Genomic DNA, 55585 nt, shown 5'->3' on the forward strand with positions numbered 1-55585 from the left:
GGATGCGCAGCGCTACCTGCGCCGGATCCTGCCCGGCCTGGCCTCGGTGGTCGGCCCCGTGGCTGCGGCACGCTTCATCCCGCAGACCATGGCCTCGCGCTATCACATCGCCGAGCTGACCCTCTATGGTGAAACGCCGGCGATGCTGGCGGTTCCACGCGTCCCGGGCGAATCCAGCAGCCGCGTCATCCAGGATGTGAAAGTGCTGCGCTCAGCGGCAAAGGCCATGGTGCTGTATGTCTCGCCGTACCTCACCCCCACCCAGCGCAGGTTCCTGGTCGAGAACCATATCGACTTCGTGGTACCGCACAACCAGCTGTACGCCCCCAGCCTGGCGATCGAGTTCCGCGATGCACCCGACCACGAGAAGAAGGCGATTTCGCTGCTGCCTTCGGCGCAGGCCGTGCTCATCCACGTACTCCTGTCCGGCCAGGCACGCTGGTGGTCACCGCGTGAGGTCAGCCGTGCTGCCGGATACACCTCGATGACCGCGTCGAGGCTCTCCGCTGAACTGGTCGGTCGCGGACTGGCCGAACGCTCCACCGGCGGACGCGAACGCTTCCTGAGACTCGCCGGCAGCCGCGGCGAGGTCTGGGCGAGAGCGCAGCCGTTCCTGCGCTCCCCCGTGCTGAAGGAAGTGGAGGTCTGCTGGGAACAGGTCGCCGACATTCTGGCCCGACATGCTCAATCCGCCCCCCAGGCAGGGACGGAAGCAATGCTCGCGGTGCCGTCGAAAGACCACGGCATCACGCGCGCCCTGTACATCGATGCCTGGCGGAAGCTGGGGGCACTGCCTGCAGCCGGCCGCGACTGCACGCGCAGCGGAACGTTGCAGATATGGTCGTATCCGCCTGCCTTCACCGGTAGCGGTGACCGCGTGGACCCGCTGTCGCTGTACCTGGGCCTGCAGGGCAAGCGCGGCTACGACGCCGACGCGCTGGAGCAGGAGGTGGAGCAGGCGCTGTGCGGGACGACACGCCACGGCTGAGGTCCGCGCGGGTCCGGCCCGACCGCGTCAGGACGCTTCGCCCCCACTCGCCATCGTCGCGCGCTTCGCTGTGTACTCGGCGAAGACCACACCGGATACCGCCAGCACGCCCCCTGCCAGTACCCAGCCACTGAGCGATTCACCCAGCAGCAGCACGGCCAGTGCGGCGGTCACGATCGGCACCAGGTTGAAGAAGCCGGAGACACGCGCTGCGCCCAACCGTGACAATCCGGTCATCCAGGTCAGTGGGGCCAGGATCGACGCGCATACTGCCGCAAACCCGATGCAGCCGACCGCGGTGAGATTGTTCACCCCGGTACCGACCAGCAGCTGCGCCGGCAACAGGATCAGCGACGCGGCGGTGGCCTGCAGGAACAACGATTCCAGCACCGTCAGCGGGATCTTCAAGCGCTGCATCAGCACGTTGTAGGCGGCAAAGGCCAACGCACCGATCAGCATGATCGCATCACCGCGGTTCACGCCCTGAGCGGCCAATCGTGCCAGGTCGCCCTGCGAGACCACCGCCGCCACCCCGACAGTGGAAATCACCGCACCGGCAATGGAGGTACCGCGCACCGGATGGCCCATGAACACGCGTGACAACGCCAATGCGAGCAGTGGAATCAATGCCTGGATCACGCCCATGTTGGTGGCCGAGGTGAAGTGCGCCGCATAGTACGCAAGGCACTGGTACATCACCCCGCCCAGGCACCCCAGCACCAGGAAGCGGCCAAGGTTGGCACGCACGGTCGGCAGGTTGTTGCGCAGCCGCGGCAGCGCGAAGGGCAACAGGACAATGGCCGCCACCAGCCAGCGGAAGAAACCAATATCGATGGGACCGACCGCGCCCGAGGCCAGCTTGGTCACGATGGTATTCGCGCCCCACAGCAGGCAGGCAAGGATTGGGAAGAGGTAGTTCAAGAGCGTGGGTGTACGTGGGGGAATGGCCAGCGTACGCTTGGCGCATATCGAGGACATCCTGAAAATGCGTCACTCCGACCCCGGGTTGCGGCAACCGATGGAACCCATCCCCACCTTCCGCCAGCTGCCCGGTCCGGTCTACTTCCGGCAGGGTGCGATGGAGCCCACCGACTGGGGCACGCACAGCCATCCTTGGGGCCAGTTCAACTTCGTCGCACAAGGGGTGATGGAGATGAAGATCGACGGCGAGTGGATGGTGTCCCCGCCCCATTACGCGATCTGGATCCCACCGGGAATGCCCCACTATTCGCGCAACCGGTCGCGGTTGGCCTATCGCTCGGCCTACCTGTCGCCGGCGTTGTCACGCCGCCTGCCCGAGCGTTGCAGTGCGCTGGAAGTCAGCCCATTGCTGCGCGAGCTGCTGCACGAGCTGGCGCGACAGGGCGTGACCGATCCGCGGACGCCGGCCCAGCGGCGCATGGCCGCCGTGGTGATCGACCAGATCCTCAATGCCGCAGTGCTGCCCAGCTTCCTGCCGATCGCCAGCAGCGATGCCCTGAAACAGGTGATGGCGTACATCGAGAAGCACCTGTCCGCAGCCGAGTCGGTCGCCGATATCGCGCAGCGGCATCATATGAGCGTACGCAAGCTGGAGCGCATGGCACGCAGCGAGCTGGGCATGTCACTCGGTGACTGGCGCGGTCGGGTGAAGTTCGTGCGTGCCACCGAAGCGCTGTGCACACGCCGGCCGATCAGCCGGATTGCCGAGGAGCTGGGCTACTCCGGCGTCAGCGCCTTCGCAGAGATGTTCAAGCGGCACGCACAGTGCACGCCGGACCAGTACCGGAAACTGCATCGGGCGGGGTGAAGAGCGCATCGAGGGGTGTCGATTTCCGCCCTCGTCGTTCGTCGGAACAGAAGAGACAGGCCTTCCCGCCTGCAGGAGCGCCGCGATGTCCCCCATCCTCACCGCCTTTGCCACCTCCCCCGACCGCGGCCAGGGCCTGGCCCGTGACATGCGCGTGCGCTGGGCGCTGGAGGAACTGGGCGTGCCCTATGACGTGCAGCTGCTGACCTTCGCCGAAATGAAGCAACCTGCCCACCTGGCGCGGAATCCCTTCGGACAGATTCCCACCTGGCAGGAGGGCGACCAGGTCCTGTTCGAATCCGGCGCGATCGTCCTGCACCTGGCCGAACAGCATGCCGGCCTGCTGCCCGTCGGTCCGGATGCACGCATGCGCGCAGTCATGTGGGTGTTCGCCGCGTTGAATACGGTGGAGCCACCCATCGTCGAGCGCTCGATGGCCTGGGTGCTGGAGCGCGAACAGCCCTGGTATGCACAGCGATTGGTGATGCTGGACGAGCGCGTGCGGATGCGTCTCTCGCAACTGTCCGCGTGGTTGGGCGCGGCAGCGTGGCTGGACGGCGGGTTCAGCGTGGGCGACCTGATGATGGTCTCGGTACTGCTGCGCCTGAAGAGCAGTGGCCTGCTCGACGAGTACCCGCTGCTGGTGGCCTATGTGGCACGGGCGACGCAGCGTCCCGCCTATCAGCGCGCGTTTGCTGCGCAGTTGGCGGTATTCCAGAACGGGTAGTTCCACGCCATGGGGGGAAACACTCAGCGCAAGCTGCGCCGGCAGGCGGCCTGCACCAGCATCAGCTGCGCTACCAGGATCAGCATCGCGCAGCCTGACAGCAGCCACGGGTCGATGTACCACTGCGCGTTGAAACTGAAATCGCCGGCGGAAATGCGCTTCCAGCCATTGAAGTGCTGCATCGCTGCAACCACGAACGCGAAGCCGCCCGCTGTGTACGACAACCAGGGCACGATGAGGCTCCCCGGCCGCGCGAACAATGTCAGCACGCCCAGCACACCGATGACAGTGCGTTGTACGCGGCAGTATGGGCAGACATAGGCCGTCCCGCTCCACTCCACCGCCCAGGCCAACAGGCTGACCAGCACGGCCACGCCTGCGGCTGTGTACAGGACTTTCGGCGTGATCGTCATGCCACCCTCGTGTGCCATCCGGTGCTCCTTGGTTGAAAGACCCGGGCAGGGTAGCAGTGCTGCAGCCTCATCCCTTCTTGATGACAGTCCGCTTGCCGATGGTGCTGGTCTTGCCAGCGGTCGGCCTGGCCAAACCAGGAATCAGGAAATCGGTGGCCTTGTGGCCCATCGACACCTTGGACGCCAGCCAGCGCGGCATGCGCCCGCGACCGGTCCAGGTCAGGCGCTTGTATTCCGGGTCGCGATACTTGGGCGCGACTTTGCCGGATTTACGGCGGGTGGGTTTGCGGGCGGGCGCAGGTGTTTCCGAAGCTTCGCCACCGAAGAGTTCTTCGAGGGTGTAGCCGGCTTCGGCCGCGGCAGCCTTCAACATCCGCCGCACCGCGCTGGCCGGACGGCGGCTGGAAATGAGCTGTTTCCGCTGTTCAGCGGCAACCACCAAGGCGCCCAGCTCCCGAAGGCTGAGCGATTCAATATCGATCGTCATGGTGGAAAGGTGTCCTGCGGCCGGCCAGCTGTCAAGCCGCCTTGCCCGGTACGTAGACACGGGCTTCACTGCCGGTGGGCTCCGATCGCCTTCGGCAGCCATCTCCGAGGACTTCGACGTGAGCAACTCATCGCATTCGCTCGCCTACCTGCTTGCGCGCATCCTGCTGATGGCACTGTTCCTGGTGTCCGGCATCGGCAAGCTCGGCGACCTCAACGGTACCCAGGGCTACATGGAAGCGATGGGGGTACCCGGCATCCTGCTGTGGCCTACCATTGCTTTCGAGATCGGCAGCGGCCTGTGCATCCTGCTGGGCTTCCAGACCCGGCTGGTATCGATCGTGCTGGCAGGCTTCAGCCTGGTCACCGCCTTCATCTTCCACCACAACGTTGGCGACCCCACCCAGCAGATCATGTTCCTGAAGAACCTGGGGCTGGCCGGTGGCTTCCTGCTGCTGGCCTGCACCGGGGCGGGGCGCTACAGCATCGATGGGCGTGGGCGGCGCGGATGAGCACGCGGCATGCCGCCATCATCCCCGGCCCACGGGCTGGACGCGCTGCAGACGCAGGTTGCGCCATGTCGGCTGGGAGCTGCGGAAATCCACCGCTTCGCCATCGCTGGTGAACAGCAGGCCTGGCTCCACTTCAGTGACCAGGCGGATGCCATCGATGTACAGCCAGCCCTGTCGCTGCTCCAGCACAACGGACATCGACGGTTTTCCCCATTGGTCGATGCGATAGCGCCCCAGCCAGGGTTGCCAATGGGGCGCGTGCGGCCCGGTGGACCCATCGATGGGATCGTTCTGGTCCAGGCTATCCTCGCCGTTCGTACATTCCAGGTGCGCCGGCAGCATCTCCGTCGCCGCATGGTAACGGTACGTCGCTACCTCTCCATCGGTGTCCGCGGTGAACAGCTGGTCGCTGTCGATGGCCGCAAACCGTCTGCCCACAGCTTGCGCCCCACGATGCAGTTGCAGTTCACCGCTTCCGGCAACCACGATCTTCGCCTTGCCGCTGCGCCCTATCCAGTCTCCCGCCATCCGCTGCATCTGGTCCTGGTTCAACCTGATCGGCGCCAGGGACGATAGCGGCACACGCGGCTGACGGGGCCCGAAACGCGCCGACAGCAGCTGATCGATCAGACGCTCGCCGATGCCGTACCCCGCGGACGTCGCGCGGTTGAACATCGCGGCGAATCCAGCGTTGGCCTGCCTGCAGTAGGTGAACACGCACCCGAATCCGAAGCCTCCGCCGCGATGGTGCAGCAGCCGCACCGGCGTACTGCCGTAGAGCCGTTCGCTGCGCATTACGCCGAGCCCGTAGTCACCGCCCAGGCCGAAGCCATGCATCTCGTCCCAGAGATGGGGCTCGAGCAGCTGCTGCGCGCCGGCTTGGCCGCCACCGAGCAGGAAGCCAAGATACTTCGCCATGTCGGCGGCACTGGTCCAGACGCCTCCCGACACCACCAGCGGTGTCACCGGCGGCACCTGCGCATGGCCGTCCTGGGTTCCCAGTGCCCGCCACTTGCTTGCCAGGTAGACCGACGCATCGGCCGTACTCTCGTGCATTCCCAGTGGCTCGAAGATCCGGCGCTGCAGCCAGGCCGGATAGCCGATGCCCGCAACCTGCTCGAGGACATGACCGGCAAGGTCGAAGCCCAGGTTGGAATAGCGATAGCGCGTACCCACCGGAAAGCGCAGCCATGTCTGCGAGATGCTGCGGACGTGCGCATCAAAGCCCGGTGACGCCGGTTCGTAATTGTTGCCCAGCGGCGCCTCGTGCGTGAATCCCGCGCGATTGGCAAGCAGCAGGCGCAGGGTGATGCGCTCCTGCGGGGAATGCTCGAAGCGACTGCGCACCGTGAACGACGGCAGATAGCGGGTAATGGGCGCATCCAGATCAAGGATGCCGTCCTGCACGGCCAACAGCACCGCCACCGCCGCGAAATTCTTCGAGGTGGACTGGATGCTGAACATCGTACTGGCGTCTACTGCTGCACTACCGTGACCCGACGCGTACCCGAAGCCCTCGAGCCAGCGCACCTGCCCGCCTTCGACCAGGCAGACGGCAGCGGCACCGATGCCGCTGCCTTGCATGGCGGAGCGGATCACGCTGCGCTCCGCTTCGATCAGGTTCCCGGTGGTGACGGTGGGCTGCGCCGCCGTGGCAACACCGGTGGGCATGAGCGTGGCCGCCGGAACAGCCGCGACATTGGCCAGGAAGGCGCGACGACTGAGCGTACCAGGCATCAGATCACTCCACTTCGGGATGCCGCCATCTTCCCGCCAGCAGAAATGGCGGGGCATGTGTCATTCGGCACAGAGTGCGGTGATCGACGGTGCTGCGCCTTCGCCGGCCGAGCAGGCCTCAGCCCGGAGGGTCCGGCAAGCGGATTCCCTGCGCCGAAACAAAGGCGCGGGACTCGCTCCAATAGGCCTGTGGCGGTTCCCGCAACTCTGGTCGCGCCCAGTAATCGTCGCCATGCAATACGCTCATCACATGACGCCAGCCATCACGCGGATCATGAACCTGAAATCGACCACGATGATGGCGGGGACGATACGCGTAGTGGCCGAGCGCCTCCTGGCGCGCTTCATCCGGCGAACGACCCGCCTGATGGACCAGCGTCCATGCACGCATGTGGCGCGCATGCGCGAGCGCGCCAAGGTACTCGTCCTCATCCAGCAGTGGCACCTGCTCACCGCGGGCCAGGTGCAGTGCGTCCGATTCGGCTTCGTAGTCCAGCGACGGCTGCGCCAGTTCCGGGTGCCGGTGCCAATACCCCTCGCCCTTTACGTGCAGCATCGCCCAATGCCACGGCTCATCGTGGAAGATCAACGCGTGCTCGTACTCGCGGCCGGGGCTCTGGTCGGGATAGCGTTGGCGTGCCTGTTCAAGTGCCAGCGCCTCGGGCACCTGTCCATAGTGGACCAGGCACCAGGCAAACAGGTGCCGGCTGTCTTCGATTTCGTTGGTGAAGTCTTCCACCGGCGTATCGGTGCTGGCCATGGTCGATCCCTGTGTGCGGATCAGATGGTACCGACGCTGCAGGTCGCGCTGGGGAGCGATGAGACCTGCGACCGGTCAGGCGAGGTCGGTTGGTGGCCCACCAGCAACCGCAGAAACAAAGTAAACAATTGATTTGATTGATATTCAATCCACTTCAATCCACTTTTGGCTCACTAATCGACTCACTTCCCGAGCCTCTAGGCCGAGGGATCCAGTTCTGGCATCTAGTCGGTTCGACTATCGTAATCCGCTCTCCGAGACACTTCGCTTGCAATCAATCCGCGGACACGGCTCATCCCCAAGCCCTGGCCACTAAGAAGTCACCGCCAAACTGTCAAACTCACAGGCGGTCGCATCCCGCGGCTCTACATCAGGGAATTGGCAATGTTAAGGAAGCTTGTACTCGCCGCATCGGTTGCGACTTCAGTCGTGTCAGCTGCACAAGCGCAGAATACAGAGAATGAGTGGATCACCGTCATGGAAGAGCATTTCGATGACCCTAGTCTCAGCTACTGGATCCCGTGGGCAGGGGATGTGACCGACAAGTCCGGGAAAGTGTCGTACACCTACAAGCCTGGAAATGCGTTCGTGGCCCAAGGAGATGCTGTCTTCCGCGGTGATGTCCAAGACACCTTCCCGTTCTATCAGACAGGTGGCATCTACTACCCTAGGTACTTCACCTATGGTCGCTACTCTGCCCGTGTGAAAATGACTAACACGCCAGGCGTCATTCCCGCATTCTGGCTGGTGTCATATGGGCCTGCATGCGGTGAGATAGATATCTTTGAGGCCACTGGGCTGCAGAAGTCCGACCCGCGCACGATCAATGTGCAACATTACTGGTTTACGAACCCTGCCGATTGCTCCACCGCAGTGGCGGATGCAACGCTTTCAGCCTACACCAAGCTTGGATCTGTCGACTATTCCAGCAACTATCATGTGTTCTCCGCAGAGTGGAGCCCCATCCACATCGCATACTCTGTGGATGGAGTGGAGTTCTATCGAACAACACTGAATATTCCGAGCGTTCCAATGCTCGTGAATCTGAATACTAATCTTGCACCTCCGACTACAACACCTGGAGGCATCAACAATCGGATGACATCCAACACCGTTCTGCCTGCAGATTTTCATGTCGATTGGGTCAAGGTGGAGCAGTTGGCACCACGAACATGTCCTGCGCGAGGCGATCATGCCGGAAGTCTCCGCCGCGCCAATGGCAGTTGCGCTGCAGTGCGCTCTGTGGACTACAACGGCGATGGTGGCGGCGACGTCATCCTGTACAACCCACCCTCTGGCAGCGCGTCGGTGGCGACCGGACAGCTGGCCCCCCATGCGGGCCTGGTGACCCATTCGCTGACGGATGCCCCCTCGGCGCCATGGGCAACCTCGGCCAAACTGGTCAGTGGCGACTTCGACGCCGATGGGTTCTCCGATCTGCTGGTGCACGGCGGCGACGGTAGCGTACGGCTCCACTATGGACGTCCTGACGCTCGATTCACCGAACATCTTCCATCACGCACTGCATGGAATGTGGGCAGTCAATTGATGGCAGGAGATTTCAACGGTGATGGACGGAGCGACGTACTCATCCTGCAGGACAGCGGCGCTCTCGAGATCCGCTACGGAGGCAGTGATCGCGGATTGCGCTTCGCCCCACAATCGCAACGGCAGGTCGCCCTGGGCAGCCGCCCACATGTTGGCGACTTCAATGGCGACGGCCTTGATGACCTGTTGCTGTATGGACCCAACGGTGAGGTCGACCTCTTCTACGGACAGGCCACCGACGGACTGCGCGCAGAACCCGGTCAGCATGATCAATGGCGGGCTGGCCATACATTGAAGATTGCGGATTTCAACGGCGATGGATACAGCGATGTGCTGATTTATGCCGCCGACGGCGCCACTGAGATCCGCTATGGGCAGATGAACGGCGGTTTGCGCTTTGCACCGAGCACGGCCGACCTATGGTCCACCGGGCACACGCTGTTGACGGGTGATTTCAATGGCGACGGCAGAGACGACGTTGTGATCTATGCAGCGAACGGACACTCCGAAATCCGCTACGGCCAAGCCAGTGATGGTCTTCGGTTCTCCGCGCAGAGCGTCTCCAGCTGGAGCCCTGGGCATCACTTGCTGACCAACGACTTCGATGGCGACGGGCGCACCGACATACTCATCCAGTCGGCGAATGATGATGTGGAAATCCGGTACGGGCAGGCAACGGATGGCCTGCTGTTCTCACCAGCTTCCGCAACCCGCTATAACCCTGGCTGGCGCTTGCATACAGGGACCCGCTGAACAATGTGCCCCCGATTGCGATGAGTCGCGATCGGGGGCTTTACCCATGGATATAGTAGCCAGAACTGAAGCGACACAAGGATGGCCGCCGCCTCGGCAATTGCGCAGTTCTTCGCGCGTTGCCCACTGAAGAGAACATAGAAGGCAACTCATTGAATTAGTCCAGAACACGCCGGCGCCGCTGGCGGCGACAGCGACCCAGCGGCTGACGGCCCAGATCGGCTTCGCCTCCTCGATGACCCGGCCATGGACCTGACAGAGATCGCAAACCTTGTGACCACGGCACGGTCGGATGCGCACACTGCGCTGTTTCCGGCGCCCGCCACTGAAGTAACGGAGACCCGAGATGGGCGCAGCGGAGAGCATCCCCGAAGTCCTGCTGAAGCTTGAGCAGGTCGAAGACCAGACCAGGATGAAGAAGAGCTACATCTACCGCGAGATGGAGAAGGGCACTTTCCCGCCCAGGCACAAGGTCGGCGGCGGCACTCGCTGGTACCAGAGCGACATTCAGCGTTGGATCCGCGCACGCAGGAGCGTCTCGCAGTGGACGCCCGAGGATGTGGGGCAGCCGGCGGCCAACTGCGACAACAGTGGAGCGTAAACGGTCACCGAGCGGTCACCGGGCGGCACTGGCTTGACGAAGAAGGCACTGCGGATGACCCTAAGTGCCTGATTCGTTGGTGGGCCCATCAGGATTCGAACCTGAAACCAAGGGATTATGAGTCCCCTGCTCTAACCGTTGAGCTATAGGCCCTGCGCAGCCTCACAGTGTAGTGGAGGCTGCGCTTGATCGGCTACCCGGCAGCAGCAAGAGCCTCAGCAACCCGCCCCAACCGCTTCTCCGCCACGTCCGTAAACCACAGCTGCCGCCGCAGGTGTGCCTGGAACAGCGCCACCGTCCTCCTGGCCTCTTCCAGCCCCTTCTGCTTGTCGCCGCCGAAGCCCGCAAGCAACCCAGCACCCGAAGCAACGCCAGCGTCGCTCTTCGGGCGAATCCCGGTGAATCCTCGCGCTCGTCGCGCATCACATCTTCCCAATCCAGTAGCGGCGCAAACGCGCAGCCGTTGAGAAGACCTGCTGGATACGTCATCGCAAACAGCAGCTGGCTCGACTCTACAGAAAGCACACACCCCCCAAAAAGAAAAACCCCGCACCAGGCGGGGTTCCTCTCAACGCTTCAACAGCCGCTGGAAATCAATCGATATCCAGGAAGCTGCGCAGCTGCTCCGAGCGGCTCGGGTGACGCAGCTTGCGCAGGGCCTTCGCTTCGATCTGGCGGATGCGCTCGCGGGTCACGTCGAACTGCTTGCCGACCTCTTCCAGCGTGTGGTCGGTGTTCATGTCGATGCCGAAGCGCATGCGCAGCACCTTGGCTTCCCTCGGGGTGAGGCCGGCCAGCACGTCGCGCACGGTTTCAGACAGATTGATGTTGGTGGTGTTCTCGATCGGGGACTCCACGTTGGTGTCCTCGATGAAGTCGCCCAGATGGGAATCCTCGTCGTCGCCGATCGGGGTTTCCATCGAGATCGGCTCCTTGGCGATCTTCATCACCTTGCGGATCTTGTCTTCCGGCATGTCCATTTCCTTGGCCAGCTCCTCCGGCGTAGCCTCGCGGCCGTACTGCTGGAGCATCTGGCGGGAAATGCGGTTCAACTTGTTGATCGTCTCGATCATGTGCACCGGAATACGGATGGTGCGTGCCTGGTCGGCGATCGAGCGGGTGATCGCCTGGCGGATCCACCAGGTGGCGTAGGTCGAGAACTTGTAACCGCGGCGGTATTCGAACTTGTCCACGGCCTTCATCAGGCCGATGTTGCCTTCCTGGATCAGGTCGAGGAACTGCAGGCCACGGTTGGTGTACTTCTTGGCGATGGAGATGACCAGGCGCAGGTTGGCCTCGACCATTTCCTTCTTGGCCTTGCGCGCCTTGGCTTCACCGTAGGCCATGGCACGGCTGATTTCCTTCAGCTCTTCCAGGTCCAGCTGGGTCAGCGTCTCGATGTCGATCGTCGCCTGCTGTTCGGCAATGATCTGGTCCTTCACTTCGCGCAGCGCCGAGGACCACTTCTGCTTGCGCTTCAGTGCGTCTTCCACCCACTCGAGGTTGGTCTGGTTGCCTTCCCAGGAACGGATGAAGTCCTTGCGCGGCATGCGGGCGGTAACGGTCGCCAGGTTCAGCACGCGGCGCTCATGGGCCTTGATCGATGCCATGGTGTCGCGCAGCTGCTTGGTCAGCACGTCGGTCAGCGGCAGCGGCAGCTTCAGGGTGACGAACACCGCCGACATTTCTTCGCGCAGGCGCGGCAGGTTCTTCTTGTCGCCCTTGGTCGCGGCCTTCTTGAAGGCGTTGAAGGCATCGCTCAGCGCCTGCATACGCGCGGCGACTTCCTCCGGATCCGGACCGGTCGGTGCGGCTTCTTCATCGCCACCGTCGACATCGTCGTCCTCGTCCTCGTCGCCTTCGGCGTCCGCATCGGCGCTGTCATCGGCAGCGACCGCCGGCGGCGCCGGCTCTTCGTCGACCAGGTCGTTGAAGCCGACGATCACTTCGGCCAGGCGCTTCTTGCCTTCCTTGTGGGCTTCGTAGTCGTTCAGCAGCGACTCGACCGAAACCGGGAACTGGCCCAGGGCCGCCTGGACCTGCGAAAGGCCTTCCTCGATGCGCTTGGCGATGGCAATTTCGCCTTCGCGGGTCAGCAGCTCGACGGTGCCCATTTCGCGCATGTACATGCGCACCGGGTCGGTGGTACGGCCACCTTCGGTGTCGAGCGCGCTCAGCGCAGCGGCAGCTTCTTCAGCCGCGGTGTCATCGACTTCGCGGTTGCCGGTGTTGCCATCGTTGAGAAGCAGGGTTTCCACATCCGGCGCAACTTCATGGACATCGATGCCCATGCCGTTGATCATGCCGATGATGTCTTCGATCTGTTCCGGGTCGACCATGTCGTCCGGCAGATGGTCATTGACTTCGGCGTAGGTCAGGTAGCCCTGTTCCAGGCCCTTGCTGATCAGTTGCTTGATTTCGGATTGGGCAGGACGTTCGTTGGCCATGTAGTGCTCGCGCCACCGGCAGGGAGAAATAGGGAACGTAGCATTATACCAGCCCGGGGCCCTGCCTGCCGGGCGGTGGTCCCGCAGGCTCAGGGCCGGAGAAGGAAGGTCACGGGACCGTCATTGACCAGGCTGACGACCATATGGGCACCAAATCGGCCCGTTTCCACCCCTGGCGCGTGATTTTCACGACAGATCTCAACAAAACGGTTGAACCCGCGTTCAGCCTCTTCCGGCGGCGCGGCCGTGGTGAAGCTCGGCCGCATGCCCGAACGGGTGTCGGCGGCCAGGGTGAACTGGCTGACCAGCAGCAGGCCGCCGCCCGTATCGCGCAGCGAGCGGTTCATCTTCCCGGCCTCGTCGGCGAATACCCGGTAGCCCAGCAGGCGCTCGGCCATCCGCCGCAACTGGGCCTCGGTATCGCCCGGCTCCATGCCGACCAGGGCCAACAGGCCAGGGCCGATCTGCCCCACGGCCTCATCGTCGACATGGACGGCAGCCTGGCTGACACGCTGGATCAGGACGAGCATCGTGGGCTTCCAATGAACAGGGCCGGCCACGATAGCAGCGCCCTTGGCTAAACTGGCGCCGATGAATCCGCAACGCAAAGCCCGGCTGGTCTACCGCGCCACCACCCTGTTCGCCCGCCTGCCCTGGCCGCTGCTGCGGGCGTTCGCGCGCGCCCTGGCGTGGGCGTGGATCGCCCTCGATGCCCGTGAGAGCCGCGTCACCCGGCGCAACCTGGAACTGGCCTACCCGGAGCTGGATGGCGCCGCGCGCGACCGCCTGCACCGTGATCTGCTGCGCTCCACCGCGCTGCAGGCCATCGAAACCCTGCGGCTGTGGAGCCAGGCGCCGGCCGACAACCTGCGCCTGCACCTGAAGCAGCGCCATGGCGAGGCCCTGTACGACGCCGCCCTGGCCAGCGGCAAGGGCGTGATCGTGGCCGCGCCGCACTTCGGCAACTGGGAGCTGCTGAACCAGTGGCTGGCCTCGCGCGGGCAGATCGCCATCGTCTACAAGCCGCCGGAGGACGAGGCCAGCGATGCCTTCCTGCAGCTGGTGCGCGGCGGCCAGAACGTACAGCAGGTGCGCGCCGAAGGGCCGGCCGTGCGCCAGCTGTTCAAGGTGCTCAAGGACGGCGGCGCCACCGGCATCCTGCCCGACCAGCAGCCCAAGGCCGGCGACGGCGTGTTCGTGCCGTTCTTCGGCGTGCAGGCGCTGACCATGACCCTGGTCAACCGGCTGGCCGAACGCACGGGTGCCACCGTGCTCTATGGCTGGTGCGAACGCATCGGGCCGGACATGGAGTTCGCCCTGCACATCGAGCCGACCGACCCGGCGGTGGCCGATCCGGACCCGCTGGTGGCGGCCACTGCCCTCAACGCCGGCATCGAACGCATCGCCCGCCGCGACCCGGCGCAGTACCAGTGGACCTATAAGCGCTATACGCTGCGGCCACCGGGCAGTAGCGAGGAAGACCCGTACGCAACTGAGGAACACCCCCACTGACGGCCGCCTGCGACCACTGGCCGCACCACGTTGAATACGACGCCGGCGCCCCCATAGAGACTGCGATGTCCGCCTCCCCCGGTCCTGCCATGCCTGCTGCTTCTTCCCTGTTCGGCGATCCGGCCGCGATCCGCTGCGAACGCGCGGTGGCCGAACTGCGCGCCGGTCGTCCGGTGCTGCTCCACGATGGCCAGGGCCAGCGCCTGGCGGTGATCGCGCTGGACAGCGCCACGACCAGCAGCTTCGCCGCCTTCGCCGCTGCCGCCCGCGAGCGCCATTACCTGTTCCTGACCGCCACCCGCGCCCGCGTGCTCGGCGTGGAGGCACCACAGGGCGCGCGCCTGCCGCTGAGCGGCGTGGCCTTCGAGGCCCTGCCCTCGCTGGGCTACCTGCGCGAACCCGGGCCGATGCCCGAAAGCTGGAGCGCCGGCGACGCCTTCGATGCCGGCGCGGTGGAGCTTGCCCGCCTGGGTCTGCTGCTGCCAGCGATGGTCGCGGTGCGCCTGGACGTCGATGACCACACTTTCGACGGTGCGGCCGAGGTGGCCCTGTGCGACCTGGCCGAAGGCGCAGCACATGCGGCCCACGACTACGAACTGGTGGCGCGTTCGCCGGTTCCGCTGCGCGACGTCGGCATGACCACCTTTGCAGTCTTCCGCGGCGGCGTGGCGCAGCGCGACCAGGTCGCGATCATCGTCGGCGAGCCGGACCTGTCGGCAGTGGTGCCGGTACGCGTGCATTCTTCGTGCCTGACCGGCGATCTGTTCGGTTCACTCAAGTGCGACTGCGGCGACCAGCTGCGGCGTGGCCTGCGCAAGCTGAAGGACCTGGGCGGTGGCGTGCTGCTGTACCTGGACCAGGAAGGCCGCGGCACCGGCATCGCCGCCAAGATGCGCGCCTATGGCTATCAGCACGACGGCCTGGATACCATCGACGCCGATGCGCAGCTGGGCTTCGGTGCCGACGAGCGGCGCTACGGCAGCGCGGTGGCGATGCTGCGTGGCCTGGGCATTTCGCGCGTGGCGCTGCTCAGCAACAACCCGACCAAGGCACAGCGCCTGCGCAATGCCGGCATCGAAGTGCTGGACTGCATTCCGGTCACCGGCGAGATCACTGCCGAGAACGAGAACTACCTGCGCACCAAGGCCGACCGTGCCGGCCACCTGCTGGATGTCGATGCGCTGATCCAGGCTGCCCAGTAACGCAGCCGACCTGCTACCGTCTGCGCGGTGCGGCCACGGCCGCTACCGCCCGCCCTGCTGCCTGACGGAGCCCGCGTGACCGACGCCACGATTCCCGCACCACCCGCCACCGACTGGCAGTCACTGCCGCAACGTGCAGCCCGCCTGGCCGCACTGGAAGGTGCCTTTGGCGGCCTGTTCGTCCCGGGCCTGCCACTGGCGGCAGCGGCGTGGTTCTTCGATCTGCCCGGTGGCCTGTGGACCGCTGCAGCCGGGCTGCTGATGGGTGTGGCTTTTGGTGGGTGGCTGGGCCGTCGACGCCTGGTCCGCACCCGTTGGCGGCTGGACGCACAGGGCCTGGGCCTGCGCCGCGACCTCATGTGGCAGCTGGAGACGCGCATCCCGCTCTCGCGGGTGCAGCATCTCGATCTGCGCCGGGGCCCGCTGGAGCGCCGTGCCGGCCTGGCCACGCTGATCGTGCACACCGCCGGCACCCGCATGAGCGCGGTGACCGTGAGCGGTCTGGACCAGGCCGACGCCGAGCGCCTGCGCGACACCCTGTCCCACCAGCTCGACCAGGACGCCGACGCCCTGTGAGCCTGCCGCCGCCCCTGCCTGCACCGCTGCCCGCCGGTACCGAGGACCACCGCCTGCACTCGTGGTCGTGGCTGTTCGTGCTGCTGATGCAGCTGCGCCACTACTTCCTGCCACTGGTCGCGCTGCTGGTGTTCGGCCAGCGCGGCGACCGCGATCCGATGTGGGCGCAGCTGATTCCGCTGACGGCAATTGCCGCCCTGGTCCTGGTGTCGGTGATGCAGTACCTCAGCTACCGCTACCGCATCGGCAGCGATGCGATCACCGTGCGCAGTGGCCTGTTGGCGCGCAACCGCCGCGAGATCCCGTTCGCCCGCATCCACAACGTGGAAGTGCGGCAGAACCCGCTGCACCGCCTGTTCGGCGTGGCCGAGCTGCGCCTGGAATCGGCCGGCGGTGTGCGCCCTGAAGCGGAGATGCGGGTACTGAAGCTGGACCAGGCACTGGCGCTGGAACGGCTGGTCCGCCAACGCGGACAGACGCCGCAGGCCAACGACGCCGTCGATGCACCGCCCATTGCCGACGTCGACAGCGAACGCGTACTGCTGCGACTGTCCAGCTGGGACGTGGTGCGCATGGGCCTGCTCTCCAACCGCGGTTGGGCGCTGGCGGTGGCCGCGTTCGGCGTCCTGTTCCAGACCGTGCCACGGCCGGTGATGGACGATGCCATCCAGCGCGGCGGCCGCGAGGCCTTCGGCTATGCCAGCCACCTGCATCCCGGCGTGACCGGCGCGTTGCTGCTGGCGGCGGCGGCCCTGCTGCTGGGCTGGCTGGCGCTGCGCGTGCTGTCGGTGGTGCTGACCCTGTTGCGTTACCACGGCTTCACCCTCGTCGAGCAGGACCGCCGCCTGACGGTGTCGGCCGGGATGCTCAGCCGCACCCGCAGCAGCGTGGCACGTCGCCGTATCCAGGCCTGGACGCTGCGCGAAGGCACCCTGCAGCGCTGGTTCGGGCTGCGCCAGCTGCGCATCGACAGTGCCGCCGGTGGCCCTTCGCGTGATGAGGACCGCGCCCTGCGCGAACTGGCGCCGCTGGCAACCCGCGAGCATTGCACGCAACTGGTGCAGCACCTGCTCCCCCAGCTGCACTGGCCACCGGCGCAATGGCAGTCCATCCCGCAGCGTGGCTGGTGGCGGCTGTGCCTGGGCGCGCTGCTGCTGGTGCCGCTGCTGGCCGCCACCGCGTACTGGCGCTGGGGCACGTGGGGCCTGGTCGTGCTGGCCTGGCTGCCGGTCGCGTTGTTGGTCGCACACCGGCAGATGGCACGCATGGGCTGGTATCTGGACGAGCACTATGTGGCCGTGCGCGGCGGCTGGTGGAAACGCTGGTGGCGCTGGGCCGAGCTGGACAAGGTGCAGGGCCTGCGCCTGCAGCGTTCACCGCTGGACAAGGTGCTGGGCACCAGCAGCCTGCAACTGGATACCGCCGGTGCGCATGGCGACGTGGCACTCACCCTGCACCATCTGCCTCAGGCACAGGCACAGCAGGCGATGGATCAACTGGCGGCCGCGCTGGCGCGGCGCAAACTGCGCTGGTGATGCGGGGTCGGATCCCGGCCTGAATCAGGTAGTGCCGGCCGCTGGCCGGCAACTGCACATCCCCCAGTTTGCCGGCCAGCGGCCGGCACTACCGCGAGCAGGGCCAGCGAGGCATCATCGCTGCGAGGGGCCCCAATAGCCCAGGTCCCTTCGGATCTGCAGATCGCGCACCCAGCTGCCGAGAGGCTTGCGGCGCAGCGCACCCATTTCACCGGACAGGAAATCCTCGGTGGCCGCGATTACCCGCTCGCTGGACAGGCCGTCGCGGTACGGATGGATGGCATCGGCGTAACGCACGATTTCCGCCTGCAGCGCGGCGTCCGGATGCAGCGCGTGCTGCAGCATCGCCGGCAGCTGTGCCGGGTCGTCGAAATCAATCATGTGCGGCTTCGGCACGCGGTTGCGGAAGGTCACCACCGGCTTGTGCTGGACGATGAACTCCGAAACGATCGACGAGGTGTCCGACACCAGCACATCGGCGGCGCGCTGCGCGGCCATCACCTGCTCCGGCTCGATGAAGCGGGCATTGGCACCGGCCAGCGCGCGATAGCGCTCGAACAGTTCCGGCGGACATTTGGGATGCAGGGTCAGCAGCCAGTAGCGCCCACCGGCAGCGATATCGGCGGCGATCTGCGCATGCAGGTGCGGTGCCGCACTCAGCCGCTCGGTGAAGGTGGAACCAAACAGGATCACCGGGCGATCGCCGGCCGGCGCGCGCAGTGCGGCGCTCTCGCCACCGTCATCGCGGAACAGCGGGTCCAGCTTCGGCCAGCCGGTCTCGGCCACCGCGAAGTGGCCCTGCTGGGCCGCGATCTCGCGGAACGGTGTGGTGGTGGCCGGCCCCTGCGTGCAGTACAGGTCGAACATGCCGCGCACCCGGAAGTGGCCGCGCGCGCTGTCGCGCTTTTCCACGTTGAAGCCATGGAACAGCTGCACCTTGGCCCCCGAAAGGAAGGTCGGCACCCAGTTGGCCGCGCTGAACACCGCCCGCGGGCGCATTGCCAGGGCCTGCTTCAGGCCGACGTTGGCCACCCCCGGCAGGCTGCTGCCGGCCGCGCCGCCTTCGAACCAGGCCGCAACCTCCTGCCCGGACGCGTGCAACGCCTGCGCCAACGGGGCGAGAATAGGCAGCGCATAGCGCTCCGTCGCAAACAACAGGTACCCGGCCATCATGTCCTCCACGACCGCTCCCATCGAACGGCCTCGCATCTCGGCGTGCATTATCGCGTTCAACGAGGCCGGGCGCATCGGCGACTGCCTGGCCTCGCTGGCCTTCTGCGATGAGATCGTGGTGGTGGACTCGCAGTCCACCGATGCGACCGTGGCCATCGCCGAGGCTGCCGGTGCCCGCGTGCTGCAGCGTCGGTTCGAGGGCTTCCGCAGCCAGAAGGCGTTCTGCGTCGAGCAGGCCAGCCACGACTGGGTACTGTGCCTGGATGCCGACGAGCGCATCAGCCCCGAGCTGCGTGCGGCCATCGAACAGGCCCGTGACGGCGGCTTCGCCGGCCACGCCGGCTACCGCTTCGCCCGCCTGTCCGAATACTTTGGCAGGTTCCTGCGCCACGGCAATGCCTACCCGGACCGGGTGATGCGCCTGTTCGACCGTCGCCAGGGTGGCTGGCGCGGCAAGCGCGAGATCCACGAGGCGGCCAGCGTCGATGGCAGCGTCGGCACCCTGCGCGGCGATCTCATCCACTATCCCTATCGATCGTTGCAGCAGCAGCTGGCCAAGACCGAGAAGTATGCGCGGATGATGGCCGAGCACGAGTTCGCGCGTGGCAAGCGCGCCACGCTGGGCAAGCTGGTGCTGGCGCCGGCCTGGCGGTTCTGGCGTGGCTTCCTGTTCCGCGGCGGTTTCCGCGACGGCTGGCACGGCCTGGTCTATGCCTATGTGCGTGCCAACTACGTACGGCAGAAGACCATCATGCTGTGGATGCTGGGCAACGGCCAGGCGGTGGCCGATCCTCCAGCCCCTGTGGAACGGCCCTGAGCCGGCTGTGTCACACTTGCCGCGCGTTGCCTGAAGATCCCCCATGAAAATCCTGTACACCAACTTCCACTATGGCGACGGTGGCGGCCACACCACGTACATCGTGTCCCTGGCGCGCGCCCTGCATGGCCAGCACACGCTCCATGTCGCAGCCCCCGCCGACAGCCGCCTGCTGCGCACGGTGGCCGAGGAAGGAATCGCCACCCCGCTGCCGATGGCCTTTGGCAGCGGCCTGCCGACCTTGCCACGACAACTGGCCGAACAGCATGCGCTGCGCCGGCTGGTGCGGGACGAGGGCATCGACCTGGTCCACGTCAACGGTGCTCGTGATCACCGCTTCGTGATGCAGGGACTGCTCGGCATGCGCCGCCCGCCGATCATCCTGACCAAGCACAACAGCAAGCCCACCCGTACGCTTGGCAATGCCTTCAGGGCCCGCTGGGCCACCGACCGCGTGATTGCGGTTTCGGCACACACCGGGCGCCTGCTGGAGCAGGGCCCGTACCGGCGCTGCCCGATCGATGTGGTCCGCAACGGCGTCGACCTGGACCGCTTCGCGCCGCTGCCGGCCGACGCCGGCCAGGCAATGCGGCAGCAATGGACGCAGGACCCGGATGCGCTGCTGCTGGTCAGCAACGCCGGCACCGATGACTACAAGGGCTGGATCGACCTTGCGCAGGCCATTGCCCTGCTCCCCGACGCGATCCGGCCGCACGTACACATGGCGGTCGCAGGTCACCTGCCCAACGCGCAGCAACGCGCGCAGGTGCAGGCCCTCGGCGATGTCGCCACGCAGGTCCACTTCACCGGACTGCTGGCCGATACGCGCCCACTGATCGCCGCCGGCGACGTCGGCTTCGTGCTGTCCAACGACATCGAAACAATTTCCTTCGCCTGCCGCGAAATGATGGCCAGCGCCAGGCCGATGCTGGTCAGCGACTACGCGGGGCTGCCGGAAAACATCGAGCAGGGAGTCGACGGCTGGGTCGTGCCCACCCGCAACGTGGCCGCCATCGCCGCACAGGTGCAGGCGATGTATGAACAACGCCAGGCGCTGTCGGCGATGGGCATGGCCGCCCGCCGCCATGCAGAGCGTGAGTTCGGCCTGCAGACCTTCGCCGGGGCGACCCTGGCCAGCTATCACGCCGCCTTGGCCAGCACCTGAGCCACATTGCCCGAACGCTCAATCGGTAAGGCCGGGCCCCTGCAGGCGGCGCTCGTGCTCGAGTTCCGCCGCCGACGGCCGGCAGGTGCCGGCGACCGCGTCGGCAGGCACCAGCCACCAGCGGCGACGATTGGAAATGCCCGCCATTTCGGCCTGCGCACGGTCAATGCAGGCCTGCATCGCATCTTCGTTCACCAGCAGCCAGCGGTGCTGCGGAACCAGCCGCTGCCAGCGCACGGCCGCCTGCAGCTGTTCATGCCAGCGGTTCTCGAATCCAAAGGTCGCCGCGCGGCGGTCCGCCATCAGCAGATTCTGTTCCTTCCAGGCCACCAGCCCCAGTTCCGCGCCTGGCCCGAGACGCGCGCCGACGTCACGCATCAGACCACGCGCAGAGCTTGAATCATTCAGCAACGGGTAGCCGAACAGGCCGTAGAGCACCCAGGCCACGGCCAGGGTCGATAGCAGCGCCAGGTGGCTTCGACGCCAGCCGGTCACCACCAGGCTCAAGCCACCCCAGAGCCCCATCGCCAGGATCGTCCACGCCAGTGCATCGGTCGCGCCGGGCGGCAATCCGCGTCCATGGGCAAGGTTCACCTCGAAGCGCGGATCACCCAGCAACGCGAGCGCCCCGACCAGGCTCAATCCCAGTGCCAGCAACGCGGCAAACCCTCCCAGCACGCGCTGCACATCGCGCCGCTTCAGCAGCCCGGGCAGCAGCGGCGCCAGCGCCAGGCAGAACATCGGCAGCGCCGGCAGGATGTAGACATCACGCTTGCCCTGGGGAATCGAGAAGAACAGCACGACCAGCAACCACCAGGCCAGCGGCAGCAGGTAGCGTGGATCGCGGCGGCACAGGCGCCGCCGCCACGCCGGGATCGCCCATGGCAGCGCCAGGAACGCGGGTATCCACATCGTTGGCATGACACCGAAGAAGTACCACCACGGCTGGTGATGGTCCCAGGACTGCGTGTAGCGGCGGGCCGTCTGCCGCACCAGGATGTCGTTGATGTAGCCGCGGTACTCGTCCGATCCGGTGCCCAGCGCGGCCAGCAGCATCGGCGCCAGCCACAGCGATATCGCCAGCAGGAAGGCCAGCGGTGCCAGCCAGAAGCGGCCATCGCGTGCGTGCAGGGAAACGCGGGGCCACTGCAGGGCTGCAGCGATGGCCGCCGGCACGATCATCAGCAGCGCCAGCATGCCCACGCCCTTGGTGATCACCCCGATACCGGCAAAGAACCAGCCCAGCCACCACCAGCGCCAGGCCGGGCCCAGCAGCAGGTGGCGCAGCAGGCCATAGTTGGCCAGGGTGATGAACAGCACCAGCAGCGGATCGATCTGCGCCTTTTTCGCCTGGAAGGTGAACTGCAGCGCGAACAGCAGTGCCCACCCTGCGCAGAGCCCGACCTGCCGCGTCCACAGCCGGCGCCCCAGATCGACCACGCACCACAGCGTGCCCAATGCGGCCAGCAGCGAGGGCAGCAGGAAGGCCACGCGCCAGTGGCCAACCAGGCCATACAGCGAGGCCTGCCACCACATCAGCATCGGCGGCTTGTCCGAATACAGCTCGGTACCGCGATGCGGGAACAACCAGTAACCGCTGTCGACCATCTGCCTGGCCACCAGCGCGAAGCGTGGTTCGTCAGAGGGCCACGGATCGCGGAGACCGAGCCCGGCCCCCAGCACCAGCAGGGCCACCACCACGAACAACCACGTCTGGCGCGACGCGTGGGTCTTCAGCATGGGACTCGAAACGGCAGCGGGGGTCAGGCTGCTTTTATCAGACGCGCGTAGAAGAAACCGTCAGCATCGTTGTCACCAGGCAGTCGCTGGCGTGCCACGCCTTCGCAATCCACGCCGAACGCATCGCCCAGCGGCTGCGCCACCGCGTCCGGATGCCACTTCAGGAACGCACGCACCTGATCGATGTTCTCGGCGCGCAGGATCGAGCAGGTGGCGTACAGCAGCACGCCGCCGGGGCGCAGCATCGACCAGCAGGCTTCCAGCAGGCGCGCCTGCACGCCCACCAGTGCATCGACGTCCTCGGCGCGACGGTGGAACATCACATCCGGCTGGCGGCGGATCACGCCCGTGGCCGAACATGGCGCATCCAGCAGGATCGCGTCGAACGGCACGCCGTCCCACCACGAACCGGGATCGCTGGCATCGGCGACCAGGGTCTGCACATGCTCGCCCACACCGGTGCGGGTGTAAGTGTCACGTGCCCGGGCCAGACGGCGCGCGTCGATATCCAGCGCCAGCAGGCGCAGGCTCGGATCACGCTCCAGCAGATGCGCCGATTTGCCGCCGGGTGCCGCGCAGGCATCCAGCACGCGGGCACCGGTCGCGGGTGCCAACGCATCGGCCGCGCATTGCGCCGACAGGTCCTGCACCGACAGTGCACCATCGCCGAAGCCCGGCAGCTGGTTCACAGCAACGGGGGTCGCCAGGCGCAACGCATCGGCGCACAGTGCAGTGGCTTCAGCGGCAATGCCGGCCTCGGCCAGCGTCGCCAGGGCCTTGTCGCGACCGCCGTGCTGGCGGTTGGCACGCAGCCACAAGGGCGCGGGTTGCAGGCTGGCGCTGAAGATCGCTTCGGCCTGCGCCGGCCAGTCGCGTTCGATGGCATCAGCCAACCATTCCGGGAAGGCGTCGCGCGCAGGCTGCTCGGGGAACCCCTCGCGCTGGGCGCGGCGCAGGATCGCGTTGACCAGGCCTGCCTGGCGCTCACGGCCCAGCGCACGCGCCGCATCGACCGTAGCCGAAAGCGCTGCGTGCGCAGGCAGTTCGAGCACGTCCAGCTGGGCGAAACCGACCATCAGCAGCGTGCGCAGGTCGGCATCGCGCGCCGACAGCGGCTTCTGCATCCAGGCCTGCAAGGCCGCGTCATAGGTGCTGCGACGGCGCAGCACAGCGAAACACAGGGCTTCCAGCAGCGCGCGGTCGCGGCTGTCGGCCAGCTTCGGCAGCGCCCATGCCAGTTCGGCCTTCAGCGAACGGCCACGGGTGAACACCTGTGCCAGCACGCGTGCGGCCAGCATGCGCGTGGCCGCGCCCGGTGCCGCCTTGGCGACGGAGAAATCGTTCTGCTTGGACACCGCTTATGCCCCCACGCGCAGGTCGCGGCGAGCGTTGAGGTAATCGGCAGCGGTGATCGCCTTGCCGCCTTCACGCTGCAGCACGCGCAGGCGCAGCGCGCCCTGGCCACAGGCAATGTCGATGCCGTCGCGGCCGGCGGCCAGCACGGTGCCCGGCGCCTGGCCGTGGTCTGCCTCCAGTGCCACCGCGCCATGGATGCGCACGCGTTCGCCAGCCAGCGTTGCCTCGGCGATCGGCCACGGATTGAACGCGCGCACGGTACGCGCCAGCGCGTCGGCGTCCTGCGCCCAGTCCAGCCTGGCTTCGGCCTTCTCCAGCTTGTGCGCGTACGTCACGCCCTGTTCCGGCTGCGGTCGCGCGATCGGCTTGATGCCCGCGCGCAGCAGGCCCAGGCCATCGGACAACACCTGGGCACCAAGCTCGGCCAGCTTGTCGTGCAGCTGGCCACCGGTATCGATAGCGGCGATCGGAAGCTCCTGGTGCAGCAGCACCGGGCCGGTATCCAGGCCAGCCTCCATCTGCATCAGGCACACCCCGGTCTTCGCGTCACCAGCCTGGATCGCACGCTGGATCGGCGCAGCGCCGCGCCAGCGCGGCAGCAGCGAGGCATGCACGTTCCAGCAACCATGGGTCGGGATGGCCAGTACTGCCTTGGGCAGGATCAGGCCATAGGCCACCACCACCATCAGGTCCGGCTGCAGGTCGCGCAACTGCTGCTGGGCGGCCGCGTCCTTCAGCGACTCCGGCTGGTAGACCGGAATGCCACGGGCCACGGCTTCGAGCTTGACCGGCGAAGGCGCCAGGCCACGGCCTCGGCCGGCCGGGCGATCAGGCTGGGTATAGACGGCCACGACCTCATGGTGGCGCGCAGCCGCGCGCAGCGACGACACCGCGAATTCCGGCGTACCGGCAAAGACAATCCTCATGGCTACCCCACTTGCAGGATGGATTCGTGCAGGAAAGAAAACGGCGCCGTCGGCCGGCGCCGTAGAGCCCGCGCGAGCCGCGCAGGCACGGGCCACCCGAAGGGTGGCCCGGATTGGCGATCACGCCACGTGCTTGCGCTGCTTGGCCAGCTTCTTGCGCACCATCTCGCGCTTGAGCGGCGACAGATAGTCGATGAACAGCTTGCCGTCCAGGTGATCCATCTCGTGCTGGATGCAGGTGGCCAGCACGTCACCAGCCTCCATCTGCTGTTCCTGGCCGTTGCGATCCAGGTACTTCACGGTGATGGTGTCGGCACGGGTCACGTCGGCGAAGATGCCCGGAACCGACAGGCAGCCCTCCTGGTACACCCGGCCCCCGTCCTTGGCGACGATTTCCGGATTGATGAACACATGCGGTTCATTCTTTTCTTCGCTGACGTCGATGACCATGAAGCGCTTGTGCACGTCCACCTGGGTGGCGGCCAGGCCGATGCCCGGGGCGTCGTACATGGTCAGGAACATGTTGTCGATCAGTTCCTGGAAGGCCGGCGTGGTGACTTCGGCAGCTTCGATCAACGCGGCCTTGGTACGCAGGCGCGGATCGGGGAACTCGAGAATGGGGAGAAGGGCCATGGCTGTTTCCGGATAGGGGGCCGGCACGCCGGCATACGTCGCAGATTCTAGCTCCAACGCTTGCCTTGCGCCCCGGTTTCTGGACTATAGTGCGCGGACCTGTTGGGGAATCAGGGCTTCACACCTATGTTGCTTCGTTTTCGTACGGTCGTCGCCGCGGCGATGCTGACCGTGGCTGCCTATGCTACCGCCGTGGAAGTGAATGGCGGGCACCCGGACACCTATGTGGTCCGAAAAGGGGATACGTTGTGGGATATCGCCGCACGTTTCCTGCAGAAGCCGTGGCTGTGGCCGGAGATCTGGCAGGCCAATCCGCAGATCGCCAATCCGCACCTGATCTATCCCGGTGACGTCCTGAGCCTGGCCTACCTGGACCGGGTGACCGTGGCGGCCCGGCCCGGCCCGCGCCAGGAGGCCCCGATCGACGCCATTCCGCTGGCCCAGGTCGAGCCGTTCCTGAAGCAGCTGAGCGTAGTCGACAGCATCGAGCAGCTGCCCTACGTGGCCGGCCTGGAAGAGGAACGCCTGCGCGCCACCAGCGGCCACGCCGTCTATGTGCGCCTGGCCGACGCCCAGGTGGGCCAGCGCTGGGCGGTTGTCCGCCCGACCGTGCGCTACGCCCAGCCCAAGCCGACCGAGGACCTGACCGCCAACGGCGACGTCACCCCGGGCAGCGGCAACCTGTGGCGCGCCTACAGCGCACCCAACCACCGCCGCGGCGTGCTCGGCTATGAGCTGGCCCAGGTCGCCACCGGCACCATCACCCATGTCGCCGGAGGCAAGGTCGAGGCGTCCACCCTGGTACTGGACAAGAACGAAGGCGGCCGCGAGGTGCGTGCCGGCGACCGCCTGGTGCCGATCGAGGCCAGGCCGTACGACCTGCAGTTCGTGCCCCATGTCCCCGCCGCAGGCGTCGAGGGCGTCGACGTACGCGTGCTGGCCGTCACCGACATGTTCACCGCCGGCGGCCCCCGCGACGTGATCGCGATCTCGGCTGGTCGCACGCAGGGCGTGGACAATGGAACCGTGTTCTCGCTGTGGCGCCCGGGCCGCCATGTGGCGCACCGCATGAAGTACCCGAACTCGTCGCGCACGGACGATTCGCTCAGCACCGGCGCCGGCCGGGTCTCGCTGCCGGACGAGTACGCGGCGCATGCCATGGTGTTCCGCACCTTCGACAATGTCAGCTACGCGCTGGTGATGCAGGGCGTGAAGCCGGTGCGCGTGGGGTACAACGCGCTGCACCCGGACGCGCGGTAGTCGACTGACAGTCGACTGCTCTTCACCGCCCCGAAAGCGCCCGCGCTGCGCGCGGTAGTCGAGTGACAGTCGACTCTACAGGGGCGGTCTCCGGCAAAGTCTGACAGCCACATGCGAAGGCGCCCTAGGGCGCCTTTGTTGCATGCGCTCGATAGTGGGGAATGACCAAGCAAGCTGATGAGGCGCTGCTGCGCCTGGTGATGGCAGGCGGCGCGCTGGCGCCACGGCGGACCCTGCTGCAGGCCGCGGGCAGCGCGGAGACCGCGATCGCGCAGGGCGCCGCGAACTGGCGCGCGCACGGTTGCACGCCAGAGCAGTGCGCTGCACTGGAACACCCCGACGCCCGCGCCTGGACCGTGGCACGGCACTGGCTGGAAGACGACGACCACCATCTGCTGTCCTTCGCCGATGCGGCCTTTCCGCCGCCCCTGCTGGACGTCCCGAACCCGCCACTGGCGCTGTTCGTGGCGGGCGATCCGAGCCTGGCCTGGCGCCCCTCGGTGGCGCTGGTCGGCAGCCGCTCGCCAACCCCGGGAGGACGCGCGCTGGCCGCGCGCTTTGCCGGCTGCTTCGTCGAGGCCGGACTGGCCGTAACCAGTGGCCTGGCGGCCGGCATCGACGCGGCCGCCCACCTGGCCACACTGGAGGCAGGCGGCTGCACCGTGGCGGTGATCGGAACCGGCCCTGATCGGGCCTATCCGGACAGCCACCAACGGTTGCAGGGGCGGATCGCCGCCGAGGGCGCGGTGCTCAGCGAGTACCTGCCCGGCACACCGGCACGCCCGGGCCACTTCCCCGCGCGCAACCGCCTGGTGGCCGGGCTGGCGCTGGCGACGGTGGTGGTCGAGGCCGCGCAACGCTCCGGCGCCCTGATCACCGCACGGCTGGCTGCCGAGGCGGGCCGTGAAGTCTGTGCCCTGCCCGGCTCGGTACTCAACCCACGCGCAGCGGGCTGCCACCGGCTGATCCGTGAAGGGGCCGCACTGGTCGAGCGCCCCGAGGAAGTGCTGGAACTGCTGGCCCCTGCCCTTCGCCAGCAGCTGCCGGGCTTGCAATCACGGCTGGGCACCCCCACTGAACAGGCACCGCCGGCGCTCCTGCCGGCGCGCTGGGCCGACGACCCTGACTACCAGTGTTTGTGGCGGGCCCTGGACCACGACCCAAGCAGTATGGATTCACTGATCACACGCTGTGGATTGACGGCGCCCCAGGTGTCCTCCATGCTGCTGGCCATGGAACTGGCGGGAATCGTGGTGTGCGTACACGGCCGCTACTGTCGAACTCCCTAGTTTCTTCACCTCCACAGCGTCGCGCGACGCAGGCCGAGGGGCAATGAAAGAGAGCATCCTGGACGTACTGCTGTACCTGTTTGAACACTATTTCAGCGAAGACGCGGACCTGATCCGTGACCGCGATTCGCTCCAGAACGGCCTGATCCAGGCCGGTTTCAGCCCAACCGAGATCAACAAGGCGTTCGACTGGCTCGACGCCCTGGCCGCGCAGCGGCCGAGCGTGGCCCAGGCACGGGTCGACGGCCCCGTGCGCGTCTACCACGGCCCCGAGCTGGACAAGCTGGACGTGGAATGCCGCGGCTTCCTGCTGTACCTGGAACAGCACGGCATCCTCGACGCCGACCAGCGCGAACTGGTGCTGGACCGGGCGATGGCCCTGGACCAGGACGAACTGGACCTGGACGACCTGAAATGGGTCGTACTGATGGTGCTGTTCAACCAGCCTGGCTCCGAAGCGGCCTATGCCTGGATGGAGACGCAGATGTTCATGGACGAGCCAGAACCCCTGCACTGACCGTACACTTGGGGGCATAGCGCATTCAGGAGCGTCCCCGTGAGCGAGTGGTTCCATGCAGAAGGCAACCGGCAGCAAGGTCCGCTGCCGGCGGAACAATTGGTCGAGCTGTTCCGCAACAACCAGATCACCCTGGACACCCTGGTGTGGCGCGACGGACTGCCGCAATGGCAGCCGTTGCGCACCGTCGTGGACGAACTCGGCCTGATCGTGCCGGCGCTGGACGCCGCCGTACCGCCGGTCGAACCCGAACCGGAACCGGAACCCGTCGCACCGCCTCCGCCGCAGCCGCCGGTACTGCCGGCGTCCACGCCCTACGCCGCCAGTGCATCGGCCACCGTCCTGCCGGCACCGAAAAAGAAGCTGTCCGGCTGTGCGCTGACCGCCATCATCGGTGGTGCCCTGTTGCTGGTACTGGTCCCGATCGTGGCCATCCTGGCCGCCATCGCGCTGCCGGCCTACAACGACTACACCGTGCGCAGCAAAGTCGCCGGCGCCGTGGCCGCGCTGCAGCCGCTGAAGGACCAGGTGCAGCATTTCGCCGATGACGAAGGCCGCTGCCCGGGTGCCAATGACGCCGGCTTCTCGGCCCCGGGCGACTTCGCCAACGCGGGCCTGTCGGCGGTGAACATCGGCCGCTTCAACAACGGTCACTGCGGTATCGAAGCAACGCTGGCGGTACCAGGCAAGGGCATCGACGGCGACCTGCTGTGGCTGGAATACGATCGCGACAGCGGCCGCTGGGAATGCAGTGGCGAAAGCAACGACAAGTACCTGCCGCCGACGTGCCGCGGCTGAGCCACGCGCACGCCAGCACCTCCAAGGATGATTCAACAGGGAACATGCAATGACTGAGTGGTACTACGCCGAAGGACAGCAACGCCAGGGCCCGCTGCCGGTCCAGGAGATCCGCCAGCGCTTCCAGCGCGGCCAGTTGAACCTGGACACCCTGGTCTGGCGCGAGGGCATGGCCCAGTGGGCTGCACTGCGCCAGGTGGTCGACGAGCTCGGCCTGCAGACGCTGGCCGATGCCAGTACGGCCACCAGCAGCGGCGGGTTCGACCTGCGCAGCGACTATGCCGCCATCGACAGCGGCACCGCACCGCTGCCCGGCACCGGCGCGCTCAGCAGCTCGCCATACAGCGCTCCAGCCGCCGTCGGCAGCGGTGGCCACGCACAGCCTGTGGTTGGCGGTGAAGTGGTCTACGCAGGCTTCTGGAAGCGCGTGGCGGCCTACATGATCGACTACTTCGTGCTGGTCATCCCCGGCAGCATCATCGGGGCCATCCTCGGTGCGATCCTGGGCGCCAGCATGGGCGCGGTGGGCAGTGGCGAATCGGCCATCGAGATCGTGGCCCAGCTGGCCAGTGCCCTGATCAACCTCTGCATCGGCATGGCGTACTACACCTGGTTCCATGCCTCGAAGGGCGGCGCCACGCTGGGCAAGATGGCGGTCGGCATCAAGGTCGTTCGCGGCAACGGCGAGCGCCTGACCAAGGCCCGCGCGTTCGGTCGTTACTGGGCCATGCTGCTGAGCAGCTTCACCCTCGGCATCGGCTTCCTGATGGCGGCCTTCACCGAGCGCAAGCAGGGCCTGCACGACATGATCTGCGACACTCTGGTGGTCGACCGCTGGGCCTACACCGACCAGCCCCACCTGCAGCGCCGCGAGCTGGGCACCGTCACCGTGCTGGTACTGGTGTTGACCGCAGTACTGTCGCTGGTGGGCCTGGCGCTGCTGGTGTTCGCGGTCGGCTTCATCGCCAAGATGGCCTCCTGAACGGCCATCCTCACGGCTGGCTGCTTGACACGGGCTGGCCGGGCGTGATTCCTCTAATAAGGTGAAACCTGAACGCCCGGCACATTACCGGGCGTTCAGTTTATGGATTTGCGCGTGGCCGCTTCACTAATGCGGCCATTTGCTCCACCCTAGCGGCCCCTTCCCCACGGTTCGCCCCACAGACCCTGCTGCCATGCCCAAGCACCTGCTCATCGTCGAATCGCCGGCCAAGGCCAAGACGATCAACAAATACCTCGGCAAGGACTACACCGTCCTGGCCTCGTATGGGCATGTGCGTGACCTGATTCCGAAGGAAGGCGCGGTCGACCCGGACAACGGGTTCGCCATGCACTATGACGTGATCGACAAGAACGAGAAGCACGTCGATGCGATCGCCAAGGCCGCCAAGGGCGCCGACGACATCCTGCTGGCGACCGACCCGGATCGCGAGGGTGAAGCGATCAGCTGGCATATCGCCGAGATCCTGAAGGAACGCGGGCTGGTCAAGGACAAGCCGATGCAGCGCGTGGTGTTCACCGAGATCACCCCGCGCGCCATCAAGGAAGCCATCAGCCAGCCGCGCGCGATCGCCAGCGACCTGGTCGATGCCCAGCAGGCGCGCCGCGCGCTGGATTACCTGGTCGGGTTCAACCTGTCGCCGGTGCTGTGGCGCAAGGTCCAGCGCGGCCTGTCCGCCGGCCGCGTGCAGAGCCCGGCGCTGCGCATGATCGTCGAGCGCGAGGAAGAGATCGAAGCCTTCATCGCCCGCGAGTACTGGTCGATCGCCGCCGAGTGCGCGCACCCGTCGCAGCACTTCAACGCCAAGCTGATCAAGCTGGACGGGCAGAAGTTCGAGCAGTTCACCATCACCGATGGCGACACCGCTGAAGCGGCGCGGATGCGCATCCAGCAGGCCGCGCAGGGCTCGCTGCACGTCACCGACGTGGCCAGCAAGGAGCGCAAGCGCCGCCCGGCGCCGCCGTTCACCACCTCCACCCTGCAGCAGGAAGCCTCGCGCAAGCTCGGCTTCACCACCCGCAAGACCATGCAGGTGGCGCAGAAGCTGTATGAAGGCGTGGCGATTGGTGACGAAGGCACCGTCGGCCTGATCTCGTACATGCGTACCGACTCGGTGAACCTGTCGCAGGATGCGCTGGCCGAGATCCGCGACGTGATCGCCCGTGACTACGGCATCGCCTCGCTGCCCGACCAGCCCAACACCTACCAGACCAAGTCGAAGAACGCCCAGGAAGCGCACGAAGCGGTACGCCCGACCTCGGCCCTGCGCACCCCGGCCCAGGTCGCACGCTTCCTCACCGACGACGAGCGCCGCCTGTACGAGCTGATCTGGAAGCGTGCAGTGGCCTGCCAGATGATTCCGGCCACGCTCAACACGGTCAGCGTCGACCTGTCGGCCGGCAGCGAACACGTGTTCCGTGCCAGCGGCACCACCGTGGTCGTGCCCGGCTTCCTGGCCGTGTACGAGGAAGGCAAGGACAACAAGAGTGCCGAGGACGAGGACGAAGGCCGCAAGCTGCCGGCGATGAAGCCCGGCGACCGCGTGCCGCTGGAACGCATCCAGGCCGAACAGCATTTCACCCAGCCGCCGCCGCGCTACACCGAAGCGGCGCTGGTGAAGGCGCTGGAAGAGTACGGCATCGGCCGTCCCTCGACCTACGCCTCGATCATCCAGACCCTGTTGTTCCGCAAGTACGTGGAAATGGAAGGGCGCAGCTTCCGCCCGTCCGATGTGGGCCGCGCGGTGTCCAAGTTCCTGTCCAGCCACTTCACCCAGTACGTGGATTACGACTTCACCGCCAAGCTTGAAGACGAGCTCGATGCCGTCTCGCGTGGCGAAGAAGACTGGATCCCGCTGATGTCGCGCTTCTGGGAACCGTTCAAGGAACTGGTCGAAGACAAGAAGGAATCGGTCGACCGCGCGGAGGCCAGTGGCGCGCGCGAGCTCGGCACCGACCCCAAGACCGGCAAGCCGGTCAGCGTGCGGTTGGGCCGTTTCGGGCCTTATGCCGCCATCGGCAGCACCGCCGAAGATGCCGAGGAGAAGCCGAAGTTCGCTTCGCTGCGCCCTGGCCAGTCGATGCACACCATTTCCCTGGAAGACGCGCTGGAGCTGTTCCTGATGCCGCGCGCACTGGGCGAGGACAACGGCGAGCCGGTCAGCGTCGGCATCGGCCGCTTCGGCCCGTTCGCCAAGCGCGGCAGCACCTATGCCTCGCTGAAGAAGGAGGACGACCCGTACACCATCGACCTGGCGCGCGCCGTGTTCCTGATCGAAGAGAAGGAAGAGATCGCGCGCAACCGGATCATCAAGGAGTTCGAGGGCAGCGACATCCAGGTGTTGAACGGCCGCTTCGGCCCGTACATCAGCGACGGCAGGATGAACGGCAAGATCCCCAAGGATCGCGAACCGGCGTCGCTGACCCTGGCTGAAGTGCAGCAGTTGATGGAAGAAACCGGCAAGCCGGTGCGCAAGGGCTTCGGTGCCAAGAAGGCCGCCGCGAAGAAAGCCCCGGCCAAGAAGGCGGCAGTGAAGAAGGAAGCGGCGCCGAAGAAGGCCGCTGCAAAGAAAGCGCCTGCCAAGAAGGCCGCGGCCAAGAAAGCAGTGAAGAAGGCCACCGCGAAGAAGGCTCCGGCGAAGAAGGCCGCCGCAAAGAAGTAGATCCACGCCATGCGTGGATGAGGGGTAGTGCCGGCCGCTGGCCGGCAGCCCCAGAAGCATCAGATGCCGGCCAGCGGCCGGCACTACCGGGTGCCAGGGTCCACCCCTTCTGCACGCAGCAGGGGGATAATGAAGGCCCACGCCGGGCCGGTCGCCGCCATGAAAGAACTCACCCTGGACTCTGCTGTCGCCACGCTCCGCGCGGGCGGCGTGATCGCCTACCCGACCGAAGCGGTCTGGGGCCTGGGCTGTGACCCTTCGCACGAGGCGGCGGTGCACATGGTGCTGCGACTGAAACAGCGCCCGATCGAAAAAGGCATGATTCTGGTCGCGGCCGATCTGGCGCAGCTGGAAGGCTGGGTGCGCCTGCAGGCCCTGCCGGACGCACGCCAGCGCGCGGTGCTGGCCAGCTGGCCCGGCGCCAACACCTGGATCCTGCCGGCCGGACCCCGTGCCCAGCCGTGGGTCACCGGGGAGCACAGCGGCATCGCCGTGCGCATCAGCGCCCACCCGCTGGTGGCCGAACTCTGCCGTGCCTGGGGAGGCCCGCTGGTCTCCACCAGCGCCAACCTGGCCGGCGAACCACCGGCGCGCCGCCGCGAAGAACTGGATCCACGCCTGCTGCGCCTGCTTGATGGCATCCTGGATGGCGAAACCGGCGGCCTGGCCCAGCCCACCCCGATCCGCGACGCGCTCAGCGGCAACGTGCTGCGCTCCTGAGCGGCCGATTGCGCTGCCCCGGACAATCGCGCACCCTGCCGTCATGAACCTGCTGCGCACCGCTTTGGGCCTGTGCCTGCTGCTGCCATCGACGGCACCGGCGGCCGAGGACGTGCGGGTCTACCGCTGCGTCGCCAGCAACGGCGGCGTGGCCCTGCAGGACAGGCCCTGCAACAGCGGCCGCCAGGAAGTCCGCGACCTGCAGCGCCCGCGCGATCCAGCGCCGCAGGTGGTGCGCAGCGATGCGGCCCCCGCACCGCCGGACGAATCTCCGGTGATGCGTGACCGCGAGGTCCGCCACGTCTACATCCAGCCGCCACAGCCGCTGTACGAATGCGTGCGCGACGATGGCCAGCGCTATACCAGCGACAGCAACGAGGGCAATCCGCGTTGGGTGCCGTTGTGGACCAGCGTCTGGCTGCCACACGGGCATCGGGGCCCATCGTACCCGGGGCCGCGCCCGGCCATCGGCACACCGATCGGTCCGCCCGTCGGCGAGGGTGCAGGTTACCGGCCGCCCGCCGTCGGCGTAGGCGTGCAGGTCCCGGCCGGCAGCGTGCTGGTGCGCGACAGCTGCCACGCGCTGCCGCCACAGGAGGTCTGTGCGCGCCTGCGCGACCGCCGCTGGGAACTGGACCGTCGCTACAACAGCGCTTTGCAGAGCGAGCGCACCGCCATCAGCAACGAACAGCGTGGCATCGACGCGCGCCTGTCACGCGACTGCCAGCGTTGAGCGCAGCCTGTACGCTGTGAGCATGAACAGACTGATCTGGTTGCTTCTGGCGCTGCTGCCCGGAAGCGCGTTGGCCGAAGAGGGCGTGATCTACCGCTGTACCTCCAGCAGTAGTGACGTCCCTACCCTGCAGCGCACGCCGTGCCCCACCGGCAGCAGGCAGCAGGTGCTGCGCGTGCCCGGCCCGGCCAACCCGCAGCCGGCTGCCGCTGCACCTGTGGCTGCGGAACCTGCACCCACCCCCGTCGAAACACCCGCGCCGGTGCCGGCCGGACCGGCCGTTGCCCCTGCGGCCCCAGCGAAACCACGACGCGCGGACGAAGGACGCACCATCATGGAAGCGGGAATGGTTGAACGCGAAGGTGCCAACCAGATTCTCGACAGTGCGACCCTGCGCCGTGATGCCGATGCCCGTGCCGAAGCAGGCAACGGTCCACCGAAGCCGCCGCTTCCCCCGATCTTCCAGTGCACCGACGGACAGGGCGGTGGTTATCTGCACGAGTACGAGGCATCACCTGGTCGCTGCGAACCGATGACGGTGCAGGGCCTGGGCGGGGTCACGCCGATGAACGCGGCCGGCTGCGAAGTCGTACGCGACCGCTGCGAGGAACTTCCCGAAGCACAGCGATGCGGCAGCTGGCAGCAGCGCTTCCGTGATGCCCGCGGCCGTGAACGCTTCGCCGCACCGGAAAACCGCGATACCGCGCGCGGTGAACGCGAGCGGCTGCAGGCGGTGTTGGAGGCCAGCAACTGCCCGGTACCGGGGTGACCGCCACCCGGTAGTGCCGGCCGCTGGCCGGCAACCACAGGATCTTCAGATGATTGCAGTTGCCGGCCAGCGGCCGGCACTACCCGCTGAAAGATCAGAACCCGTAACGCAGGAAGCCGCCATCCACCGCGATGCACTCACCGGTGACATAGCTGGCTGCCGGCAGGCAGAGGAAGCCCACCGCGGCGGCCACTTCCTCCGGCTCGCCGATACGACGCATCGGCGTGCGGTTGATCACTTCCTCGTAGTAATCCGGGTCCGACAACGGACCGGAGGTCCGCCGCGTGCGGATGTACCACGGCGCCACTGCATTGACCCGGATGCCATCCTCGGCCCACTCGACGGCCAGGTTGCGGGTCATCTGGTGCATCGCGGCCTTGCTCATGCCGTAGACCACGCCGCTGCGCACATGGGTCAGGCCGGACACGCTGCCGACGTTGACGATCGACGACGATGCGTGGCGAGCCAGCAGCGGATGCGCGTAGCGCGACAGCTCGAACGCCGAGAACAGGTTGGTCTCGAAGATCTTCCGCCATTCGTCCTCTGAATACTCCGTGGCCGCCTTGGTGACGTTGCCGCCAGCGTTGTTGACCAGGATGTGCAGGCCATCACTGTGGTCTTCTACCCAGTCCAGGATCTGCCGGCGGTCCTCGTCGTCGGAGACATCGGCGGCCAGCGCGTGCACCTGCATCTGCGGATACACATCCAGCAGCTCGTCGCGCGCGGTCTCCAGCATGTCGATATCGCGCCCGACGATCATCAGGTCCGCGCCGAAGCCGGCCAGTTCGTGTGCGATGGCCAGGCCGATACCGGCGCTGGCACCGGTGATCAGGGCGGTCTGCCCGTCCAGGCGCCACCGTTGCTGGGTCATGTGTCCTCCGGGGCCGCGCCCGCTGCATTTCGATGCGGCAAGGATACGCGCTCACGGCGGCCCTCTGCCGAGGATGCGACACTGCACGTACGCCCACTGCGGAGAGCCGCCATGCGCATCCCGACCCTGTTCTCGTCCCTGCTGGCCGGCGTGCTGCTGGTGGCCTGCCAGCGGCCGCCGACGCCGAACCCGGAGAAGCCACCGGTGCCCAAAGCGATGTCGCGTGCGATGCAGGAACCGCTGGACCGCGCCAAGGGCGCGCAGAAAGCAGTGGAAGAAGCCGCCGCACGCGAACGCAAGGCCGAGGCCGACGCGACGCAGTGACCTGTGGGGTCAGAGCCCTTTGCGGGGCAAAGGGATCCGACCCCCACCAACGAAAACGCCCGGCCAGGGCCGGGCGTTTTCATTCGTCACCGCTGCCGATCAGAACCCGCAGAAGCAGTAGGCCAGCGCCTTCACCGGCGTACCGTTGCCCTTCTCGCGCGCCGCGTTCTCGACAAAGCGCAGCTGCGTATCCACTTCCGGCATCGTGCGCGCCAGCACCATCCGCGCCATGCCCGAGTCGGACAGCATCCAGGCGCCGGCACGGCTGCCGGCGAAACCGCTGACAAACTGCGCGAACGGCGTTGCCGCCTTCTCGATGTAGCGCACGCGATAGGCATCGGCCTTGCCCAGCTTGGCGCGGCTGGCGGCATCGGCCACGGCATCCTTCAGGCCACCGAAGGCATCGACCAGGCCACGTTCCTTGGCCTGCGCACCGCTCCACACGCGGCCACGCGCCACTTCGTCGACGGCCTCGACCGGCTTCTTGCGGGCGTCGGCGACGCGACCGGTGAAGTCGGCGTAACCCTTGTTGATCACCGACTGGATGACCTGGCCCACGGCCGGATCCATCGGGCGGGTGACATCGAACGCACCCGCGAAACGGGTGGTGCCGACACCATCGGTGTGCACGCCGATCTTGTCCAGCGCGCGGCTGAAGTTCGGCACCATGCCGAAGATGCCGATCGAACCGGTGATGGTCGACGGATCGGCATAGATGCGATCGGCATTCATGCTGATCCAGTAGCCACCGGAGGCGGCCAGGTCGCCCATCGACACCACCACCGGCTTGCCGGCGGCCTGCAGGGCCACCACTTCGCGGCGGATCTGCTCGGAGGCGAACACTTCACCACCCGGCGAATCCACGCGCAGCACCACCGCCTTCACGTTCTCGTCGTCACGCGCGGCACGCAGCAGCGCCGAGGTCGATTCGCCACCGATGCGGCCGGCCGGGAGATCGCCGCCGCTGATTTCGCCGGCGGCCACAACCACCGCTACCTGCGGACGGTTGTCCACCGGGTTGCGGCGCGCATCGAGCTGGCCCAGGTAGGTGCCGAAGTCGACGTTGCGGAAACCACCGTCGGCATCGTCATCGGCCACGCCGCGCTCGATCATCAGATCCTCGAACTCCTCGCGGGTCTTCAGCGCGGTCACCAGCTTCTGCTGCAGGGCGAACTTGGCCAGGTCGCCACCGGCGGCGGCGATGCCTTCCGGCAGCGTGTCGATGCCGGCGGCCAGCTGTGCCGGGTCCAGGCGACGCGCCTTGGCGATGTCCGCCAGATAGCGCTGCCACACGTCGTTCATCCAGAACAGGTCGGCTTCCTTGGAGGCCGGCGAGGCCGCATCGAGCACGTACGGCTCGGCCGCGGACTTGTACTCGCCCACCTTGAACAGGTGCACGTCCACGCCCAGCTTGTCCTGCAGGCCGGTGCGGAAGTACTGGCGGTAGCGGCCCAGGCCCTCGAGCACCACCGACCCCATCGGATCCAGGTAGACCTCGTCGGCCTGTGCGGCCAGCAGGTACTGCGACTGGCCCATGCTCTCGCTGTAGGCCACCAGCTGCTTGCCGGAGGCACGCAGGTCCTGCAGCGCGGTGGCCACTTCACGCAGCGAAGCGAAGCCGGACGGCTGCAGCTTGTCCAGCTCCAGCACCACGCGCTCGATCTTCTTGTCTTCCTTGGCCGACTCGATCACCCGCAGCAGGTCGCGCAGCTGGATCTCTTCGGCGCCGTTGTCGCCCACCGCCTTGGCCAGTGCGCGGCTGACCGGGTCGGCGCTGAACTGCTCGACCAGGCGACCTTCCGGGGCGATCACCAGGGTGGTGCGATCCTGCAGTGACTTGCTGGCACCGGCACCCATGCCCGCCGCGATGACGAACATCACCAGCAGCAGGAACAGCAGGCCGAAGAACAGCAGGTTGAGGATCAACCGGCGGGTGAAGTTCATGACGTCCCACAGCCCGATGAAGAAACTGGCGACGGGGTTGCGACGCGCCGGGGGCAGCGGGGGCACGGGTTGATTCATGGAACGCTCCGGATGGCTTCTTGCCGTGGTACCAGCATAGCCGGTGCCGCGTGATGCAGCATCGGACACAAGTCAGGGGATCGCCCGCCATGGGTCGGCATGGCGGGCGCAAAGGTCAGGACAACATCGACTGGCCGATGCGCAGGCTGCTGCGGCGCAGGCGCCAGCCCATCAGGATGGCTGCGGCGGTCAGGCCAACGATCAGGCCGATCCACATGCCCTGCGGGCCCATGCCCAGGCCCAGGCCGAGCCCGGCGCCGAGCGGCATGCCCAGGCCCCAGTACGCGAACATGGCGATGAACATCGGCACGCGGGTGTCTTTCAGGCCGCGCAGCGCGCCGGCCGACAGTACCTGGATGCCATCCGGGAACTGGAAGGTGGCCGCGTACAGCAGCAGCGTCGAGGCCAGGCCGGCCACCGCCAGGTCGTTGGTGTAGACACCGACGATGGCATCGTGGCCGAACAGCAGCACCGCCGCCGACAGCGTCTGCGTGCCCATGATGATCGCGTAGCCGGCCCAGGCCGCACGCCGTACGCCGAAGCCATCGCCACGGCCAACCGCATGGCCGACGCGCACGGTGGTGGCCTCGGCCACGCCCATCGGGATCATGAAGCACAGCTGCGCCACGTTGATCGCGATCTGGTGCGCGGCCGCTTCATTCGCACCCAGACGGCCGATCAGCAGCGCGGTGACGATGAACAGGCCGCCTTCCATCAGCACGGTAATGCCGATCGGCAGGCCGGTGCGCAGCAGGTCCCAGATCGCCTTCCAGCGCGGTCCTTCGAAGTGCGAGAACAGCTGCAGGTGGGCGAAGCGCTTGGTGCGCCACAGGTAGAGGGCAAACGCCGTGGCCTGCAGCCACATCATCACCGCCGAAGCGATGCCCAGGCCTTCCGCACCCAGTTCCGGGAAACCGAGCTTGCCGTTGGCCAGCACGTAGCCCATCGGCGCCAGCACCAGCAGGCCGCCGAAGCCGAGCAGCATGGTCGGCAACGTCCAGTGCATGCCTTCGCTCAGGTAACGCATGCAGAAGTACAGGGTCAGTGCGGGCCCGCCCCAGCGCACCGCGTGCAGGAACGCGGTCGCCCCCGGCACGATGTCCGGCGCGATCCCGAACGCTGGCAGCAGCGGCGGCACCACCGTGAGGAAGGTGAACATGATCAGGCCCAGGCCCAGCGCCAGCCACAACGCCTGGCGGAACAGCGGGCCGATTTCGCGCTCGCGGCCGGCGCCGTGCAGCTGCGATACCGAGGCGGTGAGCGAGATCAGGGTGCCGATCGGGATCAGCATCGGCAGCCACAACAGCGCCGTGCCGATGGTCACCGCGGCCAGGGTCGCGGTGGCGTGGTGGCCGGCAATGACGTTGTCGACGAAGGAGATCAGACCGGTGGACACATGCCCGAGCACAAGCGGCAGGGCGAGCAGACCGGTGGCGCCGACTTCCTTGCTGAAGCGCGGCGTGGAGGTTGCAGTAGACATAAGGTGCTTGACGCGAACTACGGTTGCGCGCGAAGGGCACAGGCACCGGGTTGCGGCCGGTCATCTTACGCGCGCAGCGCGCGCATTCCCATGACATGGCGTGAATGCTGGGTTCCGGCAGGCCGCGGCATCACGCGTTGCGATCGCGTTACGAACAGAAAAAGGGGACGGAGGGGATTAAGTCGTTTCAAGCCCGACTGTGCCGAACACGACTTAATCCCCTCCGTCCCCTTTGTTTACTGGCCGGCCTGGCGCTTGAGCCAGGCGTCGCGCTCGGCGGCCGGCACGGCGAGGAACGCGCCTCGCACCGTGTCACGCTCCTGCGGTGGCGTGCGCTGCGCGACCAGGGTCAGTTGGGCCAGCTGCGCTGGGCTGAGCTGGCGCAGCACGGCCAGCGCGGCCTCGCGCTGTTCCGGTGGCACGAAGCCGAACAGGCCGTGCAGCTTGGGGAACTCCAGTCCCAGCTGCGGGCCCAGCCGCCAGCCCTCGCGGAAGGCCTGGTCCTGCGCCTGGAACTGCTCGCGCAGGCGCTGCTGCTGGTCCGCCGGCAGCGCATTGAACCGCGCCGCAGCCTGCCGGATGCGCTCCCGCTCGCTCTCCGGCAGGGCGCGCCAGGCCGCGTAGTCGGCACGGCGCTGACGCTGCTGCTGGGCGTCGAGCTGGGTGAACGCAGCGGGCGTCGTGTTTGTGGTGGCCGGAGCGGGAGCCGCCGGTGAACTGCCCGGCACTGGCGGCGGCAGCGGCACGCTCAAGGTCTGCGGCGCGGCGGACAGCGACAACGGCAGGGCCAGCAGCAGGCTGGCGAACAGGGTCTTATTCATCGGCGGCAGCGGTTTCCAGCGTGGCGCTGGCCGGCTCGGGCCGGCTCGGCCTGGATTGCGATTCGTCCACCGGCAACGGGCCGCCGGCGGCGGTCCAGGCATACAGATCGGCATCGGCCACCAGCGGATAGTCGCGGTCGGCCAGCATCATGGCGTCGTCGGAGGCTTGGGCCGGGGTCGCATCCGGCGTGGCATTGACCTTGCTCGGCGGAAGCGCTTCCACCGTGACCGGGCCAGCTTCGCCCACTACCCCTTCCGGCAGTGGAGCGTCGCTACCGGATGAATGTCCTTGCCAGTAGCGCCAGCCCACTGCCGCGGCCAACAGCACCGCCACCGTCACCAGCAGGATCACCGGGCCGCGCCAGCGCGGCCTGGCATTGGGACGCCGCCGCTTGCCCTGGGCGGCCGCACGATCATCGCGCTGCGGTGCGCGCCAGCTGGTCGGGGGAGCTTCATTGCTGGCGGCCGGCGCAGCCGGCTGCTGCAGCTGCTGCAGGCGCTTGGCCGGCAGGTCGCGGATGCGCAGCTGCACCTGTTCGGCCAGCTGGCGCCATGCCGACGCATCGGGCTGGCCGAGCGCATCACGGGGGCAGGCATCGGCCAGCAGGTGCTGGTAGCCCGCTTCGTCCTGGTCGAGCACGCGCATGGCGATACCCTCGTCCAGACTGCCGCCCACCCGCAGCAGGAGCGCCAAGCGCGGCAGCGGCCCCATTTCGCCCAGCGCGGCCAACGGCGGCAGCCACTGGCCGCCCACCGGCTCGCGCAGCGCCTGGCGCTGGCCCAGCAGGGTCCAGAAGCGGGTCGGCCACTGCGCCATCGGCAGGTCGCTGGCGACCGCGGCGAAGGCACGCATCACCGCCACCAGGGTCTGCTCGGCTCGCGCGGCATCGCCGCACTGCAGCTCAGCCACCACCAGGGCGCGGCGCTCGACGCCGCGCAGGAACGCCGACAGCGCGCCGGCCGCGGTCGAGGAAACAGGGGCGGGCACAGCCGTCATCGGTCACTCCAAAGGTCTGCCGGCATGATAGCGGCAGCCCATCGGCACCCGTAGGACTTGCGCGCGCAGGCACTTCGTGCTGCAGGTTGTGCACAGCACCACGCCCGCCTCGGGGAAAACTGCGGCATCCAGCTGAATTCACTCTGTTTCAGCAATGTTTCACACTCAAGTTGTTGATTTTGAATGACTTTTAAGTGTGGCGATTTTTTGACCAACCCAAGCGTGAGCTCGTCGCCATCGGCCTCCTGCGTTCCCGTCGACCGGTAACGCACAACGTTATCCACAGAACATGTGGATAAGACTGAATCTCCAATGGACACCGATATTTAGGTGACATTTAAGATTCGACGGAGGCCCCCCGGCAGTCTCTGGCCCCTGCCATCCGCGCGCGCATGGCCCGTTACACTGGCCCGATGCTTTCACCCATTCCGACCCTGCAGGTCGCCCTGCCCGTCCCGCTGCCGCGCCTGTTCGACTACCTGTCACCAGAGCGCGATGGCCCCACGGTCGCGGTCGGCTGCCGCCTGAAGGTGCCGTTCGGCAACCGCGAGCTGGTCGGCGTAGTGGTGGGGCACGGCCAGACCGATGACGGCCAGGGACTGCGCCAGGCCTTGGCCTGGTGCGACCCGCACCCGCTGCTCCAGGGCGAGCTGTGGCACAGCCTGCAGTGGCTGGCGCGCTACACCCATGCGCCACTGGGCGAGGTGCTGAGCACCGCCCTGCCGGGCCCGCTGCGCCATGGCGACGCCCTGCCCGACACCCATCACTGGGGCTGGCAGCTGACCGCCGAAGGCCGCGCCCAGCGCGAAAAACTGCGCGCCGGCAGCCGCCCCCGGCAGCTGGCCGAGCTGCTGGCCGACGCCATCGTCGATGAGGACGTGCTGGGCGAACGCATGGACGACTGGCGCACCGCCGCGCGCAGCCTGGCCAAGCGCGAGCTGGCCGAACGCGTGGCGCTGCGCGTCGCTCCGCAGCACGCGCAGCCACTGCCTGGCCCCACCCTCAACACGGAGCAGGCAGAGGCCGTGGCGGCGATCAACGCAGTCGAGGGCTTCCAACCGTTCCTGCTGGATGGCGTAACCGGCAGCGGCAAGACCGAGGTCTACCTGCAGGCCATCATCCACTGCCTGGCCCAAGGCAAGCAGGCGCTGGTGCTGGTGCCGGAAATCGGCCTCACCCCGCAGACCCTGGCACGCTTCCGCGGCCGCCTCGGCATCGCCGTGCATGCACTGCATTCGGGGTTGAACGACAACGAGCGCGCCCGGGTCTGGGCGGCGGCTTCGCGCGGCGAGGCACGGGTGATCGTCGGCACCCGCTCGGCGGTGTTCACGCCGCTGCCGCAGGCCGGCCTGCTGATCGTCGACGAGGAGCATGACGGCAGCTACAAGCAGCAGGATGGCATCCGCTACCACGCACGCGATTTCGCCCTGGTCCGGGGCAAGGCGCTGGGCGTTCCGGTGCTGCTGGGCAGCGCTACGCCTTCACTGGAGACGCTGCACAACGCCTATGCCGGGCGCTACACCCACCTGCGCCTGAAGCAGCGTGCCGGTGATGCGCGGCCACCGCGCGTGCGCATCCTTGATGTGCGCAAGCGACCATTGCATGACGGCCTCTCGGCCGACGTGCTGGCCGGCATTGGCGAGCACCTGCAGCGCGGCCAGCAGGTGCTGGTGTTCAAGAACCGCCGTGGATATGCGCCGGTACTGCTGTGCCACGACTGCGGCTGGACCGCGCCATGCAACCGCTGCGATGCACCGATGACCGTGCATGGCGGCGGTCGTCGCCTGCAGTGCCATCACTGCGGTGCGCGGCAACCGGCGCCGCTGGCATGCCCCGCGTGCGGGAGTCTGGCGCTGCAACCGCAGGGCATCGGCACCGAGCGCCTGGAAGAACATCTCACCGCCGCCTTCGCCGACTTCCCGGTGGTGCGCATCGACCGCGGCACCACGTCGCGACGCGATGCACTGGAACAACAGCTGGCGAAACTGGGCGACCAGCCCGGCATCCTGGTCGGCACGCAGATCCTGGCCAAGGGCCACGACCTGCCCAAGCTGACCCTGGTGGTGGTGGCCGGCATCGACGAAGGCCTGTTCTCCGCCGACTTCCGCGCCAGCGAGAAACTGGCGCAGCAGCTGATCCAGGTCGCCGGTCGCGCCGGACGCGCGCGCGACCCGGGCGAAGTCTGGCTGCAGACGCATCACCCGGGGCACCCACTGCTGGAAACCCTGGTCAGCGGTGGCTACCACCCGTTCGCGCAGGCCGAGTTGAACCAGCGCCAGGCCGCAGGATTCCCGCCGTTCGCGCATCTGGCGCTGATGCGCGCCGAAGCGCAGCAGGTGGAGCATGCCAATGCATTCCTGCTGGCAGCGCGACAGCTGCTGGGCGAGCAGGACGTGGTGGAAGCCTATGGACCCATGCCGGCGCCGATGCCACGGCGCGCCGGTTACCAGCGCGCCCAGCTGCTGCTGTCTGCCGCGCAGCGGCCACCGCTGCACGGGGTGCTTTCGCAACTGGTACCGCAGCTGTATGCGCTGCCGGAAGCACGCAAGGTGCGCTGGTCGCTGGATGTGGATCCGACGGATCTTTATTGAGGGGTCAGAGCCCACCCGTCGGGTGGGATCCGACCCCGATGCCCTGGGGTCGGATCCCTTTTCGCAGAAAAGGGCTCTGACCCCGGACGCTTTCGCTTACGTCAGCGGCGACATCACGCCGCGCTGGTAGGCGGGGCGCTCGCGAAGACGGGCGTACCAGTCGGCCAGGTGCGGCAGTTCCGGACGCTGGATCGGCAGTTCGAACCAGGCATAGATCAGCGAGCCCAGCGGGATGTCACCCATCGCGAATGTCTCGCCGGACAGCCACGGCTGCTTGGCCAGGGTGGCATCGGCCATCGCCAGGTAGTCGCCGGCGCGCACGATGGCGGCATTGATCCGCGCTTCGTCGCGGTCGGCCGGGGCGGTGCGCATGATGCCCCAGATCAGGTCGGTGTACAGCGGCGCCATGCGCGAGGTGCTCCAGTCCATCCACTTCTCGGCCTGGGCGCGTTCCATCGGGTCTTCGGCGTACAGCGTGCCCAGCGCGTAGCGCGCACTCAGGTAGCGCACGATGGCGTTCGATTCCCACAGCGGCAGGCCGTGGTCTTCGATCACCGGTACCAGGCCATTGGGATTCATCGCCTGGTATTCCGGCGTCTGCGTGCCGCCGTGGCTGCCACCGACCTCGATGGACTCGTACGGCAGGCCGATTTCCTCGGCACACCACAGCACCTTGCGGACGTTGCTGGAATTGCGACGGCCCCAGATCTTCAACATGCGGGTATTCCTTGCTGGCAATGCGAGCGGCAACGATACCCCTGATCGGGCGGGGTGTGTGCATGCCGGATGCGGGATCTGGCGTCCGGGAATTGCCGGCCAGCGGCCGGCACTACCGGTTCCTCGCTGGCCAGCGGCCGGCATTACCGGTTCTTTTTCGGCAGCGCGCGCACGTAGGACGACTTGCCATCCTTCTTCAGTTCGAACAGGCCGATCGCGGCCAGCAGATCGCTGAGCTTGCCGTAGCCATAGTTGCGCGGGTCGAACGACGCCTGGTTGCCGATCTGGCTGCCGACCGGGCCGAGGTGCGACCAGCCATCCTCGCCCTCGGCCGCGGACACCGCGCGGCGCAGCATCTTCACCAGCCGCGTGTCGCTACGCATTTCCGCACCGCTCTTGCGCGGGCGCGCATCGTCGTTGGCCACCGGCTCGTTCGAGGCCTGTTCGCTGGAGGCCTGTTCGGTATCCGGCACGCTGGCGTGGGTCTGGCCCAGTGCTTCCAGGTAGGTGAATTTCGAGCACGCGTTGACGAACGGCTCGGGTGTTTTCTTCTCGCCGAAACCGTACACCTTCACGCCATCGGTCAGCAGGCGCATCACCATCGGGGTGAAGTCCGCATCGCTGGAGACGATGGCAAAGCCATCCAGGTTGCGTGCGTACAGCAGGTCCATGGCATCGATCACCATCGCCATGTCCGAGGCATTCTTGCCCTTGCTGTAGGCGAACTGCTGGATGGGACGGATCGCATACTCATGCAGCACCGCTTCCCACCCCTTCAGTCGCGGGCTCTTCCAGTTGCCATAGGCGCGGCGCACGTTGGCCACCCCATAGCGGGCCACTTCGGCCAACACCTCGTCGATCTTCGAGGCCGGCGCATTGTCGGCGTCGATCAACAGGGCGATGCGCTTTTCCGGTTCGCTCATGGACTCCTCGCGGGCGGTTGCCTGAACCCGAGTATCGCCGATCCACGCGGGCGCTGACGTGACAGGCAGTCGCCGTGCGAAGATGCCAGGCGCTTCCCCCAATGCCCCCACTGGAGTGAGTCGATGAGTCGCGAGCGCGTTCCCCACCTGGTTGTTGTCGGCGGCGGTTTTGCCGGTCTCTGGGCCACCCGTGCCCTGGCCCGCGAGCGCATACGCATCACCCTGGTCGACCGCCGCAACCATCATCTGTTCCAGCCGCTGCTGTACCAGGTGGCCACCGCCGGCCTGTCCGCGCCGGATATCGCTGCACCACTGCGCCATATCCTCGGCCACCAGCGCAACGTGGAAGTCCGCCTCGGCGAAGTGGTCGCCATCGACAAGCAGGCCCGGCAGATCCGCATGGCCGATGGCAGCACGCTGGACTACGACAGCCTGCTGCTGGCCACCGGCGCCACCCACGCCTACTTCGGCAACGACCAGTGGGCCGATGATGCGCCCGGCCTGAAGACGCTGGACGATGCGATCGCGCTGCGCCGCAAGCTGCTGCTGGCGTTCGAGCGCGCCGAGGCGGAACCGGACCCGGCGAAGAAGGCCGCATGGCTGAGCTTCGCGGTGGTCGGTGGCGGTCCCACTGGTGTTGAACTGGCCGGCACCCTGGCCGAGATCGCGCGGCATACGTTGCGCAACGAATTCCGCCACATCGACCCGGCCAGCGCCAAGGTGCGGCTGGTCGAGGCCGGCCCGCGCGTGCTGTCCTCGTTCCCGGAAGTACTTTCGCTGAAAGCACGCCGCCAGCTGGAAAAGCTGGGCGTGGAAGTGCTGACCGGTACCCCGGTGAGCGACATCGACAGCCAGGGCTTCACGCTCGGTGACCAGTTCGTACCGGCCCGCACCGTGGTCTGGGCCGCCGGCGTGGCCGCTTCACCGCTGGCGCGCACGCTGGACGTGCCGCTGGACCGCGCCGGCCGCGTGCCGGTGCAACCGGACCTGACCCTGCCCGATCACCCGGAGCTGTTCGTGGCCGGTGACCTGGCCGCACTGAGCCAGGCCGACGGCAAGCCGGTACCCGGCGTGGCACCCGCTGCCAAGCAGATGGGCAAATACGTGGCCGAGGTGATCCGCGCACGCCTGCACGGCAAGCCCGAGCCCGGCCCGTTCAAGTACGCCGACTACGGCAACCTGGCCACCATCGGTCGCATGGCCGCGATCGTGCACCTGGGGCGGCTGCAGCTGTCGGGCGTGCTGGCCTGGTGGTTCTGGCTGGCCGCGCACGTGTTCTTCCTGATCGGCTTCCGCAACCGCATCGTGGTGCTGCTGAACTGGGCCGTGGCGTACTGGAGCTACCAGCGCAGCGCGCGCATCATCTTCGGTGATGACCAGGAAGACCGGCGACCCCGACGGTAGTGCCGGCCGCTGGCCGGCTGCCGCGCGGTCCGCCCCCTCTCCGCAGGAAAGGGCTCTGACTCCGTCAACATCATCCATGCATGGCGTGGATCTACCGCTTCATCGGGCCACCGGGCGCCCGCCGTTTCGACCATGCGCGGCAGAAGTCCTCCTTCCTTGCGGTGTCGGCAATCTGCGCGGCACTCCAGTTGCGGGTAATCCAGATCGTCAGTGCCGTGCTGCTCAGATGCCAGCGCAGCATGTCGTGCCGTGGCTGCCGCCAAAGATGGCGGCGGGCAATCCAGAACGCCTCCCGTTCCACCTCTGGCACCTTCTTCTTCATCGCGTCGTCGTCGAAGAACTGCGCGGCGAAACTCCAGGGATTCATCGGCTGAAATCCTGTTCGCGGTTCACTGCTGCACGCAGCCACACCACTGGGCGCGCGGTCCGCCGGCTGCGGCCGGCCTTCCACCAGCGCCAGCCCGAACAGGTACAGCAGGCCAGGCAGCAGTGCGATGCCGGCGGCCAGTACGACGACGGAGACCCATGCCTTACCGGCGGCACGCATCGCGCTCACTTCGCCTTCGGTTTCGGGTACCACAACGCGTTGACGATGATCCAGCGCTGGTCGAAGCGCCCCATGTGGAAGTAATCGACGAACCACGGCGTTTCCAATCGCACCGAGGCGGCATTGCCGGTCACGTCCAGCACCGTGCAGCGGCGGTCCCATTGATCCTTTGGGGTCTTCAGTGCGCCCTGCTTTGTCAACGAGACCAGTTCTTCCTTCGACATGCGGCGCAGGCCCAGCCGCTCGTCGGGCGTATCGCCGAGGACCGCGCGCTTGGCCAGGTCCGGGTGCAGGGAGCGGGCGACGCGCTGCGGGTCGGCCTCCAGTTGGCCGTCGACGTAGTCATGGCAGGTGGCTTCGATGGCCACGAGGGTGGCCGGGTCGGCAGCGGGACTGGTTGACGCAGAGAGAGCGAACAACAGGGCGACGGTGGACATCCGGGTCTCCAGCGCTGAGGGCTGGGCGATCATCGCATGGCGGCACAGAGGCATCCATGTATGCCATGGATCTACAGGGACCCGGCATCCACCGCCTGCAACCACGCCAGCTTGCGCTCGCGCGGCAGCTGCTTGAGCTGCCATTCGGCCCGCGAGGCGGCGGCCCGGTCCGGGTATTCGCGCACGGCCAGCACGCGCAGCGGTGGCCGGGCCCGGGTGTAGCGCGCGCCCTTGCCGGCCTGGTGGGCGGCGAAGCGCGCGTCCACGTCGGTGCTGATGCCGGCGTAATAGCTGCCATCGCGGCATTCGAGCAGGTACAGGAACCACGGGCGGAGGGACGGGGCCATGCCCGGATTATGCCGTGCTGCACTGCAGCGGATATACTGGCGCCCGAATGCAGGAGAGAGGCGCCGCGCTGGCGCCCGCCGAAGGCGCAGGCTCCCATGATCGCTCAGGCCGGTGGGCTGGAATCCCACCAACCATGCATTCGACTCGCCGAGCTGGAGAGAGGTCACCGGGCACGCCCGGGACGATCCGCCGAAGGGGCACGCGGCCCATGCCGCTGAACTCTCAGGCAAAAGGACAGCGGGAGCGGCACCGGTCATCGTCATCCCGTCATTGCGCAGGCAGTGGCGGTAGTCGCGCATGGCCGGCCCCACCGCGCCCGGAGCCTGTCCCATGCTGCTGTCCATCATCTACCTGATCGCCATTTCCGCCGAAGCCATGACCGGCGCACTTTCTGCCGGCCGCCGCCGCATGGACCTGTTCGGCGTGGTCATGATCGCCTGCGTCACCGCACTCGGCGGTGGTTCACTGCGCGACATCCTGCTCGGCCACTACCCGCTGGGCTGGGTGAAGCATCCCGAGTACCTGGGCTTCACCGTGTGCGCGGCGCTGATCGCCACCTGGGTGGCGCGCTGGATGCACCACTTCCGTCGCACCTTCCTGGTGCTCGATGGCCTGGGCCTGATCGCCTTCACCCTGATCGGCTGCTCGATCGCGCGCGAAGCCGGCCATGCGATGCCGATCGTGCTGATCGCCGGCATGCTGACCGGCGCGTTCGGCGGCGTGCTGCGCGACATCCTCTGCAACGAGGTGCCGCTGATCTTCCAGAAGGAGCTGTACGCGATCATCGCGCTGCTGACTGGCGCGGCCTACCTGTTGCTGCTGCACTGGGGCGTGGCCGACGCCACCGCGATCCTGTGCTGCCTCGGCGGCGGCTTCGCGCTGCGCCTGCTGGCGATCCACTACCGCTGGGAAATGCCGAAGTTCGTGTACCACGACGAAGTGCATTGAGGTTCGCGCGGCGGAATCCGCACCACCCCGGCGATGTACCTGGCGCTGTCGCTCATGCGCAGCGCCAGGCGCATCGCCGGTGCAGATGGGCCGGTCTCCAACTCCGACCGGCCCTGATCGCGGCCGCACCCCCGCAGGCGCTGGCCGCCATCCACACACGTGCCGCACTCAAGCGGCTTCGGACACCTTCACGTCGCGACGGGCGCGCACGGCCGCGGCCAGTCGCTCCAGCACCGTCACGGTGGTGTCCCAGTCGATGCAGCCATCGGTGATGCTCTGCCCGTAGACCAGCGGTTGGCCTTCCACCAGTTCCTGGCGGCCACCGACCAGATGGCTCTCGATCATCACGCCAACGATGCGCTGTTCGCCGTCTTCCAGCTGAACAGCAATGTCCTCGATCACCTTCGGCTGGTTTTCCGGGTTCTTCAGGCTGTTGGCGTGGCTGGCGTCGATCATCAGGCGCGTCGGCAGCTTGGCCTTGGTCAGCGCCTGGCAGGCCTCGGCGACACTGGTCGCGTCGTAGTTCGGCTGCCTGCCACCACGCAGGATCACATGGCAATCCGGGTTGCCGGTGGTCGACACGATGGCGGTGCCGCCCTGCTTGGTCACCGACAGGAAATGATGCGGATTGGACGCCGCACCCACCGCGTCAGCGGCGATCTTGACGTTGCCATCGGTGCCGTTCTTGAAGCCGACCGGGCACGACAGCCCCGAGGCCAGCTCACGATGCACCTGGCTTTCGGTGGTACGTGCGCCGATCGCGCCCCACGCCACCAGATCGGCGATGTATTGCGGCGAGATCACGTCGAGGAACTCGACGCCGGCCGGCAGGCCGAGCTTGTTGATGTCGCGCAGCAGGCCACGGGCGATGCGCAGGCCCTTGTCGATCCTGAAGCTGCCGTCCAGGTCCGGATCGTTGATCAGGCCCTTCCAGCCCACCGTGGTGCGCGGCTTCTCGAAGTACACGCGCATCACGATTTCAAGTTCCCCGGCCAGCGCGTCACGCAGCGGCTTCAGGCGCTGGGCGTACTCGATGGCGGCCTTCGGGTCGTGGATCGAGCATGGGCCAACCACCACTGCCAGGCGGTCGTCACGGCCATGCAGGATCTGGTGCAGGGCCGCGCGCGAGGCGCTGACGGTGTCGGAGGCTTCATCGTCACACGGCAGCATCGCCAGCAGCTGGGCAGGCGGTGTCAGCGGTTCGATGGTGCGGATACGCAGGTCGTCGGTGTGCGGGGGCATTGGGGGAGGTCTCCGGAACGTTGGGGGTCCCCAGCGTGGCAGCATGAAAAAAGCCGCCAGGTTCGCTGGCGGCTTTCGGGAATGCGTCTGAAGCTTTCTTCAGGGTGAGCGCAGTCCTTCCTCCGCCAGTGGCTTCGGAAAGTAATACCAGTAAAAGCGGGTGGCGGCTGCGTTCATGGGTTGTATTGATAGCACAGCTTTTGCGCAGTGCAAAATGTTTCATCCGCAACTGGGGACGCGGTTCAGCGAGATGCGCGCCGGCCCTGCCCACGCGGCGGCAACCACGCAACGTCGCTCATTTGCCATGCACTTCCACGTCCAGCAGCAGGCCCTCATGGATGTCGGCCCAGCGTTCCAGCACGCGATCCAGTTCCTGCCGGGCCTCGTCCAGCTGCTCGGGGTTGAGCAGGGAACGCGCGGTGTAGAGATCGGAAACCAAGCGCCGCAGGGCCGATTCCTGGATGGCCACCGACGGCCCCTCCAGCCCCGGCAACTGCAACGCCGGGCTGTCGCCAAGAGGGCCGAACAGCGTGACCTGGAGCGTGCTCTGCATGATCGACTTTCCTGCGGATGGGCATGGGCAATGTCCTGTTTACCGCGTCTGGGTGACAGGCGCATGTGCCACCCATGCCCAGCACGGAATCTGCCGGCGTCTGCCGCGCCGCTACAAGGCGGCCAGGTCGGCAAGGTGCTGGGCCATGCTGTCCATCGCGCCTACCGCCTGGGTGGTGGTGAAGTACTCATGCCAGCCGGTAGCGGCAATGCCGGCCATCAACGCATCGACCTCCTCGCGGCTTGCGCAGCGCCAGACCGCATAGAACTGCTCATCGCTGCCGTGCGGTACGCCCGAGGCAATGCGGCCCATCGCCAGCGGCGTGATGCGGACCGGATCGAACTGCTGCATGCCGGCGCCGATACGGGCGAAGAAGGCGTTCCGCTGCTCGGGCGGAAGTGTGGTCCAGGCAGGGGTGGCGGTGTAGAGCTCGATGAAGGTGTGCGACATGGTGGTTCTTCCTTGAGGGTTCGGGGGTTGCCGGCCAGCGGCCGGCACTACCGGAGCGAGCGCAGCGCGCGTTTGCGGATGTAGGCGTTGGCGTCGCTGTGGCGCTCATGCTGCCAACGCGTACACAGCTGGCGCAGCCACTGCGGCTGGGTCTTGCCGGCATCGTTGAGCCAGTTTCCGACCGAATCCTGCACATAGCGTTCCGGATCGTCGGCCAGTGCTTCCAGCAGCGCGGATGCATGTTCCGGGCGCTGCTTGAACAGTGCGATATGCGTGGCCCAGACACCGCGCGGACGCAGTGCTTCGCAGGCGAAGCGGCGCAGGTACGGCGATGTTTCCTGTGACCACGGTTGCAGGTGCTCCAGCGCCTGCAGTGGTGCGGCAACGATGTCCGTGCGTAGTGCCAGCCACGCCCATTCGCGCACACCGAAATGGGGGTCATCGGCCAGTGTGCGCATCTGCTGCAGTTTCCCTGCCAGCGTTGCGCGGGCATCGCTGCCGATCAGGTAGCAGGCCCAGCCACGCACGGTATCGGAGCTGTGATGCTGCCAAAGCGCAGGCGCCCCCTGCCCCGCCTCACGCAGCAGTTGCGCAGCCAGGGCCATGCGCAGGGTGATGCCCTTGCCTGAGGCGTCCCGCATGCGTTGCTGCGCCTCCGGTGCAAGCGCAGGCGCCACCACCTGCAGCAGCGCGGCAAAATCCACTGCCAGGCATTCTGCCAGATGGGTGGCGGGGACGCGGCCGGTGTTGAGTGCTTGCCGGCGTTCCGCAGGAATGGCCGTGCTCATGCTGCGGATTCCCGCCCGGCGTCCGTGTACTGCCAGACCTTGCGCAGCAGCTGTGACAGCTGCTGCTGTTCATCAGCATCCAGGCCGTTGAACAGCCCACCGATCCATTGCGTGTGCTGCTCGAACAGCGATTCGGCCAAACGCTTTCCCGGTGCGGTCAACACGATCTGCAGGCGGCGGCCATCCCCGTCATCGTTGCGACGCTGCAGCAGGCCTTCGCGCTGCAGGCCGTCGAGCAGGCCGCTGATGGTGGCGCGGGTCACGCCGGCGCGCTCGGCCAGCACATGCGGCGGCAGTGCGCCACCGGCCCCGTGCAACAGGAACAGCACGATGAAGCGACCCTCGCTGAGCCCATGCGGTGCCAGCCGCGCGGCGCAGTCGCGATCGATCGACGAGGACAGCGAGAGCAGCTGGAAACACAGGCGCAGCGGCGCGATGTTGGCGTGACCGCGTCGCTGCGCTTCCTCGATCAGGGCATGGTGCTTGGCTTCGATCATCTCACGCACGTGATATGGTTAGGCGCCTAATCATACAGCCAAACAGCCGCTGCCTGTAAACCACAGCCGATATCAGGTGAACTTTCCCAGCAGCAGGCACGCAACCAGCCCGCCGCCCTCCCGGTGCAGCAGCTGCAGTTCGCCCGCGTGCCGCCTCGCCACATTTGCGGCCACTGCCAGCCCAAGTCCCGCTCCACCGGTGGTGCGACTACGAGAACGCTCGCTGCGCTGGAACGGTTGCAGCAGGCGTACTCGGTCGCCCTCGGCGATACCTGGGCCCCGATCCATCACCTCCAGCTGGACCCCTCGCTCAACCACGGCAAGCCGCAGTTCCACCGCCCCGGCATAGCGATCGGCATTGTCGATAAGGTTGTCGAACGCGCGCCGAAGCAGCAACGCGTCGCCGTGCCAGGGCAGACTGTCCGGCCCCTGCATGGAGATCTCGACACCGCGCAGCAACGCTGCCTGCACGCACTCCTCCAGCAGCGCGGCCAGATCCAGCGGGCGCATCTGCAACGGCTGCAGTTCACCGCGTGCGTAATCGAGCACCTGCTCGATCATCGTGTCCATGCGCTCGATGTCCGCCACCATCCGGGCCGCCTGTGGTGTGGGCGCGAACTCGGCGCGCAGTCGCAGGCCGGTCAATGGTGTGCGCAGGTCGTGCGCCACTGCAGCCAGCATATGGGTCATGTCCTGGGCCTGCGCACGCAGGCGCTCTCGACCGGTGCCGATCGCGGCGGCCAGCATCTGTACCTCGCGCGGGCCATCATCCGGCAGGGGCGTGTCGGCTTGCAGGTCCACGCGTGCACTGGCATCGGCCAAGCGTCGTAGTGGACGCCCCAGCCGGATCGATGCCCACGCCGCCAGCGGCGCCAGCAACACGGCACCGCCCAGCAGCGCCAGTATCACCTGTCGCCGCCAAGCTGCCAGATCACTGTGATCGCTGCCGACCACCCGCCAGCGGCCATCGGCCTGGCGCACGCCCAGTTCAAACGGCGGCCATTGCATCGCGGTCAGCAGCGCGGCCTGCGCCTTCAGTACACCGACCCGCGCCGTGCCGTCGAGCACCTCGCCGCCTTCGATGACCTGTACATCAGGCGCCTTGCCCTGTCCGCTCCAGACCAGGCGCACCTCCTTCGCCGGCAAACCCATCTGCAGCGCCGCCAACTGGGTGAGCCAGTCACTGGCACTGCCCTTTGGTGGCGCATCCTGCGTCGCCAGATGCAGGCCCAGTGGTGCCGCGGCCTGCTCCCCCCGCAGCACCTGCACGGCCTGGTCCAACCGCATCGGTGGCGGCGCGGGCCGAGGCATCCAGCCAACCACGGCCACGCTGACCAGTGTCGCCAGCAGCAGGCTGGCCAGGGCCAGCATCGTGATCCAACGCGCGGTCGGCCACCGGCTATTCACAGCACCTGTACCTCGGCGTGGAAGCGATAGCCTTCGCCACGCGATGTCTGCACCAGGGCTTCCGCACCGGGTGAGGCCTGCCCGAGCTTGCGGCGCAGGCGGCTGATCGCCAGGTCGACCGCGCGGTCGACGCTGTCACTCGGTTCGCCACGGCTCAGCTGCAGCAGCTGCTCGCGCCCCAGCACCCGCCCGGGGCGTTCGGCCAGCGCCAGCAACAGGCTGAATTCACCACGGCTGAGCACCAGCTCGTTCCCATCCGGCGCCAGCAGGCGACGTTGTTCCGGCAGCAACCGCCAACCAGAAAAGCGCAGTTCACTGGCTACCTGCGCGCGCAGCTTGTCCTGCCGGCGCAGCAGCGCGCGTACCCGCGCCAGCAGCTCGCGCGGATCGAACGGCTTGGCCAGGTAGTCGTCCGCGCCCATCTCCAGGCCGATCACCCTGTCCGGTGCGCTGCCCATCGCCGACAGCATCAGGATCGGAATGGCCCGTGCCTGCAGCCGGCGGCAGACCGACAGGCCATCCTCACCGGGCATCATCCAGTCGAGGATGATCACGTCCGGGCGATCGACCTGCAGCAGCACGTCCAGCGCCGTCGCGTCCGCTGCCACCCGTACCTGGTAGCCATGCAGCAACAGGCAATCGGCGATGGCATCACGGATGCTGGCGTCGTCATCGACAACGATGACACGGGCGGGAGTCGTCATGCAGGCAGTATCAGGCAGGTCTGTATCAGGACGGTATCAACGCCGATATTCCCGCGATACGGCGCTGCGCGCCAATGGTCACCCATGATCACTGCGGAGACTTGCCTTGCGCCTCATCCCATTCGTCCTGCTTGCTGCCCCGCTGGCTGCGCTGGCGTCCGATTCCCCCGAACACATCCTGCCGATGTGGATGCAGGGCGGTCATCCGGCCGTGGCCGTGTCGCTGGACGGGCGTGCCGAACCGCTGCGCTTCGTGGTCGACAGCGCGGCAGGCGCCACGCTGGTCGATGACCGCGTCGTGCGGCGCTACGGTCTGGGGGATGCGGATGCAGAGGTATCACAGGCCCAAGGGGCAAGTGCAGCCTCCGCG

55 protein-coding genes, 1 tRNA gene and 2 riboswitches (2 of these 58 cut by a window edge) are annotated in these 55585 nt (G+C 67.1%); of the genes, 26 read left to right on the forward strand and 30 right to left on the reverse strand.

The genetic code is table 11. The features are described 5' to 3' along the window. A protein-coding gene (locus AC5P68_RS15035) for a hypothetical protein (protein ID WP_111151323.1) crosses the window boundary here: on the forward strand, positions 1 to 988 show its 3' portion. 41 nt of this gene lie to the left of the window's left edge; the window shows 988 of its 1029 coding nt (coding positions 42-1029); the start codon falls outside the window, past its left edge; it ends in the stop codon at positions 986 to 988. A gap of 27 nt (positions 989 to 1015) precedes the next feature. On the opposite strand, the gene AC5P68_RS15040 is transcribed toward AC5P68_RS15035, so the two are convergent. Beyond that, on the reverse strand, positions 1016 to 1966 hold the full coding sequence (locus tag AC5P68_RS15040) for a DMT family transporter (protein WP_231522799.1): 951 nt from the start codon (positions 1964 to 1966) through the stop codon (positions 1016 to 1018). A 7-nt stretch (positions 1967 to 1973) separates the two neighbouring features. Between AC5P68_RS15040 and AC5P68_RS15045 the strand changes: the two genes are divergently transcribed. Both AC5P68_RS15045 and AC5P68_RS15050 read left to right on the forward strand, forming a co-directional pair. Beyond that, positions 1974 to 2777, forward strand: a complete 804-nt coding sequence (locus AC5P68_RS15045; protein WP_049404131.1) for an AraC family transcriptional regulator — start codon at positions 1974 to 1976, stop codon at positions 2775 to 2777. 85 nt (positions 2778 to 2862) lie between these two features. After that, positions 2863 to 3504 carry a glutathione S-transferase family protein gene (locus AC5P68_RS15050; protein WP_005411173.1) on the forward strand — a complete coding sequence of 214 codons (642 nt, stop codon included), beginning with the start codon at positions 2863 to 2865 and terminating at the stop codon, positions 3502 to 3504. 23 nt (positions 3505 to 3527) lie between these two features. Here the strand turns inward: AC5P68_RS15050 and AC5P68_RS15055 are convergent, their stop codons facing one another. Continuing rightward, positions 3528 to 3935 carry a hypothetical protein gene (locus tag AC5P68_RS15055; protein WP_049431606.1) on the reverse strand — a complete coding sequence of 136 codons (408 nt, stop codon included), beginning with the start codon at positions 3933 to 3935 and terminating at the stop codon, positions 3528 to 3530. Between the two features lie 49 nt (positions 3936 to 3984). Then, positions 3985 to 4404 carry an H-NS histone family protein gene (locus tag AC5P68_RS15060; RefSeq protein ID WP_005414575.1) on the reverse strand — a complete coding sequence of 140 codons (420 nt, stop codon included), beginning with the start codon at positions 4402 to 4404 and terminating at the stop codon, positions 3985 to 3987. 118 nt (positions 4405 to 4522) lie between these two features. Here AC5P68_RS15060 and AC5P68_RS15065 point away from each other — a divergent pair, with 118 nt between their 5' ends. After that, positions 4523 to 4915, forward strand: a complete 393-nt coding sequence (locus AC5P68_RS15065) for a DoxX family protein (protein ID WP_033833983.1) — start codon at positions 4523 to 4525, stop codon at positions 4913 to 4915. An 18-nt stretch (positions 4916 to 4933) separates the two neighbouring features. On the opposite strand, the gene AC5P68_RS15070 is transcribed toward AC5P68_RS15065, so the two are convergent. Together AC5P68_RS15070 and AC5P68_RS15075 are read right to left on the reverse strand one after the other, a co-directional pair. Next, the gene (locus AC5P68_RS15070; protein ID WP_231522798.1) at positions 4934 to 6709 is read right to left on the reverse strand and encodes a serine hydrolase domain-containing protein; all 1776 of its coding nucleotides are present in this window, start codon (positions 6707 to 6709) and stop codon (positions 4934 to 4936) included. A 61-nt stretch (positions 6710 to 6770) separates the two neighbouring features. Beyond that, on the reverse strand, positions 6771 to 7412 hold the full coding sequence (locus AC5P68_RS15075; RefSeq protein ID WP_049431604.1) for a hypothetical protein: 642 nt from the start codon (positions 7410 to 7412) through the stop codon (positions 6771 to 6773). A 477-nt stretch (positions 7413 to 7889) separates the two neighbouring features. On the opposite strand from AC5P68_RS15075, the gene AC5P68_RS15080 reads away from it, so the two are divergent. Beyond that, positions 7890 to 9713: an FG-GAP-like repeat-containing protein gene (locus AC5P68_RS15080; protein WP_231522797.1), complete on the forward strand. Its 1824-nt coding sequence runs from the start codon at positions 7890 to 7892 to the stop codon at positions 9711 to 9713. A gap of 346 nt (positions 9714 to 10059) precedes the next feature. Beyond that, positions 10060 to 10314 (forward strand): helix-turn-helix transcriptional regulator, encoded by a 255-nt coding sequence (locus AC5P68_RS15085; protein WP_049431600.1) that lies wholly within the window; start codon positions 10060 to 10062, stop codon positions 10312 to 10314. Between the two features lie 77 nt (positions 10315 to 10391). On the opposite strand, the gene AC5P68_RS15090 is transcribed toward AC5P68_RS15085, so the two are convergent. From AC5P68_RS15090 to dtd, 3 genes are all read right to left on the reverse strand, one after another. Next, positions 10392 to 10467 (reverse strand) — tRNA-Ile (locus AC5P68_RS15090). A gap of 440 nt (positions 10468 to 10907) precedes the next feature. Beyond that, positions 10908 to 12761, reverse strand: a complete 1854-nt coding sequence (rpoD, locus tag AC5P68_RS15095) for an RNA polymerase sigma factor RpoD (RefSeq protein ID WP_005411179.1) — start codon at positions 12759 to 12761, stop codon at positions 10908 to 10910. An 89-nt stretch (positions 12762 to 12850) separates the two neighbouring features. Beyond that, entirely contained in the window at positions 12851 to 13291 is a 441-nt protein-coding gene (gene dtd / locus AC5P68_RS15100) for a D-aminoacyl-tRNA deacylase (protein WP_005411180.1), read from the reverse strand. Positions 13292 to 13352: 61 nt separating this feature from the next. Between dtd and AC5P68_RS15105 the strand changes: the two genes are divergently transcribed. The 4 genes from AC5P68_RS15105 to AC5P68_RS15120 all read left to right on the forward strand — a co-directional run bounded on the left by AC5P68_RS15105 (position 13353) and on the right by AC5P68_RS15120 (position 17586). Further along, the gene (locus tag AC5P68_RS15105) at positions 13353 to 14273 is read left to right on the forward strand and encodes a lauroyl acyltransferase (protein ID WP_012481359.1); all 921 of its coding nucleotides are present in this window, start codon (positions 13353 to 13355) and stop codon (positions 14271 to 14273) included. 65 nt (positions 14274 to 14338) lie between these two features. Beyond that, positions 14339 to 15475: a GTP cyclohydrolase II RibA gene (gene ribA, locus AC5P68_RS15110; protein WP_033834003.1), complete on the forward strand. Its 1137-nt coding sequence runs from the start codon at positions 14339 to 14341 to the stop codon at positions 15473 to 15475. Between the two features lie 75 nt (positions 15476 to 15550). Then, positions 15551 to 16051, forward strand: coding sequence for a PH domain-containing protein (locus AC5P68_RS15115; RefSeq protein ID WP_231522795.1), 501 nt, complete (start codon positions 15551 to 15553; stop codon positions 16049 to 16051). Next, the gene (locus AC5P68_RS15120) at positions 16048 to 17586 is read left to right on the forward strand and encodes a PH domain-containing protein (RefSeq protein WP_231522794.1); all 1539 of its coding nucleotides are present in this window, start codon (positions 16048 to 16050) and stop codon (positions 17584 to 17586) included. Before AC5P68_RS15115 ends, AC5P68_RS15120 begins: the two co-directional genes overlap by 4 nt. A 114-nt stretch (positions 17587 to 17700) precedes the next feature. Here the strand turns inward: AC5P68_RS15120 and AC5P68_RS15125 are convergent, their stop codons facing one another. After that, a complete protein-coding gene (locus AC5P68_RS15125; RefSeq protein WP_033834006.1) occupies positions 17701 to 18759 on the reverse strand; it encodes a CDP-glycerol glycerophosphotransferase family protein in 1059 nt (352 codons plus the stop codon). Here AC5P68_RS15125 and AC5P68_RS15130 point away from each other — a divergent pair. Together AC5P68_RS15130 and AC5P68_RS15135 are read left to right on the forward strand one after the other, a co-directional pair. Further along, positions 18758 to 19576 (forward strand): glycosyltransferase family 2 protein, encoded by an 819-nt coding sequence (locus AC5P68_RS15130; RefSeq protein WP_005414597.1) that lies wholly within the window; start codon positions 18758 to 18760, stop codon positions 19574 to 19576. The two genes, AC5P68_RS15125 and AC5P68_RS15130, sit on opposite strands and share 2 nt — an antisense overlap. Positions 19577 to 19619: 43 nt before the next feature. Next, positions 19620 to 20741: a glycosyltransferase family 4 protein gene (locus tag AC5P68_RS15135; protein ID WP_049452067.1), complete on the forward strand. Its 1122-nt coding sequence runs from the start codon at positions 19620 to 19622 to the stop codon at positions 20739 to 20741. Positions 20742 to 20759: 18 nt separating this feature from the next. Here AC5P68_RS15135 and AC5P68_RS15140 read toward each other — a convergent pair whose 3' ends face one another. The 4 genes from AC5P68_RS15140 to def form a co-directional block, all read right to left on the reverse strand. After that, on the reverse strand, positions 20760 to 22481 hold the full coding sequence (locus AC5P68_RS15140; RefSeq protein ID WP_033834008.1) for an ArnT family glycosyltransferase: 1722 nt from the start codon (positions 22479 to 22481) through the stop codon (positions 20760 to 20762). Positions 22482 to 22504: 23 nt separating this feature from the next. Next, a complete protein-coding gene (gene rsmB, locus AC5P68_RS15145) occupies positions 22505 to 23836 on the reverse strand; it encodes a 16S rRNA (cytosine(967)-C(5))-methyltransferase RsmB (protein ID WP_049430216.1) in 1332 nt (443 codons plus the stop codon). 3 nt (positions 23837 to 23839) lie between these two features. Further along, complete coding sequence (gene fmt, locus AC5P68_RS15150; protein WP_231522793.1) at positions 23840 to 24763, reverse strand: methionyl-tRNA formyltransferase; 924 nt, start codon at positions 24761 to 24763, stop codon at positions 23840 to 23842. A 120-nt stretch (positions 24764 to 24883) separates the two neighbouring features. Further along, entirely contained in the window at positions 24884 to 25396 is a 513-nt protein-coding gene (gene def, locus AC5P68_RS15155) for a peptide deformylase (RefSeq protein ID WP_005411192.1), read from the reverse strand. Between the two features lie 126 nt (positions 25397 to 25522). Between def and AC5P68_RS15160 the strand changes: the two genes are divergently transcribed. The 9 genes from AC5P68_RS15160 to AC5P68_RS15200 all read left to right on the forward strand — a co-directional run bounded on the left by AC5P68_RS15160 (position 25523) and on the right by AC5P68_RS15200 (position 35144). Then, entirely contained in the window at positions 25523 to 26656 is a 1134-nt protein-coding gene (locus AC5P68_RS15160) for a LysM peptidoglycan-binding domain-containing protein (RefSeq protein ID WP_005414604.1), read from the forward strand. A 161-nt stretch (positions 26657 to 26817) separates the two neighbouring features. Next, positions 26818 to 27945: a DNA-processing protein DprA gene (gene dprA, locus AC5P68_RS15165; RefSeq protein WP_231522792.1), complete on the forward strand. Its 1128-nt coding sequence runs from the start codon at positions 26818 to 26820 to the stop codon at positions 27943 to 27945. 43 nt (positions 27946 to 27988) lie between these two features. Further along, positions 27989 to 28462: a DUF494 family protein gene (locus AC5P68_RS15170; RefSeq protein WP_005411195.1), complete on the forward strand. Its 474-nt coding sequence runs from the start codon at positions 27989 to 27991 to the stop codon at positions 28460 to 28462. Between the two features lie 39 nt (positions 28463 to 28501). Further along, positions 28502 to 29260 carry a pilin gene (locus AC5P68_RS15175; RefSeq protein WP_231522791.1) on the forward strand — a complete coding sequence of 253 codons (759 nt, stop codon included), beginning with the start codon at positions 28502 to 28504 and terminating at the stop codon, positions 29258 to 29260. A gap of 49 nt (positions 29261 to 29309) precedes the next feature. After that, positions 29310 to 30242, forward strand: a complete 933-nt coding sequence (locus AC5P68_RS15180) for an RDD family protein (protein WP_005411197.1) — start codon at positions 29310 to 29312, stop codon at positions 30240 to 30242. Between the two features lie 193 nt (positions 30243 to 30435). After that, positions 30436 to 32922, forward strand: coding sequence for a DNA topoisomerase I (locus AC5P68_RS15185; RefSeq protein ID WP_049430223.1), 2487 nt, complete (start codon positions 30436 to 30438; stop codon positions 32920 to 32922). 129 nt (positions 32923 to 33051) lie between these two features. Next, complete coding sequence (gene tsaC / locus AC5P68_RS15190) at positions 33052 to 33642, forward strand: L-threonylcarbamoyladenylate synthase type 1 TsaC (RefSeq protein ID WP_005411199.1); 591 nt, start codon at positions 33052 to 33054, stop codon at positions 33640 to 33642. A gap of 43 nt (positions 33643 to 33685) precedes the next feature. Next, positions 33686 to 34375, forward strand: a complete 690-nt coding sequence (locus AC5P68_RS15195; protein ID WP_495217106.1) for a DUF4124 domain-containing protein — start codon at positions 33686 to 33688, stop codon at positions 34373 to 34375. Positions 34376 to 34397: 22 nt separating this feature from the next. Next, on the forward strand, positions 34398 to 35144 hold the full coding sequence (locus AC5P68_RS15200; RefSeq protein ID WP_111188449.1) for a hypothetical protein: 747 nt from the start codon (positions 34398 to 34400) through the stop codon (positions 35142 to 35144). A 94-nt stretch (positions 35145 to 35238) separates the two neighbouring features. Here the strand turns inward: AC5P68_RS15200 and AC5P68_RS15205 are convergent, their stop codons facing one another. Next, entirely contained in the window at positions 35239 to 36015 is a 777-nt protein-coding gene (locus AC5P68_RS15205) for an SDR family oxidoreductase (RefSeq protein ID WP_005411202.1), read from the reverse strand. A gap of 111 nt (positions 36016 to 36126) precedes the next feature. Here AC5P68_RS15205 and AC5P68_RS15210 point away from each other — a divergent pair, with 111 nt between their 5' ends. Beyond that, a complete protein-coding gene (locus AC5P68_RS15210; protein WP_033835254.1) occupies positions 36127 to 36339 on the forward strand; it encodes a hypothetical protein in 213 nt (70 codons plus the stop codon). 99 nt (positions 36340 to 36438) lie between these two features. On the opposite strand, the gene sppA is transcribed toward AC5P68_RS15210, so the two are convergent. The 4 genes from sppA to AC5P68_RS15230 form a co-directional block, all read right to left on the reverse strand. After that, positions 36439 to 38361 (reverse strand): signal peptide peptidase SppA, encoded by a 1923-nt coding sequence (gene sppA / locus AC5P68_RS15215; RefSeq protein WP_005411204.1) that lies wholly within the window; start codon positions 38359 to 38361, stop codon positions 36439 to 36441. A 115-nt stretch (positions 38362 to 38476) separates the two neighbouring features. Beyond that, the gene (locus tag AC5P68_RS15220) at positions 38477 to 39841 is read right to left on the reverse strand and encodes an MATE family efflux transporter (RefSeq protein ID WP_005411205.1); all 1365 of its coding nucleotides are present in this window, start codon (positions 39839 to 39841) and stop codon (positions 38477 to 38479) included. 236 nt (positions 39842 to 40077) lie between these two features. Continuing rightward, positions 40078 to 40662, reverse strand: a complete 585-nt coding sequence (locus AC5P68_RS15225) for a DUF3106 domain-containing protein (RefSeq protein ID WP_005414612.1) — start codon at positions 40660 to 40662, stop codon at positions 40078 to 40080. Next, positions 40655 to 41659 carry a hypothetical protein gene (locus AC5P68_RS15230; RefSeq protein WP_231522790.1) on the reverse strand — a complete coding sequence of 335 codons (1005 nt, stop codon included), beginning with the start codon at positions 41657 to 41659 and terminating at the stop codon, positions 40655 to 40657. Before AC5P68_RS15230 ends, AC5P68_RS15225 begins: the two co-directional genes overlap by 8 nt. Positions 41660 to 42072: 413 nt before the next feature. Between AC5P68_RS15230 and AC5P68_RS15235 the strand changes: the two genes are divergently transcribed. After that, positions 42073 to 44250 (forward strand): primosomal protein N', encoded by a 2178-nt coding sequence (locus tag AC5P68_RS15235; RefSeq protein ID WP_231522805.1) that lies wholly within the window; start codon positions 42073 to 42075, stop codon positions 44248 to 44250. Positions 44251 to 44346: 96 nt separating this feature from the next. On the opposite strand, the gene AC5P68_RS15240 is transcribed toward AC5P68_RS15235, so the two are convergent. Both AC5P68_RS15240 and AC5P68_RS15245 read right to left on the reverse strand, forming a co-directional pair. Continuing rightward, entirely contained in the window at positions 44347 to 44967 is a 621-nt protein-coding gene (locus AC5P68_RS15240) for a glutathione S-transferase family protein (protein ID WP_005414615.1), read from the reverse strand. Between the two features lie 143 nt (positions 44968 to 45110). Beyond that, entirely contained in the window at positions 45111 to 45890 is a 780-nt protein-coding gene (locus AC5P68_RS15245) for an NYN domain-containing protein (protein ID WP_005411210.1), read from the reverse strand. A gap of 123 nt (positions 45891 to 46013) precedes the next feature. Here AC5P68_RS15245 and AC5P68_RS15250 point away from each other — a divergent pair, with 123 nt between their 5' ends. Then, positions 46014 to 47294: an NAD(P)/FAD-dependent oxidoreductase gene (locus AC5P68_RS15250; protein ID WP_012481378.1), complete on the forward strand. Its 1281-nt coding sequence runs from the start codon at positions 46014 to 46016 to the stop codon at positions 47292 to 47294. Between the two features lie 91 nt (positions 47295 to 47385). Here the strand turns inward: AC5P68_RS15250 and AC5P68_RS15255 are convergent, their stop codons facing one another. The 3 genes from AC5P68_RS15255 to AC5P68_RS15265 form a co-directional block, all read right to left on the reverse strand. Further along, positions 47386 to 47841, reverse strand: coding sequence for a hypothetical protein (locus AC5P68_RS15255; RefSeq protein ID WP_049402293.1), 456 nt, complete (start codon positions 47839 to 47841; stop codon positions 47386 to 47388). A gap of 5 nt (positions 47842 to 47846) precedes the next feature. Beyond that, positions 47847 to 48278: a nuclear transport factor 2 family protein gene (locus tag AC5P68_RS15260; protein WP_164208784.1), complete on the reverse strand. Its 432-nt coding sequence runs from the start codon at positions 48276 to 48278 to the stop codon at positions 47847 to 47849. 71 nt (positions 48279 to 48349) lie between these two features. Beyond that, on the reverse strand, positions 48350 to 48625 hold the full coding sequence (locus tag AC5P68_RS15265) for a GIY-YIG nuclease family protein (RefSeq protein ID WP_024957887.1): 276 nt from the start codon (positions 48623 to 48625) through the stop codon (positions 48350 to 48352). A 40-nt stretch (positions 48626 to 48665) separates the two neighbouring features. Further along, a riboswitch (glycine riboswitch) is annotated at positions 48666 to 48755 on the forward strand. 13 nt (positions 48756 to 48768) lie between these two features. Then, positions 48769 to 48872, forward strand: a riboswitch (glycine riboswitch). A gap of 84 nt (positions 48873 to 48956) precedes the next feature. Between AC5P68_RS15265 and AC5P68_RS15270 the strand changes: the two genes are divergently transcribed. Then, entirely contained in the window at positions 48957 to 49574 is a 618-nt protein-coding gene (locus tag AC5P68_RS15270; protein ID WP_005411215.1) for a trimeric intracellular cation channel family protein, read from the forward strand. 168 nt (positions 49575 to 49742) lie between these two features. Here the strand turns inward: AC5P68_RS15270 and AC5P68_RS15275 are convergent, their stop codons facing one another. The 7 genes from AC5P68_RS15275 to AC5P68_RS15305 form a co-directional block, all read right to left on the reverse strand. Next, a complete protein-coding gene (locus AC5P68_RS15275) occupies positions 49743 to 50816 on the reverse strand; it encodes a 3-deoxy-7-phosphoheptulonate synthase (protein ID WP_164208787.1) in 1074 nt (357 codons plus the stop codon). 295 nt (positions 50817 to 51111) lie between these two features. Beyond that, positions 51112 to 51369 carry a hypothetical protein gene (locus AC5P68_RS15280; protein WP_005411217.1) on the reverse strand — a complete coding sequence of 86 codons (258 nt, stop codon included), beginning with the start codon at positions 51367 to 51369 and terminating at the stop codon, positions 51112 to 51114. Between the two features lie 111 nt (positions 51370 to 51480). After that, the gene (locus AC5P68_RS15285; protein WP_005411218.1) at positions 51481 to 51819 is read right to left on the reverse strand and encodes a DUF6616 family protein; all 339 of its coding nucleotides are present in this window, start codon (positions 51817 to 51819) and stop codon (positions 51481 to 51483) included. A 47-nt stretch (positions 51820 to 51866) separates the two neighbouring features. Continuing rightward, positions 51867 to 52607, reverse strand: coding sequence for a DNA alkylation repair protein (locus AC5P68_RS15290; RefSeq protein WP_099530458.1), 741 nt, complete (start codon positions 52605 to 52607; stop codon positions 51867 to 51869). Continuing rightward, positions 52604 to 53104 (reverse strand): MarR family winged helix-turn-helix transcriptional regulator, encoded by a 501-nt coding sequence (locus AC5P68_RS15295; protein ID WP_164208806.1) that lies wholly within the window; start codon positions 53102 to 53104, stop codon positions 52604 to 52606. Before AC5P68_RS15295 ends, AC5P68_RS15290 begins: the two co-directional genes overlap by 4 nt. A 72-nt stretch (positions 53105 to 53176) precedes the next feature. Then, positions 53177 to 54475 (reverse strand): sensor histidine kinase, encoded by a 1299-nt coding sequence (locus AC5P68_RS15300; protein ID WP_231522804.1) that lies wholly within the window; start codon positions 54473 to 54475, stop codon positions 53177 to 53179. A gap of 32 nt (positions 54476 to 54507) precedes the next feature. Beyond that, the gene (locus tag AC5P68_RS15305; RefSeq protein ID WP_005411222.1) at positions 54508 to 55215 is read right to left on the reverse strand and encodes a response regulator; all 708 of its coding nucleotides are present in this window, start codon (positions 55213 to 55215) and stop codon (positions 54508 to 54510) included. A 106-nt stretch (positions 55216 to 55321) separates the two neighbouring features. On the opposite strand from AC5P68_RS15305, the gene AC5P68_RS15310 reads away from it, so the two are divergent. After that, on the forward strand, positions 55322 to 55585 hold the 5' portion of the coding sequence (locus AC5P68_RS15310; protein ID WP_288416215.1) for an aspartyl protease family protein. It continues 666 nt past the right edge of the window; 264 of the gene's 930 nt are visible here — the first part of the coding sequence; it begins with the start codon at positions 55322 to 55324; its stop codon lies off the right edge, out of view.

This window comes from Stenotrophomonas sp. YJH_SMC_58, assembly GCF_059369635.1.

Excerpts from the sequence above, each read along its gene's own strand:
- AC5P68_RS15250 (WP_012481378.1), top strand. The coding sequence starts at position 46,014 with ATGAGTCGCGAGCGCGTTCCCCACCTGGTTGTTGTCGGCGGCGGTTTT.
- AC5P68_RS15045 (WP_049404131.1), top strand. The coding sequence starts at position 1,974 with ATGCGTCACTCCGACCCCGGGTTGCGGCAACCGATGGAACCCATCCCC.
- AC5P68_RS15240 (WP_005414615.1), bottom strand. The coding sequence starts at position 44,967 with ATGTTGAAGATCTGGGGCCGTCGCAATTCCAGCAACGTCCGCAAGGTG.
- AC5P68_RS15255 (WP_049402293.1), bottom strand. The coding sequence starts at position 47,841 with ATGCGTGCCGCCGGTAAGGCATGGGTCTCCGTCGTCGTACTGGCCGCC.
- AC5P68_RS15070 (WP_231522798.1), bottom strand. The coding sequence starts at position 6,709 with ATGCCCCGCCATTTCTGCTGGCGGGAAGATGGCGGCATCCCGAAGTGG.
- dtd (WP_005411180.1), bottom strand. The coding sequence starts at position 13,291 with ATGCTCGTCCTGATCCAGCGTGTCAGCCAGGCTGCCGTCCATGTCGAC.
- AC5P68_RS15205 (WP_005411202.1), bottom strand. The coding sequence starts at position 36,015 with ATGACCCAGCAACGGTGGCGCCTGGACGGGCAGACCGCCCTGATCACC.
- AC5P68_RS15050 (WP_005411173.1), top strand. The coding sequence starts at position 2,863 with ATGTCCCCCATCCTCACCGCCTTTGCCACCTCCCCCGACCGCGGCCAG.
- AC5P68_RS15285 (WP_005411218.1), bottom strand. The coding sequence starts at position 51,819 with ATGTCGCACACCTTCATCGAGCTCTACACCGCCACCCCTGCCTGGACC.
- AC5P68_RS15195 (WP_495217106.1), top strand. The coding sequence starts at position 33,686 with ATGAACCTGCTGCGCACCGCTTTGGGCCTGTGCCTGCTGCTGCCATCG.
- sppA (WP_005411204.1), bottom strand. The coding sequence starts at position 38,361 with ATGAATCAACCCGTGCCCCCGCTGCCCCCGGCGCGTCGCAACCCCGTC.
- AC5P68_RS15130 (WP_005414597.1), top strand. The coding sequence starts at position 18,758 with ATGTCCTCCACGACCGCTCCCATCGAACGGCCTCGCATCTCGGCGTGC.
- AC5P68_RS15275 (WP_164208787.1), bottom strand. The coding sequence starts at position 50,816 with ATGCCCCCGCACACCGACGACCTGCGTATCCGCACCATCGAACCGCTG.
- AC5P68_RS15080 (WP_231522797.1), top strand. The coding sequence starts at position 7,890 with ATGGAAGAGCATTTCGATGACCCTAGTCTCAGCTACTGGATCCCGTGG.
- AC5P68_RS15160 (WP_005414604.1), top strand. The coding sequence starts at position 25,523 with ATGTTGCTTCGTTTTCGTACGGTCGTCGCCGCGGCGATGCTGACCGTG.
- AC5P68_RS15140 (WP_033834008.1), bottom strand. The coding sequence starts at position 22,481 with ATGCTGAAGACCCACGCGTCGCGCCAGACGTGGTTGTTCGTGGTGGTG.
- AC5P68_RS15270 (WP_005411215.1), top strand. The coding sequence starts at position 48,957 with ATGCTGCTGTCCATCATCTACCTGATCGCCATTTCCGCCGAAGCCATG.
- ribA (WP_033834003.1), top strand. The coding sequence starts at position 14,339 with ATGTCCGCCTCCCCCGGTCCTGCCATGCCTGCTGCTTCTTCCCTGTTC.
- AC5P68_RS15055 (WP_049431606.1), bottom strand. The coding sequence starts at position 3,935 with ATGGCACACGAGGGTGGCATGACGATCACGCCGAAAGTCCTGTACACA.
- AC5P68_RS15040 (WP_231522799.1), bottom strand. The coding sequence starts at position 1,966 with ATGTCCTCGATATGCGCCAAGCGTACGCTGGCCATTCCCCCACGTACA.
- def (WP_005411192.1), bottom strand. The coding sequence starts at position 25,396 with ATGGCCCTTCTCCCCATTCTCGAGTTCCCCGATCCGCGCCTGCGTACC.
- AC5P68_RS15075 (WP_049431604.1), bottom strand. The coding sequence starts at position 7,412 with ATGGCCAGCACCGATACGCCGGTGGAAGACTTCACCAACGAAATCGAA.
- AC5P68_RS15245 (WP_005411210.1), bottom strand. The coding sequence starts at position 45,890 with ATGAGCGAACCGGAAAAGCGCATCGCCCTGTTGATCGACGCCGACAAT.
- AC5P68_RS15290 (WP_099530458.1), bottom strand. The coding sequence starts at position 52,607 with ATGAGCACGGCCATTCCTGCGGAACGCCGGCAAGCACTCAACACCGGC.
- AC5P68_RS15105 (WP_012481359.1), top strand. The coding sequence starts at position 13,353 with ATGAATCCGCAACGCAAAGCCCGGCTGGTCTACCGCGCCACCACCCTG.
- AC5P68_RS15085 (WP_049431600.1), top strand. The coding sequence starts at position 10,060 with ATGGGCGCAGCGGAGAGCATCCCCGAAGTCCTGCTGAAGCTTGAGCAG.
- fmt (WP_231522793.1), bottom strand. The coding sequence starts at position 24,763 with ATGAGGATTGTCTTTGCCGGTACGCCGGAATTCGCGGTGTCGTCGCTG.
- AC5P68_RS15305 (WP_005411222.1), bottom strand. The coding sequence starts at position 55,215 with ATGACGACTCCCGCCCGTGTCATCGTTGTCGATGACGACGCCAGCATC.
- AC5P68_RS15265 (WP_024957887.1), bottom strand. The coding sequence starts at position 48,625 with ATGGCCCCGTCCCTCCGCCCGTGGTTCCTGTACCTGCTCGAATGCCGC.
- dprA (WP_231522792.1), top strand. The coding sequence starts at position 26,818 with ATGACCAAGCAAGCTGATGAGGCGCTGCTGCGCCTGGTGATGGCAGGC.
- AC5P68_RS15295 (WP_164208806.1), bottom strand. The coding sequence starts at position 53,104 with ATGATCGAAGCCAAGCACCATGCCCTGATCGAGGAAGCGCAGCGACGC.
- AC5P68_RS15260 (WP_164208784.1), bottom strand. The coding sequence starts at position 48,278 with ATGTCCACCGTCGCCCTGTTGTTCGCTCTCTCTGCGTCAACCAGTCCC.
- AC5P68_RS15135 (WP_049452067.1), top strand. The coding sequence starts at position 19,620 with ATGAAAATCCTGTACACCAACTTCCACTATGGCGACGGTGGCGGCCAC.
- AC5P68_RS15235 (WP_231522805.1), top strand. The coding sequence starts at position 42,073 with ATGCTTTCACCCATTCCGACCCTGCAGGTCGCCCTGCCCGTCCCGCTG.
- AC5P68_RS15210 (WP_033835254.1), top strand. The coding sequence starts at position 36,127 with ATGCGCATCCCGACCCTGTTCTCGTCCCTGCTGGCCGGCGTGCTGCTG.
- AC5P68_RS15230 (WP_231522790.1), bottom strand. The coding sequence starts at position 41,659 with ATGACGGCTGTGCCCGCCCCTGTTTCCTCGACCGCGGCCGGCGCGCTG.
- AC5P68_RS15200 (WP_111188449.1), top strand. The coding sequence starts at position 34,398 with ATGAACAGACTGATCTGGTTGCTTCTGGCGCTGCTGCCCGGAAGCGCG.
- AC5P68_RS15280 (WP_005411217.1), bottom strand. The coding sequence starts at position 51,369 with ATGCAGAGCACGCTCCAGGTCACGCTGTTCGGCCCTCTTGGCGACAGC.
- AC5P68_RS15185 (WP_049430223.1), top strand. The coding sequence starts at position 30,436 with ATGCCCAAGCACCTGCTCATCGTCGAATCGCCGGCCAAGGCCAAGACG.
- AC5P68_RS15060 (WP_005414575.1), bottom strand. The coding sequence starts at position 4,404 with ATGACGATCGATATTGAATCGCTCAGCCTTCGGGAGCTGGGCGCCTTG.
- tsaC (WP_005411199.1), top strand. The coding sequence starts at position 33,052 with ATGAAGGCCCACGCCGGGCCGGTCGCCGCCATGAAAGAACTCACCCTG.
- rpoD (WP_005411179.1), bottom strand. The coding sequence starts at position 12,761 with ATGGCCAACGAACGTCCTGCCCAATCCGAAATCAAGCAACTGATCAGC.
- AC5P68_RS15125 (WP_033834006.1), bottom strand. The coding sequence starts at position 18,759 with ATGATGGCCGGGTACCTGTTGTTTGCGACGGAGCGCTATGCGCTGCCT.
- AC5P68_RS15170 (WP_005411195.1), top strand. The coding sequence starts at position 27,989 with ATGAAAGAGAGCATCCTGGACGTACTGCTGTACCTGTTTGAACACTAT.
- AC5P68_RS15300 (WP_231522804.1), bottom strand. The coding sequence starts at position 54,475 with ATGCTGGCCCTGGCCAGCCTGCTGCTGGCGACACTGGTCAGCGTGGCC.
- AC5P68_RS15220 (WP_005411205.1), bottom strand. The coding sequence starts at position 39,841 with ATGTCTACTGCAACCTCCACGCCGCGCTTCAGCAAGGAAGTCGGCGCC.
- AC5P68_RS15225 (WP_005414612.1), bottom strand. The coding sequence starts at position 40,662 with ATGAATAAGACCCTGTTCGCCAGCCTGCTGCTGGCCCTGCCGTTGTCG.
- AC5P68_RS15180 (WP_005411197.1), top strand. The coding sequence starts at position 29,310 with ATGACTGAGTGGTACTACGCCGAAGGACAGCAACGCCAGGGCCCGCTG.